This window comes from Roseovarius sp. EL26 (assembly GCF_900327775.1).
GTDB lineage: Bacteria > Pseudomonadota > Alphaproteobacteria > Rhodobacterales > Rhodobacteraceae > Roseovarius.
The window spans coordinates 1-57,671 of the sequence record NZ_OUMZ01000003.1 but is presented as its reverse complement, the minus strand read 5'-3'; the positions used below and the strand labels follow the sequence as shown (position 1 = coordinate 57,671).

The window sequence follows — 57,671 nt, the reverse complement described above, 5'->3', positions numbered from 1 at the left end:
GAGCACCTAAGATGTCAAAAGATGCTGTCTTGGCCGCATCAGCTTCAGACAGAATTGCGCCATCTTGATGGATGGCCGCGTTTTGGTTGTGATCGCCCTCTGCAATCGCGGAGCCACCGATCATAGTGGCGATGAAGATCATGAGTGGTTTGGTCATTGTATAGCCCTTCTTTGGTACGCTCATTAATAGTAGCGATTCGAAACTATTGCAATAATAATATCGGATCGCTACTAATGTCTCATGAAACAACACCTCCACCTCCGTGAACTCATCAATCGCTTGGCCCGTCTTGACGCATCAAGCGCCTGGGTTGGTGATCTGAATCCCACGCAACGGGCTGTGCTGGGCTACCTATCCCGTGCCAACCGTTTTTCGCGTAGTCCATCGCACGTTGCTGAATATCTGGGTTCTACCCGGGGAACAGTATCGCAAACATTCAAATCACTTGTGCAAAAAGGTTATGTAACAGAAAAGCGCTCAGCTCAGGACAAACGTGTTGTCAGCTTCGACCTTACAAAACGCGGCATCGATGCAATTACACACGACAGCCCATTAGAAGACGGCTTGGCAGCCCTTAACTCAGAGCAACTGGACGGTCTTCAACAAGGCCTTACAAGTGCGTTAGAAACTATTATTGCGCAAAATGATGGTCGAAGCTTTGGGCAATGCCATACCTGTGTTCATCACGAACCAAGACCAACTGGTGGATATTGCAACCTACTGTCCATCGCCTTGAAGGCCGAAGAAACCACGCAAATTTGCCATGAACAGGAACGCAGATGAACATCCCAAAGATCTCTGCCACTGTCGAAGGGCTGTTCATTGGTAAGGTGACGCACCGATGGAAAGGCCGCGATCCGTCCGCAATTCACAAAACAGCAGCGTCTGGGCTCCTTAATATTGACTCCAACGGGTTTACAGATGATGCGCAGGCCGATCTCAAACATCACGGGGGTCGGGACAAGGCGATTCATCACTACCCTGCCGATCACTATTCCGTCTGGATTGCCGAAGGAGAGATGCCGAATGGAACCCTTCCCGCAGCATTTGGCGAAAACCTGACAACCCATGGGCTGACTGAACTCAATCTATGCATTGGCGACATCCTTCGACTGGGCACTGCGGTGGTGCAAATCAGCCAAGGGCGGCAACCATGTTGGAAAGTCTCGGAATATACCGCAAACAAACGCATGGCGTATCTGTTCCAAAAGACAGGGCGCACCGGGTGGTACTACAGGGTGCTAGAGCATGGCCAAATCCGCAAAGGCGACCACATAAATTTGATTGAGCGCCGCCAACCGGATTGGACAGTTCAGCGGGTGACCGCAGCCCGGTTGACCCGTCAGGTTTCGTCTCAAGACGCTCATACACTCGCGAACCTATCTGACCTGGCCGAGGGATGGCGCAGTGCGTTCGAGAAACTGGCGTCGGGGGATTTTACAGAAAACACCAGTCTGCGACTGATTGGCCAAAATAATAATATTTGAAAAGGCCACACAGTTAACTTCAACATGATTACCACTTTGCGTGCCACCGCATTGCGATATGATGGCACTTAAAAGTGACGGAGGTTCAGGTGAAGAGTTGGGTTTCAAATGCAATTGCAAAAATAAATGCGGATGCTCATAGGTCAGCAGACACGCATCTGTTTAAAATTTCGCTCCCGCGTCTTGAAGGGATCGATATCTATTTGAAAGATGAAAGCACGCACCCAACCGGTAGCCTGAAGCACAGGTTGGCGCGCTCGCTGTTTCTTTATGCTTTGTGCAATGGAAAAATCAAACAGGACACCACAATAATCGAGGCCTCGTCTGGCAGTACCGCCGTCTCAGAGGCCTATTTCGCGCGCATGATCGGCGTACCGTTCATTGCGGTGATCCCCAAAAGCACAGCGCCAAGCAAAATCCGGCAGATTGAATTTTACGGAGGTCAAACACATTTTGTAGCATCCGCCCCTGAAATGCATGACGCCGCAGTGAATCTAGCTCAGTCCATCGGTGGGTATTTTATGGACCAGTTCACATTCGCCGAACGCGCCACAGACTGGCGAGGCAACAACAACATAGCCGAAAGCATCTTTCGTCAAATGGAACATGAGGCATACCCGATTCCCGCGATGCTGGTCATGAGCGCCGGAACCGGAGGGAGCTCTGCCACGCTAGGTCGTTACATTCGCTACAAGGGCTATGAAACGGAACTGACAGTCGTCGATCCTGAGCGCTCGGTCTTTTATGACAGCTTTCACACTCATGATCGTGGCCTGACATCCAGCTACTCTAGCCGCATCGAAGGCATCGGCCGCCCAAAAGTAGAACATTCGTTCCAGCCCGATGTTATTGATCGCATGATCAGAGTCCCCGATGCAGCCAGCGTGGCCACAATACTCTGGCTGGAAGAGTTGATTGGCCGCAAAGTAGGTCCTTCAACCGGAACAAACCTTTGGGGCGCGCTGCAAATTGCGAACGAAATGATAGCAGCCGGTCGCAAAGGGTCCATCGTGACATTGCTGTGTGACAGCGGCGAGCGATATCTGGAAACGTATTATCAGGCTGAATGGGTTCACGATCATATTGGGGATATTGAACCGTATCTCGCTGAGTTGACCAAATATGCCTGACAACTGCTGAGACAGAGTAGGATATCCCTGCCGTTCCTCCGGTGGTCACCTTTTAACGTGTCGCATTTCAGGGTCATAAAGCGGCTGCATGTGCACTTTGGCTTTGATACGTTTGGTCGCAACCTCCAGCTCATAGTCACCGCCGAGAACATAATCCGCATCCACGCCGTCAGAATGCCGAACATAACCATACCCAATGGATTGCCCAACCGTATGGCCATAACCGCCCGATGTCAGCCACCCCGCCCGTTCACCATTGCGGTAAATCGTCTCGCGACCCAGCAAAACAACACTGGGATCAACGGTAAATCCGGCCAACATCTTTTTCACACCGTTAGCCTGTTGCGCCTCTGCCGCCGCACGACCTTTGAAATCGATGTTCTTTTTCAGCTTAACAGCCCAGCCTAGCCCGGATTCAATGGGTGTATGGTCAGGGCCAATATCGCCACCCCATGCACGGTATCCTTTTTCCAACCGCAAGGTTTCGATGGCCCGGTATCCGGCATTGAGTAACCCATGACTGCGGCCCGCGTCCATTAACGCGGCATAGACGGTTTGCGCATATTCCACCGGCAGGTGGAGCTCCCACCCCAATTCACCGACATAGGTTACGCGCAGGGCTTGAACCGGGCATCCTGCGATGCCGATGGTACGCAAAGTGCCGAATTTAAAACCAGCGTTTGACACATCATCTCGGGTGATCTTTTCAAGGATATTGCGCGCCTCTGGCCCCATCAGTGACAGTACCGCGTTAGACGATGTGATATCAAACAGCTGGCAATTCAAATCTGCAGGAATGTTGCGTCGGATCCAGTCGAAATCATGGGTGGCAAAACCTGTGCCGGTGACGATGTAAAACTCATCATGTTTGACGCGCCCCACAGTCAAGTCACATTCTATTCCACCCTTGTCATTAAGCATCTGCGTATAGGTCAACGTGCCGACAGGGCGGTCAACATTGTTGGCGCAGATCCAGTTCATCGCCTTGAGCGCATCTGGCCCCTTAAGCGAAAACTTCGCAAATGACGTCTGGTCGAACAGTACCGCTGCTTCACGTGCGGCTTTATGTTCGCGCCCAACTGCATCAAACCAGTTTTGACGGCCAAAACTGTATTCGTCCTCTGGCACCTCACCCCTTGATACATCTGCGTACCAGTTCGGCCGTTCCCAGCCGAGCTTTTCGCCAAAGCAAGCACCTTGTTCGCGCAACACATCATAAAGCGGCGATTTACGGCAGGGGCGGCCAGAGTCGTGCTCCTCATAGGGCCACGCCATGGTGTAGTGTTTGCCGTAGGCTTCGACAGTACGTGTGCGAACCCAGTCGGTATCAAAATGCGGGCGACCAAAGCGCCGGATATCGGCCGACCACAGATCAAACGGCGGCTCACCTTTGTGGGCCCATTCAGCCAACGCCATGCCCGCACCGCCACCTGCGGCAATCCCAAAGGCATTGAAACCTGCCCCGACAAAGAAATTGGCCAACTCTGGGGCCTCTCCAATGATGAAATTACCATCAGGGGTAAAACTTTCGGGTCCATTGGTCAGGGTTTTGATCCCAGCATGTTCCAACGCAGGCACCCGGCCTAATGATAGCTCCATGAGTTGTTCAAAGTGGTCAAAGTTGCTGTCCAGTAACGTGTAGTGGAACCCTTGTGGTATACCATCATTGGCCCAAGGGATTGGGTTGGGCTCGTAGCCACCCATGACCAGACCGCCGACCTCTTCTTTGTAATAGGTCAGGCGATCAGGATCGCGCAGCGTGGGCAGGTTTGCAGGCATACCTTTGATTGCCTCGGTCACCATATATTGGTGCTCCATCGAGACCAGCGGCACGTTTACACCAAAACGCCCGGCAAACGTGCGGGTCCATTGCCCCGCGCAACAGATCACCTTTTCGCATTCAATCCGACCCTGATCGGTGATCACAGCTTTGATTCGGCCATTTTCAATTTCAATGTCAGTGACTTTTGTGTCTTCAAAGATCTTAGCCCCAGCCATGCGGGCGCCCTTGGCCAAAGCCTGCGTGATGTCCGAGGGGTTGGCCTGCCCGTCTGTGGGCATAAAGGCAGCTCCGATGACATCTGATATATCCATCAGCGGCCACAGATCCTGCGCCTCTTTCGGGGTCAGTAATTCCATTTCCAGACCAAAGGAATGCGCCGTTGTGGCTTGGCGTTTCACCTCAGTCCAGCGCTCCTCATTACAGGCAAGGCGTAGCCCCCCATTCATTTTCCATCCGGTGCCAAGGCCAGTTTCCGCTTCGATCTTGTTGTACAGATCAACGGAGTAACCCAGCAGCTGGGTAATATTCGCGTTTGACCTCAGTTGCCCCACCAGCCCGGCAGCGTGAAATGTCGTGCCTGATGTCAGCTTCTTACGCTCAAGCAAAACAGTATCGGTCCAGCCCAGCTTGGCCAGATGATACGCAGTAGAACAGCCAATGATGCCGCCGCCAATGATGACGGCCTTTGCGGTTGAGGGAAGTTCAGTCATGTCAGTCCTCAGGAGTTTTTAAAATCTTCATAGGCCGCGCGAAACCGCGCGAGGTTCTCAGCCGTGTAAGCGGCATAATCAAAGTCGATCTCTGATGTGATTTCTGACACCATGCTCCACATGGTTTCACGCAAGAGCGAGGCACATTTCATCGCGCCATACCGATGGCGCAGATCATCCGTCACCGGTGTTTCAAAATAGTTTTCCAGCATCCAGCTTTCTTGATCAGCACTCAATCCGTTATTGGAAGCCAGTCCGCCAAGATCAAACAGCGGGCTGTTAAATCCGGCATAATCATAATCGATCAGCCACAGGCGCTTGCCATCATCCAGAAAATTGCCACACAACAGATCATTGTGGCCAAACACGATGTCATAAGGACCAGCAGCCTGTTCCAACGTATTCCCCATATTAACCAAATCCGGCACAAGCCCCGTATGTGTGCTGTCCCGCTCGCGCAGCGTGGCACCATAATTGCGCACCACATGAAAAACCCAAAACACCAGCGCCGGGCCACGCAGATGCTTGGGTACTTCACGGTGGCACGATTGGACCAATTCCAACACACGCGGCAACATGTCTGTGGCACGCACGTCAGATTCGGTCAGGGTGCGGCTTTCGATAAATTCCAACACCGTTAGCCCATCTGTGGCATGCACTACGGCAGGGGAAAGACCTGCTGTATGTGCTGCCCGGCTGGCCGCCAGCTCATTAAAGCGCATCACCTGATGTAGTGGAATATCATCACCTGCACGTACAACGTATTTACCATTACAATCCTCAATCAGATAATTGACGTTGGTAATACCACCAGTCAGGGGCGTGGCGGTGATGTCACCATGCCAAATTGGCAATGCGCGAATGCGGCTCATAAGATCAACTTGGTCCATGATCAGCTCTCCAATCCAAAACGAATACGGGCCTGACGGGCACCTGCATTGACCAAACGGTCAGCGATGATGGCGATAAAGGCAATTGCAAGCCCAGCAACTAACCCACGCCCGGTATCGGCCTTGGTCAGGGCAATATAAACCTCTTGCCCTAGGTCGCGGGTCCCAACGAGGGCCGTGATCACCAACATCGACAGCGCCAGCATGATGGTTTGATTGATCCCCAACAGAATTTCCGGCAGCGCCATCGGCAGCCGTATGTGACGCAACAACTGCGAGCGGGTACATCCCACAACCTGACCCGCTTCAATCAGCTCAGTGCTGACAGATCCGATACCGTGTGCCGCGTAGCGCACAGCAGGAGCCAGCGCATAAAGCACAATGGCGATCAATGCCGTGAAATCCCCCACCCGAAACAACATGACCACCGGGATAAGATAGACAAAGCTGGGCAGGGTTTGCAGCGTATCGATCAGCAGATTGATCACAACGCCCGCACGCCTATTTAACGCAGCAAGGATCCCCAAGGGCACCCCGATCAACGTTGCCAAAATAACAGATGCACCGCACAGGTAGACTGTGATCATGGCCTTCGTCCACAGGCCAGTGATGGCAATTAGGCCGGACAAACCACCACACAATAACGCGAGGCGCAGCCCACCAACGCGCCACCCCAGCAGGGTCAGCATCGCAATAGCCCATGGCCAGGGGATACCCAAAAGCGTCCGTTTGATGGGAACCATGAAGTAATGTAGAAAGAAGATCTTGATTGCTTCAAACGTATCAAAATAGTTCACATTCAGGTACTTAACTAGGTTATCCCAAAATGCCCCGGTGGTGATGGTCTGGCTGTCTGGATATTCCAGCAAAAGCGGCGAAAACCGCCCCAACCACCAAGTAACCACCAGCAAGACCAATACCAAAACCGTACGCTTGTGACGCGAAACCCAGGTCCCTTCTGCTGGTTTTTCAACCTGTCCGATGTGCACTGCAAAGGCCTGACTCAACCGGTCCACAGCGATAGCCAGTACCACAATGGCTATACCTGCCTCGAATCCTGCGCCGATATCCAGGCGGCGCAGGGCGGCCAGCACATCAAATCCAAGGCCCCCTGCTCCAATCATCGAAGCGATAATCACCATATTCAGGGTCAACATGATCACCTGATTGACACCAACCATCAGGCTTCGGCTGGCGGATGGCACCAGAACTCGCCACATTAGCTGGCGGTTGGTTGATCCGGCCATGCGACCAAAATCTACTATCTCCGGGTCAACCGACTTGAGCGCCATGATCGTAATCCGAACCATCGGAGGTGTGGCATAGATGATCGTCGCCACCAGCGCCGAGATCGGGCCAAATCCGAACATGAACAAGATAGGCACAAGATAGGCAAAGATCGGTATCGTTTGCATCAAGTCCAAAACGGGTGAAATTACTTTTTCCCCAAGCGGACGGCGATAGGCCCAGATCCCGAGCAACAAGCCACCCCCAGCGCCGATTGGCACAGCGATAAGCACCGAAGCCAGCGTGACCATAGCGCTTTCCCATTGGCCGAAGATTGCCAGATAAGCGAAACATGCCCCTACCAGCATCGCTAACCCCCAATCGCGGCAATAGTGCCCCATGGCAACAATGGCCGCGATCACTACGATCCAGCTAACTGCTGGCAGCAACATTTGCGCGCTGGCGCCTTGACCACTTACAAACCCGCTGGCCAGAAGCGACAGCACAAACTGATAGGGCTGCTCAATCAACCAAGCGATGGCTCGGGTGACGTCAGTAAATGCCAGTGAGCCAATGGCAGCATCTTCGATCAACCATCGCATTCCGTCCGAGATATATGTCTTGAATGGCACCACCCAAGCTGATGGAAATTTAACCAACCATCGCGCATCCAAATCCTTGGCCAAATCCCGACCATAGACGCCCAGAATAATGGTGAAAGCAACCAGACCCCAAGTGATTAGCGCTGATCGGTTCATACGAAACATCAGGCGTCCCCCTGACGGGCAAAAAGAACCTGCGCCACTGCCACACGGTCGATACTGCCAACAACCTGGCCGCATTCGTTTGCAACGGAAATTGGACCATCGGCGGCGATGATCCGTTCAGCCACATCCGAGACTTTTGCAGATTGGGCAATCGGTTCCCCCACACCACTTGACCCCGGTGTCATCAACCCGCCAACTGTCAAGACCTTGGAACGTGGAATATGTCGAGTAAACTCGGCCACGTAGTCCGAGGCCGGGTTCATCAGCAGCTCTTCCGGAGTGGCAATCTGAATGATCTTGCCGTCTTTCATAATCGCGATGCGGTCGGCTAGACGCACCGCCTCATCGAAATCATGGGTAATGAAGACAATTGTTTTGTGTAATCGCGCCTGCAGACGTAGAAATTCATCCTGCATCTCGCGGCGGATGAGTGGATCAAGCGCTGAGAATGGCTCATCCAGAAACCAGATATCCGGCTCGCTGACCAAAGAGCGGGCAATGCCCACCCGCTGTTGCTGGCCGCCTGACAATTCACGCGGAAAGTAATCCTCTCGCCCACTCAGCCCGACCAGTTCCACCACCTCGCGGGCCTTTACGTCAGCTTGCACTTTTCCAACGCCCTGAATGGTCAGCGGGAACATCACATTCTGCAACACGGTCAAATGTGGTAAAAGAGCGAAGTGTTGAAACACCATACCCATTTTGTGACGGCGGATTTCAATCAGCTCTTGCTCGCTTGCGCGCAACAAATCAATACCGTCAAACAATATTTCGCCACTGGTTGGCTCGATCAGGCGTGACAAACACCGCACCAAGGTCGACTTGCCCGAACCCGATAGCCCCATGATGACGAATATCTCGCCTTCTGCGATCTCGAGATCGGCATGGCGCACCGCACCGATCACGCCCGCGCCCTTTAGGTCCTCATCGCTGGGCTCTGGATGGGCTTGCAACAATGTCTGCGTGTTGGGGCCATAGAGTTTCCACACATTTCGGCACGAAAGCTTGGGGCTCGGGGTCATAAATAGCTCCGGGTGGTCCGGTTGGACAATTTTGATGTGGGAAAAAGTCCGGGGCGAACCACACGGCCCTGCCCCGGTCGAACAGTGTGGATCAATTCACCCAGACGGACCATCGATCTTTGTTGGCGGTCATCCAGTCCGAAACCACATCATCAATATCAACACCATCAAGATCGGCCTTGCCGACCATCGCGCTCATTTCTTCGTTGTTGATATTGTAAGCTTCAATGACGTCGTACGCGCCAGGCCATTTTTCCTGCAGGCCACTCCAGGCTGCCTTCCAGATCGGGCCGCGTGGCTTTCCGCAATCATACGCCATGTTCGGGTTCAACCCAACCGATGGGTCCGAATAGCATTCCGGGCTAAAGGTCGGAAATTCCACAAACTCACCCTCGTATTTGGCGGGTGCCCAATGCGGCACATAGACCCATAAAACAATCGGATCCTGCCGTTGATATGCGGATTCCAATTCGGCAAACAACGCCGCATCGGTACCTGCATGAACAACTTCGAAATCCATCTCAAGCGCTTCAACCCGCTCTTCGTCAAACCCACCCCACGTGACCGGCCCGCCAACATAGCGGCCGTATGGATCGGTTTCAGCAGTAGCAAATACTTCGGCGCAATCTCTCAACGCTTCCCAATTTGGCAAGCCAGGGCAACGCTCTTTCATGTATAGCGGATACCACCACTCTTCGATCGCCATCAGGCCCGTTTCGCCAATGTTAACGACCTTACCCGATGCCGTGGCATCATCTAATGCCTCACGACCAGTAGTTTCCCAGATCTCCATTGCCAGATGCAAATCGCCGGTCTTCAGCCCGGCAAACTGTGCAATGTAATCGGCTTGCACATATTCCACATTGTACCCGGCCTCTTGCAGGATGCTGCCCATGATCTTGGTATTGATCAGCTGACCAGACCAATCGTGCAATGTCAGCTTGATTGGATCAGACGATTCGGCGGCAGTAACGCTGCTGACCGACGTCGACAGCATCAAGGCAATCGCGCCTAATTTGTTGATTACATTTGTCATAAATCTCTCCCTAAGATGTGGTGTTTTGTCCGGTTGTTATCTTTTTTCTCAAAATGTGCGGTAAAATTTGGCTTTAGTCAACAAAAACCACAATTTGCCACATATTTTTAAAGATACACAAATGATATTCGCAAAAAACTACAATATTCGTGACACAATATTGCTTTATGTGGCTTTTTATTCTATCCAAAGGATATGAATGCGCGACTTCAAAGCCCCCGAAAAACCACCAATCAGCGTGAAGAAGAAATCTTACAAGAGCTGCATCGCGCAGGTGGCTCGTGCCGTATTGGTTTTCTCGCCAGCCAACTTGATGTGTCTTACGAAACCATCCGCCGTAACATCCGCACACTGGAAGAGGCCCATATCGTGCGTAAGGTGCACGGTGGCGTTCATCTGATTGAGGAATTCGACGAGGCTCCATTACGCAGTCGCATGGACACTCATGCAGAAGCTAAGGAACGTCTGGCCCAAGCCGTGGCCCAAAACATCAATAATGGCGATTCAGTATTCATGGATATTGGGTCAACCACAGCTTATGTCGCGACCGCGCTCAGGGATCATTCAGATCTGTCTGTTGTGACCAATTCGGCCTTTGTTGCGCACACGCTGGCTTCAAGAAATAACAACCGCGTGTTTCTTGCCGGTGGCGAACTGCGTCCTCATGATGGTGGTGCATTTGGAGCCGAAGCGATCGACCTTGTACAACGGCTCAGCGTTCAATTTGCGATCTTATCCGTCGGGGCCATCAACGCCGAAGCAGGCTTCATGCTGCATGATCTGCAAGAGGCCAACCTGTCCCAGATCGCCGCACGAAACGCTCAAGTGCGTATTGCCGTCGCGGATAGCGACAAATTCAACAAACGCGCGCCTGTTTCCCTAAAGGGAAAAATCCAGTTCAACGTCTTTTACACTGATGCTCAGCCGCCCGAAACCATAACTGATATGCTGAAATCGAATGATATCGACCTTGTCGTTGTTGACTGACATCGATGCCGCGCCAGATGGAAAACCTCAGCGCGACACCGGTCAAACCTACAGAACTTAATCAACAGTATCCTGTCCGACGTTATGGCAACAAATCGGAGACCTGACTGAACCCCGTCAAATCAAACCCGAACGAAATTGGCTCGTTGTTTTGATTATTACCTGACAACGTCATTTCTGCTCCTGATTTCATTGCAGCGAACCAATCAGCCGAAACTGCGGTAATCGCGTAGCATCCCTGTGCCTCACAGGTGAGGAAATCAAATTTCGCTATTTCCTGCTTGTCCACTGATGCGGTCAGCCCGCCAGGCAAATAAAGCCCGAAAGGCAGGGTAAAACGACCCTCAATCTCATCTGTGCCCTTGGCTTTGACAAAGGCAGCAGTCGCCAGTCGCTGATTGCTTTCTGCCAGAACGATGCTTTGCGACATTTCACACAACAGCACGGAGGTATCCGCCTGATTGTTGCAGTTCACCAACCACGGCGCCCGGGTTTCTTCTTGTGCCGTGACAGGCTGCGCCATGCTCAATACCGCGCCAGCAATAAAGCCCCAATATTTCATTTTCTTGTCCTTTTTATTTTCTAGAATTGCAGGCCGAACCCAAGCCGAAACTGCAGGCCATCGCTCAATTCACCAAACATACCGTCCACGCCCACCTCGACAAAACTGCTTTCATCCGGTTCATACAGGCCCAAATCAAATGAGATCAAGCCAAGCTGATCGTCAATCGTGCTGACATTAACAAACCCACCATCCGCCGCGCTGGCCCCTGCGAAGCCCCCAGCTACAGACACGGTATCTGACGACGAGAACATCGCGCCTGCGCGTAGACTGGTACGCAGGTCATAGGTCGCAGACATCCGCCTTTGCGTACCAACCTCTAGCGAAGGAGTGAGTGAAAAAATCATCTGTCTATGGTTCTGCAAGGTCACACCGGACGACAAGGCCTGCCCATTAGCACTGGTTTTCAGCATTGTTGTATCAAAGGCCAGCGCGGGCTTCAGATACGTCTGGCTACCCTCAAATTGATGGTCATAGGCCAAGCTGAGCCGGATGTTCTGATGGCGCATTTTGTGACTGATATTGCTCACCGCTGTGGTGTCAACAACGCCACCGCCCGGCAAGGTGCCGCTAAAGCCCCCTGCGCGTTGCGTATCATACCGCGTGCGCCCACCAGACCAGCTTCCGGCGATTTCCCATGGCCCGGAATATTTGGTGACGGAAACACCAAAGTTGAACCGCTCGCCTGAGGCATTGTAGAGCGGTCCATTGGTCAGGCTAACCTGATCATAACCCAAGGCAAATCCAGCATAGAGATCTTCGCCAATCGCGTAGCGGAATCCAGTCGACAGATTGCTACCGTTGATGCTTAGATCATTGTCGATCACTGTCTGTGACCGATCAAAACTAGATCCTGCGATCGACATCCAGGCACATTGTCGTGGATCAGCACCAACCGCATGCGCGGTCAGATCTTGGCAATTGTGCATCGCATCGGCAAAGCGCATCGCCCCATAATAGCTATCAATCACGTTGGAGGCGTAATCACCAATGGTGAGGCTATCGATAGCTGCAATCACCGCTGCCTCAGATGTCATGTTCCCAATCAACGCAAACAATTGCCCCTGCGCGGCAGAGCCCTGCCCGTTCAGAACCTGATTGATGTAATCGCCTACTGCTGCCTGATTGCGGTTCATGTTTGGTGTCGAATAGTCTGGTGTCACGACCAGATTAATTGCCCCACCTCCACCGGATGTTGCAGCAAGGGCACCAAGGGCGAAAGAACGTCCAGCCACGAGGGGACTTGCGCCGCTCGTCACCGAATTAGTAACCTGAATCGAATAATCGAGAACAATAGTGTCCTCAATGATCGTTCCATCATCTGCAACGACCCCGTCCGCATTGATCAAAGCCAATGGCAAGGCCCGTTCCAACGTATTGAGCTGTGGCAATAGCGTGCCGCCCATTGTTGCATTTCCAGTGGCATTGATCAGGTCGCTATCGCCACCTGCAGCCCCTGTGGTGCGGAAATAAACATCAAAGGTCGAATTTGCCGTCGCACCAAATGCAATACTGCCATTCAACGCTGTTGTCTGACTGACATTGCCCGTGAACACAAAGTCGCTGACCTTCACATCTGCTGACAACGGCGCTGTCATGCTGGACACCGCCCCAAGTATCAGATCTCCATCAACCTGCATTCTGCCAGCTGCGCCCAGATCGATTGTGTCCTGCGCATAGAATGTCCCGCCTTGCTCGACATTCAGACCATTGGAGCCGCCACCCAGATTGAGGTTACCAAAGGCCGCACCAGACAGATTGATGTTTTCATTTCCGGCTCCACCCAATACTAACTGGCTGTTGCGGGCCATTAGCAAACTGTCACCGGAAAGGGTCAGCTTGTTCTCAGTGCCACCCTCCACAATAATCGAAGCCACGTCGTCCTTATCACCGGTACCGCCCATCACCACGCCATCAAAGCCAAGTGTGATGGCATCTGCACCATCCCGGCCCTCAGATTGCGCCACAACAGCAACGCCGCCTTCACCAACAGACAGAAGATTACCGTTCAGGCCCATATCAATGGTGTTACCAGATCCAGCTCCACCTGCACTGCCGCGGAACATCGCATCAACCGCACCGCCGCCACCGCCCAAGGACTGCGCCAGAACGCCAATTGCGTTGTCGCCCAAAGTCATGACATTACCGGTCTGGGTGAAATCAATCACGCCGCCGTCACCGCCATTCGCAGTCGACAAGGTCAAGGCAATGTTCTCGGCTGCCAAATCTGTTGACACGAGACCGCCACCGCCACCAATGCTTTGCAATACAAACCCGTGTGAACCCGCGCCCGTTGTTATCATTCCCCCGGCATTGGTCATAGTGATACCACCGCCATCGCCAGTCGAATCGTCTTGCGCACCCAACATGACAGCTGCTGCGCCCAGACCAGACAAAATCGCCTCGCCGCCACCAGCACCGATACTCTGGACAATCTGACCAAAAGCGTTGTCGCCGGTTGTGCTCACATCTCCATTCAAAGTCAGGCCGACATCACCACCATTATTGGTAAAGCTGGGGTCAGCGCCCAAAATCACGCTGGCGCTTTGTGTGCTATCTGCTGTGCCATCGCTGGTGTTTTGCAAGACAAGCTTGCCCCCACCGCCACCAATAGATTGGGCTGATCCTGCAGAAGAGAACGCGCCAGCCGTGCTGACATCCCCTGTCCGTCCGCCGGTGACATTACCGCCACCCGCATTGCTGGTATTTATCGCACCAAGCCGGGCACTCAAATCAATACCTTCGCCCTCAGCCACGCCAACTGTTGTGGTCGCCATTCCGCCACCGCCACCAATGCTTTGCAGCATCATGCCTGTTGATTGGTCCAGCGCCGTCACGATGTTGCCGCTATGGCTTTGATCGATATCATTACCCGCCATACCGGACACATCTGTGCCACCCAAAGCGATGTCGCTGGAAACGACCGTACCTGTGCCGACCGAGGCACTGGTGGACGTTGCTGCTGAGCTAACCACAGAAGCACTACTTGCAGCCGCAGCTGCTGTTAAATCCGGTGCCTTGAAATCAACGAAGGTGTCGACATTACCTCCACCGCCATTAACTGACTGGGCAAAGACCGCCTCGCTGCCGGCACCATTTACAAAGATATCGCCAGTGGTATTGACCGTTACTGTGCCTGACGTACCGGTCGACCCTTCACGTGCGCCCAAAACCTGCGAGATAACGAAATCCGCTGCCGACACCAATGGAGAAGAAACCGAGTAGCCAGCATTGCCACCGCCGCCACCGACCGATTGCGCATAGATGCCAAAGCCGTTGTCACTGTTGACCACAATCATCCCGCTGTGGTTCACCTCAACGTTGCCACCGTTGGCTCCGTCTCCGCCCGCGCCGCCGATAGCGATCTTGGTATAGGATTTTCCAGTCACTGTATTTTTGAGGTCATTTACGTCCATCGACACGGCCAAACCACCGTTACCACCGCCACCGCCAACCGATTGCGCCATGATCCCGTAGGCTGATGCCCCATCCACCTGAATGTCACCAGTATTGGTAACAGCAACATTGCCCGCAGTATTGCCATCGCCACCGCCGCCGCCAATGTTCAGTTGTGCGGTCGGTGAGCTGCTATCGCCGGTTTTAAGACGAAGCGTGCCAGTGAGTGACATACCGCCGTTGCCACCACCGCCGCCAATGGACTGCGCTAGAATGGCATGCGCCCCTGCGGCTCTGGTAACAATCGCGCCGTCGTTGGTCACCGTCGCATTGCCGCCGATACCGCCCGTACCACCAGACCCGCCAAGACCAAACTGAATGGCACGACGGGTTGAGGCCTCAGATCCGCCATAGCGGCCATCAACCGAGATGGTCGAACCGCCATTGCCGCCACCGCCGCCGATGGACTGTGCAAAGATGCCATAGCTGTCTTTGCCTGTGGTCTGGATGGTCGCATCGGATGTGTTGATCACGTCTACTGTGCTGCCCGCACCGCCTGTGCCGCCTGTGCCGCCAATCAGGATTGCGTTGGTAGTCGATCCATCTGAAGAACGGCCTAGAATGATGTTGCGCACCTGTTGTGCATCACCGCCACCGCCGCCGACAGATTGCGCATAGATACCAGCAGATTTTTCACCTGTGGTTTGGATAAGATCACGATTGGTTACAGTGACCGCTGCTGATGTCGCACCAGTTCCACCATTGCCACCAACAGACAGGGTCGCGGTGCTACCAATCTCCTTGCGTAGGCTGATGATCCGATTTTCAACCACACCACCCATGCCACCACCGCCGCCGATGGATTGCGCAAAAATACCGTGCGACATCATACCTGCGGTACGGATTGGTCCGTCGCTATCTACCGTCACAGTGTCTGAAGTCATCCCATCGCCACCGGTGCCGCCGATGTTTATCGACATTGTCGTCCCGACTGTAGATGGTTTGACCAAAGCTTTGATCGTATCAAGGTTCGATTGACCCGCTTGCACGATGCCGCCAGTTCCGCCCGCGCCGCCTACAGATTGCGCCACTAGACCAATCGAGCGTTCGCCAAAGGTCGCGATCTGAGCGGTGTTGGTCACATCAACTTTGCCGCCAAGGCCACCGGTACCGCCGGTACCGCCGATCGAGATACCAACAGACATCCCCCCACCGGCAGAGCTACTGGCTTTACCGCCGTTACCACCACCGCCGCCAACAGCTTGGGCGAACACACCGTGCGCATCTACGCCTTCGGTTACGACCAAACCTGATACATTCGCTGTCACATCACCCGCTTCGCCACCAGTACCGCCATCAAGCCCAACTGACAGGCTGGCTTTGTTGCCTTTGCTGTCGCCAGTTTTTGGTGTGCCAACGCTGACAGAAGTTGATGTCGAATTACCGCCACCATTCCCAATGGACTGAGCAAAGAAGCCGTAAGAGCGATTACCCGATGTGCGAATGGTCCCGTTTGAACTGGCATAAACATCCCCAGCGGCCCCCCCGGTTCCCCCGGTGCGACCGATCTGAATATTCACATTGCCACCATCCACGGAGGTTGAAGTGGAATTATAAGCCGCGTTGCCACCGCCGCCACCAACCGACTGGGCAAACAAACCGTAAGAATCTTTGCCACTTGTGTTGATGTTACCGGTGTTACGCACATCAACCTTGCCGCCAGTGCCGCCATCGCCCGTGCCGCCACCGATGGCCAAACCAAAGCCCTTGTTGGTCGCATCAGATGCCAGCTCATATGTCATGCCAAGGTTCAAGGCCGCGTTACCGCCACCACCGCCGATGGACTGACCAAAGACACCGTGACTGCTGTCTTGCAGAGTTATGACATCACCAAAGTGATCAATATCAACTTCACCGCCGTCCCCGGCGGTACCCGCATCGCCACCAATGGCGATGACCGCAGACATGCCGGTTTTCTTGCCCGAGGAATCCGCTGGGTTGGTTTTACCTTCAAGCTCGTCCAACACGTTGTTGTAATTGGCAATCACGGAATCATCGACACCTGAATTGGTCGGTGTTTTGCGATCCGTTGAATCGCCGGTGCCACCGTTGCTTTTGCTGCCCGTGGTTTTGCTGATCCCCACCACCGCATTAATCCCGGCATCACCGCCGCCGCCGCCGATACTCGACGCCTCGATGCCGTGCGATCCGACACCGTCGGTCTGAATGGTGCCCGCTGCTACACCGGAAGTGCCGCGTGCCACTGTCACATCGCCCGCATCTCCGCCACCGCCGCCAAAGCCACCGATGCCCATCGCAATGGGTGAGCTGTCCTTGGTGCCGACGAATGTCGCGTTGATCCCGCCGGTCCCGCCACCGCCGCCAATGCTTTGGGCAAAAATACCGCGGGCATGATAGCCATTTGTTGCGATATTACCGGTTTGGGTGACGTTTACATCACCTGCATGGGCACCGGTGCCACCGTGACCGCCAAGGCCGCCTACAATGCTCAAGTCGGTTTGGCCGCCAGAGCTGTTGGAATCGCCATAGTTCAGCTGCCCAGTCACATTCAACGCGCCATTGCCGCCACCACCTGCGATCGATTGCGCCAGAACACCATGTTTCCAATTGCCAGCCACCATCACAGTGCCGGTATGATCGACCGTCACATCGCCCGAGATGTTGCCGTCACCACCAAAACCACCAACCCCGAATGTGACCGAAGGGATCTTACCGTCTTTGCTGAGCGCAATGCCGCCAGACACATTCAAACCACCGTTACCGCCACCGCCACCGATAGACTGTGCCATCAGGCCAGCGGAACCATCAGTGTCTTGTTTTTCTTCGTTGAAAACACCCATGTCGATAAACAGCCGCTCTAATCCGTAAGTCGAGGCCAATTCTTCGGTTTCATTAACAATCGTATCGCCGAGGAAATCACGTAGTTTGCTCTCGAAACTATCGTCGCTGGGGATCGAAATATCATCAGGGTTGGTTGTGACCGTGATATCAGCCTGCGTTGTGACCACCACATCACCCGCAGTGCCGCCGTCACCGGCAAAACCACCAATGCCGACGATCAAAGAGCTGTCCGAAACGATACCGCCCGAGACGTTCATGCCCCCGTTGCCGCCGCCGCCACCAACTGACTGTGCCAGAATCCCTGACTGGCCAGTGCCATGGGCGCGGATAGTGCTGCCAGCGCCGACATCTACGTTAACGTTGCCCGCGCTGCCCCCGCCGCCGCCAAAGCCACCAACGCCAATCGCCACTGCGTAGGATTTGCTGTCGTCGGCTTGACCGGCGCCGGGCTTGCCACTGATCGCCAATGCGCCTGAAACATTGGTACCACCTGTGCCGCCGCCGCCGCCGATAGACTGTGCGATAATGCCACTGGCACCTTTGCTCTGATCCACGGCAAATGTGCCATCGGATTGCAATGCCATCGGCACCGCCTGAATGGCACCGGTGTAATCAAGATCAACTGCGCTGGCGCTACCGCCATCTCCGCCAAATCCGCCAACACCCGCCGCAACCGAGAAGATCGTATCCGAGCCAGATGGTTTGGTTAGTGACAGAGTGCCCGAGACATTCACACCCCCAGTGCCGCCACCGCCACCAAGGCTCTGGGCGAACAAGCCATGTCCGCCATCGCCCATGGTGTAGATATCGCTTTGGACATCCAACGTCACCATCCCGGCATCACCGCCGCCACCGCCAAAGCCACCAAGGCCAAGACCCACAGCAGCGCCTGATTTACCAGTGATGCTGACCGCGCCAGACACATTCAGTCCACCGGTGCCGCCACCGCCACCAACCGATTGTGCCATAACGCCGATGCTGTCTTTGCCTCGTGTGATGATCGAACTGTTCGAACCATCGCTCAATGCGCCCGCGCGCAGGGTGCTGGTCACGGTTTTGCCGTTACCCGCGCCACCGCCAAAGCCGCCGACGCCCAAGCTGACCGCGCCACCTTTTTCCTGTGACAGCGCCACCGTTGCCGACACATTGGTGCCGCCGTTGCCGCCGCCGCCGCCGATACTCTGGGTCAGAACACCCGTACTGCGGTCGCCACTGGTAGTTACGCCGCCCGTGACCGTGGATTGCACCAGATCACCTGCGTCTGCGCCACCGCCACCAAAGCCGCCAACACCGATACCAATCGCACCGCTTGTGGTGCGTGAGATGGACAAGGCCGCTGAGATGTTGGTGCCGCCGTTGCCGCCACCGCCGCCAAGACTTTGCGTCAGGATACCGGTTGAATCCACACCCATGGTGCTGACGTTGCCCGTGACCACTTGTGTCACGCTCTCAGCCGCGCCGCCGTCGCCACCAAAGCCGCCGACACCAATGCCAAGCGCGCCTGAGAACTTGTTGCTCAGCGAAATCGCCCCTGAAATATTCGTGGCCCCGTTGCCGCCGCCGCCGCCGAGGCTCTGCGCGATAACCCCGGCCGAGCGATCCTCAAGCGTTGTGGCCGTACCGATATATGTGCTGTTGACCACACCACTGGTGCCGCCATCTCCGCCAAAACCGCCGACACCGATGCCTGCGGCACCAGACCCTTCGCGCGCAATACTGATCGCGCCTGAAATGTTAAGGCCGCCATTGCCGCCACCACCGCCAACGGATTGCACCATAACAGCGGTCGAATCTTTGCCGGCCGTCATGACATTGCCCGTCACATGGCCAGTGGCGTCTTTCGCATTGCCACCATCGCCGCCCGATCCACCAATGCCAACACCCACCGCGCCGCCGCCTGAACCCGACAGGTTCACGGCCGCAGAGATATTCATGCCACCGTTACCGCCGCCGCCACCTGCTGATTGCACCAGAACACCACCGGAATTGGCGCCCATAGTCACAACATCACCGACAACCGTACCACTGGCCACATCCGCGCTACCACCATTACCACCGGATCCACCGATGCCGACAGATGCACCACCCGAAGCTTTGCCCGACACGGTTACCGTGGCCGAGATATTCATCCCGCCATTACCGCCGCCGCCGCCAAGGCTCTGCACAATCACGCCACCAGAATTGGCACCTTGCGTTCCAACATTACCGGTAAGCGTTCCGGTTGCTGTGCTTCCTGTCCCGCCAGTCCCACCAGCGCCACCCAGACCAACGGAGGCCCCTCCAGCGCCCTTGCCCGCCGCAGCAATCGCCACGGAAATATTCATGCCGCCGTTGCCGCCACCGCCGCCAACCGACTGAACCAACAGGCCAGAGGATGTTTCACCCAGCGTGACGATATTACCGGTGACATTGGCTGTAACCGCATCGGCATTCCCACCGCCATCACCGCTGCCGCCAAGACCGACCGCCGCACCGCCTGCGCCCGTGCCTGCGCCGCCAACCGAGGCCGAGACATTAAAGCCGCCATTGCCACCGCCGCCGCCAACTGATTGCGCCACAATCGCGCTGGATTGTGCGCCTTCCGTGCGCACATCATTTTCGACAGTCAGTCCGACAACGCCGCCGTTGCCGCCACCGCCGCCTGAACCGCCAAGCCCCACGCTGATTGCACCAGCCCCGGTTCCTGCACCAGCCAGGGCAGGTGAGACATTGAATCCACCGCTGCCGCCACCGCCGCCAACTGATTGCGCCAAAATACCAACTGAGGCACCACCTTGTGTGGTCACATTCGCCGTGGTTTTCGCGGTGATCTTGCCACCGTTACCGCCACCATCACCTGAACCGCCTAATCCAACCGACAAGCTGCCTGCACCGGTACCTGCTCCCGATATGCTTGGTGCAACGTTAAACCCACCGTTGCCGCCACCGCCGCCAATCGACTGCGCGACAAAGCCGTTGGAAGCGAAACCGTTGGTCAAAATTGTGCCATTCGACGTCAGAGTGACGTCTTTGCCGTCACCGCCGCCAGCACCCGAACCACCCAAGCCAACGCTAAGCGCGCCACTACCTGTGCCCGCTGCAGAAATCGCCGGCGCGATATTAAAGCCGCCATTACCACCACCGCCACCAATGGACTGCGCTACCACCCCGGAAGAGTTATCGCCGCGCGTCTCGACCGCTGCGGTCGAGGTACCGGTCACAACACCCCCGTCACTGCCGGTGCCGCCATCACCACCCAAGCCAACACTGATTCCGGCACTGCCGGTGCCCGCGCCTGAAATGGTGCCTGAAACATTAAAGCCGCCATTGCCACCGCCCCCGCCAACAGATTGCGCCAGAAAAGCAGTCGAGTTATCACCTTGTGTCAAGATGGTTCCATTCGAGGTCAGATTGACTGTCCCCCCAGTACCACCGCCATCACCCGTGCCGCCCAAACCAACACCAATTGCGCCGCTGGCTGTACCTGCGCCGGACAATGCTGCCGAAACATTGAAACCACCGTTGCCGCCGCCCCCGCCGATGGACTGCGCCACAACGCCTGATGAATTATTGCCGCGCGTCTCAACCGCCTTGGTCGAAGTGCCAGTCACAGTCAGGCCGTTGCCGGCACCACCACCATCACCGCCAAGACCGACCGAAATGCCCGCTCCTGCAGTGCCCGAACCCTGCACCGCTGCGCTGATGTTAAAGCCACCGTTACCACCCCCGCCGCCGATAGATTGCACAAGGAATGCGGTTGAAGACTCGCCCGTGGTTAAGATTGTACCGTTCGAGGTCAGCGTGGCATTGCCACCATTACCACCACCGTCGCCAGTGCCGCCAAGGCCAACGCTCACTGCACCAGAGCCGACACCAGCACCCGCACCAGAACCGCTGACATTAAAGCCGCCGTTACCGCCACCACCACCGATGGATTGCGCCACTACGCCAGACGATCTGTCGCCAGTGGTTTGAACTGAGTTTGTGCTGGTCAGGTTCACCGTGCCACCGATAGCACCGGTTCCGCCATCGCCGCCAAGGCCAACCGACACCGCACCACTGCCAACACCTGCTCCCGCCAACGAGGCGCTCACATTGAACCCGCCGTTGCCGCCGCCGCCGCCAACAGATTGCGCCAGAATGGCTGTTGAATCTGATCCACCTGTTGCGACCGTACCAGTTACACGACCGGTAACAGATTTTCCAACTCCGCCCCCGGCTGCATCGCCGCCAAGCCCAACTGTCACGGCACCGCCGCCACCGCCCGCGCCAGCAATGCCTGCGGTGACGTTAAAGCCACCGTTGCCACCACCACCGCCGATGGATTGGAAAACAACGCCGCTCGAGGAATCTTCGAGCGTTACCACATCGCCAGCAACCTGCGCCTCAACCACGCCACCGTCACCGCCAGTTGATCCGCTGCCGCCAAGGCCGACACCGATGCTGCCTGCGCCCCCGCCGCCTGCGGCAACACCCGCCGTAACGTTAAAGCCGCCATTGCCGCCACCACCGCCAACGGACTGAACCAGCACCGCGGTAGAACGTTGACCTTCGGTGCGCACATCACCATTGATCCGCACGCCCGAAACAGTGCCACCAATGCCGCCGCTGCCACCTGAACCACCCAGACCAACACCAACGGTGCCCGCGCCTCCGCCACCAGCCGCCAATCCTGCAGCCACGCTAAAGCCACCGTTGCCGCCACCGCCGCCAATAGATTGCACAATCACCGCGCTCGCATCATTGCCGCGCGTTGTTACATCTGCATCGATCTGTGCGGCGACATCACCACCATTACCACCGCCGCCAGCGCCGCCACCAACACCCACGCTGATCGACGCCGCAGCCCCGCCGCCAAAGTCAGCACTTGCCCCAACCGCATAGCCGCCGTTACCACCGCCGCCGCCAACCGATTGCGCCAGAATACCGCTTGAGAAATCGCCCTGCGTCAAGATCGTGTCGCCACCAGCAATCAGGGTCACTGCACCACCGGTGCCTGCACTACCAGCGGTGCCACCAGCTCCGACATTCACACCGATTGCAGCGCCGCCGCTGGCGCTGATCCCGGCGGCCACGCTGCCGCCGCCATTACCACCACCGCCACCGATGGATTGCGCAATCATTGCGGTTGAGCTGTTTTGCGTGGTTGTGACATTTGCCTTGTTATAAACGCGCACAATGCCACCATTGCCGCCGCTTCCGCCCGATCCGCCAACACCGATTGAAACATTGCCGGACATCAGCGCCGAGGCCCCGCCTGTGGCCGCAACCGCAAGGCCGCCGTTACCGCCGCCGCCGCCAACAGATTGGAACAACATGCCGGTCGAGCGTTCACCTGTAGTGATCACTTGGCCGTCAAATCCTGAGGCTGTTAGAGTACCGCTGCTATTCACGGTACCAACCGTAACAGTACCGCCCTTACCGCCTGAACCGCCAGAGCCCCCGACACCAACAGCCAGTGATCCCGAAACCGGGCCTCCGGACACGGCCACGGAAACCGCATAACCGCCGTTACCGCCACCGCCGCCAATCGACTGCAAGATAACACCAGCCGCATCGTCGCCACCGGTTTGAACCGAGGCAGAACCAGAGCCCGCTAAGGTCGCAATGCCACCATCTCCGCCAGCACCGGCTTCACCACCTACGGAAACCGAAGCTGACGCGCCAAAACCAGCCGACACAGCAACTGCGCCGCCGCCGTTACCGCCACCGCCACCAACGGATTGAACAAAGACACCTGTTGACCGGTCGCCCGACGTCTGAATCGCCGAAGGTTGGCTTGGATCTGTATTCGACAGGCTCACGCTTGCCGTGCCACCTTTGCCGCCCGCGCCGCCATCGCCACCGATGGCAACACCCGCAAACACGCCAACGGCAACAGATGACCCGCCATTACCGCCGCCGCCGCCAATCGATTGCGCCAGAATACCCATGGCGTCATCACCGCCGGTGGTAATGATGCCGTCGTTGACGATTGTAATGTCTGCACCATCGCCGCCGCCATCGCCGCTACCGCCAACCGACACCATACCGCCGGTTGAACCGCCGTCACCTCCACCGCCGCCGATACTTTGCGCAATAATGCCCCGTGCACCTGTGCCTGACGTAACGATACTGCCTTTGTTCGTCACGCTCACGTCATTGCCGTTGCCGCCATTTGCGCCATCACCACCAACCGCGACCAGACCATAGGCATCAGTACCAAAACCACCGCTGCCACCAATGGATTGCGCCATAATACCATCAGCACCATAGCCGTAAGTAACGATGGAACCGGTGCCTTGTACGGTCACGCTCACTTCGTCACCGTCACCACCGTCTGAGCCCATGCCACCACCAGCGATTGAGATCAATCCGCCGACCACGCCGCCCGAGCCGCCGCCGCCGCCAACAGATTGTGCCAGAATACCGCGTGCATACATGCCTTTGGAGGAATCCGTCGCGCTGCCGGTTTGAATCGCTCCTGCATGGCTGATGGTCACCTTGCCGCCATCACCGCCGTTATCAGAGCTGCCACTGACCGAAACGATCAGGTTGCCGCTGGTCCCGGATGAACCACCCGAGCCCCCGATGGATTGTGCATAAATGCCGTTGGCGAAATCGCCTTGTGTAATGATTTGGGATCCGGCGTAAGTGTTGACAGTCACGTTGCCACCGTTGCCACCGCCACCGCCACTGCCTGAGCCACCGAAAAGCCCCCATTGAGACCCCCCGCCGCCAGCAGTGTCTGACATGCTCAGGGCGTAAATGCCGTCAGAGGCGTCACCGGTTGTGAAAATCTCACCGTATTGATTGACCGTAACATTGCCGCCAAAGCCCGCATCACCACCGGAACCGCCGCTTGGGGCCGCGTATCCGCTCCCGCCATTACCCGCCTGGCCACTCCGGCTAAAGGCAAAGATCCCGTCATTACCCTGTCCGCCCGTGCCGTTGCCCGAGGTCTGAATCGTACTACTGGACGATTGCGTGGCATTGACCGTCCCGCCATTGCCAGCGTCGCCACCGCTTTTGCCGCTAAAGAAGCTGGCATATGAATCGCCGCCGTTACCACCATCACCGCCAATGCTCCCGACAATCCAGCCTGCATTGCTGGACGCATTCACATCACTGCTTAGTGTTTTGGTTTGTGTCGGCCCATTGTCGCCATCACCGCCCGATGCAGGCGGTACAAACAGGGCACCGTCACGTCCGTTACTACCATCCCGGCCATAGACAATCTGACTAACACCTGTTGCCCCAACAACATCCACGGGTGGGGTCAATTCACCAGGCGTATCTGTGCCCACAAAGTTGCTGTTGTAGTTTGACAGCGTCAATTGTGTGGATAACGGGGCTGTCCCTGTTGCACCAGCTGTACTCAGTTGTGCAGTTGTGCCCGAAATCGAAGAGATCGTGTAGGCAACGGGTGGGTTATCTGCGTTATAAATGGTGTCGCCTGCAGATTTGACCAAAAACACATATCCATTCGCCGTCTCGACAAATGCTGTATCCCCAGCTGTCGGGGTTGATGCAGGATCTACCACCAGTGACGATACCGTCGTGAAATTGTTGCTGACCGGGTTATAAACCTTTTCATTTAACGATGACGTATCAGATGGCTGGTAATATCCCGGCTCGTCATTGCCGATAAAGTTACTGGTGTATTCTGCAGTCGTGACGCCCGAGTATAAATACGAGTTGCCACTCAGCGTCGCCCCCGTGAACCTAACAAGGCTGCCCGAAATCGAACCAATGGTGAACCCGTCAGCCGGGCTATCGTTATTGTAAACAATCTGCCCCGCCGTTTTGACCAAAAAGGTGTAGCCATCTTCGGTTTGCACAAAGGCAGTATTACCTTTTGTCGGGGTGCCATCCGGATCAGCAATAAGCGCAGAAACTTTCGTACTGCCTCCGGTCACCGGATTGGTAACTGTGTCCCCGACCTTTGACGATGCTGTTGGTGTTGCAAAAACTGGCGTTGCCATCACCGCCATAACCGGCAGAAAAATATAAAATGCAGCTTTCAACGAAGCACCTACTTCCGAGACCTAAATCTCAACTAAAGTTACCCAACACCGACCTGTGCTTTCCTAGCGGACCTAAAGTTATTACCGGCACATTACGCAGATACAACCCAGTCTTAAATAAACGTAGCGTCTGCAAAACCAATGTGAAACCACCATCAAGGAACCTCTGGGCCTTTCTGAAATCCGATGACCGATTTACAACAAATGCACACAAAGCGACTGCCTCACGGCACATCACAACTAAGCAGAGGTTACTTTGTGTAAGGATATATTTTAGTGCGCAAAGACACAGATGTTAAAATTTTTCCTGGAATTCGGAAGGTTTGGCGCTACGCTACGCCCGTCTTGTGGGTCTCTTGCTCTGCATCGTGAAATTTGATTTCGCGAATTCCTCCAAACAGCTGGCGCTGTTCAAGAAATGGGCGTGGCTGTCGACGGTTTGTAGCCGCTCGGGGTGCGTGCAGAATTTCTTCCAGCACCTGCAGTTCAAAGTACCCGCAATCATGTCACCCATGCGTTGGTGGCTTTTATTAATAAGCGGAATAAGCAAAATTCCAACCGTCCATAATAGCCGTGCCCAGCCCCACGTCGCATCGAACTAGCCTGCAAACATCGTTGACAAAGATACCTGACGTTAGCGCGTTGCAATCTACCCTTGGCCCTCTGGATGAAGCTGGATAAACCAATGGTCTGTATTGAATGGAGTTTGCCTTGAATCATTCCACCCCTTCCCCCGCAGCTGCCCGGATTTTTTCAACAATCTCAACTGATATCGCGGCCTCGGTTGCGCAAGTCAAAGCCGCAGTCGGATTGTTGGACGAAGGTGCAACCGTGCCATTTGTTGCGCGGTACCGGAAAGAGGCAACTGGGGGCTTGGACGACACCCAGCTGCGCCTGCTGGCAGATCGTTTGACGTATTTGCGCGAGATGGAAGCGCGGCGCGCAACTATTCTGAACTCAATCAGGGATCAGGACAAACTAACCGATGATCTGGCCCGCTCCATTGCGCAAGCCGAAAGCAAATCCACGCTGGAAGATATCTATCTGCCGTTTAAGCCGAAACGCCGAACCAAGGCGATGATCGCCCGGGAAAACGGATTGGAGCCTCTGCTTCGCGCGATTATCGCTGATCGTGCTTTGGTGCCCGAAGATCTGGCACAAAGCTATGTGAACGACGCTGTCGCAACCACCAAAGATGCCTTGAACGGCGCGCGTGATATTCTCACTGAAGAGCTATCAGAGAACGCTACACTTCTTGGACATCTGCGCGATTTCATGCGGCAAGAGGCGTTCATATCAGCCAAGCTTGTGCCGGGGAAAGAACAGGTTGGCGCAAAGTTCTCGGACTATTTCGACCACCGTGAAAAGTGGGCCGATATCCCATCGCACCGCGCACTTGCGATTTTGCGAGCGGCTAAGGAAGAGATCGTGGTGATGGAAATCGCCCCCGACGCAGAAACCGGCGAGACCCGCGCGATTGGCATGATCGCGGGCGTGTTGGAAACCGTATCAGAGAACTCCGGCGATCTGTGGCTGCGCACCGTCGCGCGTTGGACCTGGCGGGTGAAGCTATCGCTATCGCTTTATATCGACCTTTTATCAGAGCTGCGCCAACGTGCACATGAAGAGGCCATCTCGGTGTTTTCACGCAACCTCAAGGATCTTCTGCTTGCTGCACCGGCCGGGGCGCGGGCCACATTGGGGCTTGATCCGGGCATCAGAACCGGGGTGAAAGCCGCAGTTGTGGATGCCACAGGTAAGGTTCTGGAAACCGCCACGCTCTATCCGTTTCAGCCCAGAATGGATGTGCGCGGAGCTGAGGCGAAAATCATCGACATGGTCACCCGCCACGGGATCGAACTGGTCGCTATCGGCAATGGCACCGCCAGCCGTGAGACCGAACGTCTGGTGGCAGATACGCTCAAACTGCTGCCACCCGGAACCAAGGCCCCGACCAAAGTGATTGTGTCCGAGGCCGGCGCGTCGGTCTACTCGGCGTCAGAGCTGGCGTCACAGGAATTCCCAGATCTGGATGTGTCTTTGCGCGGTGCGGTCTCGATTGCCCGACGCTTGCAGGACCCATTGGCAGAGTTGGTCAAAATCACCCCCGAAAGCATCGGTGTGGGGCAATACCAGCACGACGTCGATCAACGCCGGTTAAGCAATGCGCTTGAGGCTGTCGTCGAAGATGCGGTGAACGCAGTGGGCGTTGACCTCAACATGGCATCTGCACCGCTTTTGGCGCAGGTGGCAGGGCTTGGGCCATCTTTGGCCGGTGCCATCGTGTTCCACCGCGACCTGAACGGAGCGTTCAAATCACGTCAGGCCTTGTTGGATGTGTCTGGCCTCGGGCCAAAAGCGTTTGAGCAATGCGCCGGATTTTTACGGATCCGAGATGGGGAAGAACCACTTGATGCCTCATCCGTACATCCCGAAGCCTACGAAGTCGCGCGCCGCATTGTCTCTAGCTGCGGGCGTGATATCCGAGACATCACGCGACAGGGCGCTGGCCTCAAGGCGTTGGAAGCTCGTGATTTTGTCACCGATGCGTTTGGCCTGCCAACCGTGCGTGATATTTTCACCGAGCTAGAAAAGCCCGGCCGCGATCCGCGTCCAGAATTCAAGACGGCCAGCTTTACCGATGGCGTTGAGGACATCAAAGATCTCAAACCCGGCATGTCATTAGAAGGCACAGTCACCAACGTTGCCGCCTTTGGGGCCTTTGTGGATATTGGCGTGCATCAAGATGGACTGGTGCATGTCAGTCAATTAGCCGACCGCTTTGTCAAAGATCCACATGAGGTGGTCAAGGCCGGTGATGTGGTCAGGGTGCGCGTAACTGAAGTGGATATCCCACGCAAACGTATCGGCCTGACCATGCGCAAAACCGTGGATGAAGGGCAAAAACAACCGCTCCGCAACCAACACCAAAAGTCCAATAAAAGCAAAGCAGTGTCTGCTGCGCCCAAGGCCGGAAAGTCAAAACCACCCAACACAGGTGCCGGCAATGGGGCCCTTGGCGCCGCGCTTTTGGATGCGATGAAAAAGAAAAGCTGACGTTCAAGAGCTGTATTTGGCATCATTCGGGTGTCGTTCAAACACCCGAATGTTCTGTGCTGTCTTGTTGCGTATCGCTGGCACCGCCAAAGCAGTGCCAGACAACCCTCAACCCAATACGGTTTTCACCGCACGTACAGTGGCAGCTACAACGGTGTCCGCTTCTTCACGGGTCAGACAGAAGGGCGGCGCAAAGCCAAGAATATCACCCTGAGGCATGGCACGCGCAATGACCTTGTCTTGCGCCAGAAGCGTGGCAGAGATCTGCGGGCCAATCTTATCAGCCGCGTCAAAGAACACCCGGTTGTTTTTGTCTTTCACAAACTCCACAGCACAGAGCATGCCTTCACCGCGCACATCACCAACATGGGCATGATTGCCCAGCGCCTCTGTCATGCTTTGGTTCAGATAGGCTCCGATTTCACCGACATTCGTCACCAAATCAAGCTCATCAATCAGCTTCAGATTTGCCACACCAGCCGCCGCTCCGATGGGGTGTGCCGAATATGTCCAGCCATGGCCAATTGGACCGTTTTCATCTGTGCCCTGCTCTAACACGGCCCAAACTTTATCGCTGATGATAGAGCCTGACAGCGGTGCATAGGCAGACGTCATGCCTTTGGCGATTGTAATGATGTCAGCCTCGATCCCGTAGTGATCTGAGCCGAACATCGTACCCAGACGACCAAACCCTGTGACCACCTCATCGGCGACCAGCAGAATGTCGTGTTTTTTCAACACGGCCTGAATCGCTGCCCAATATCCCGCAGGTGGTGGCACAATACCCCCGGTGCCCAGCACCGGTTCACCGATAAAGGCCGCAATCGTGTCAGCGCCTTCGCGCGCGATCAGCGCTTCAAGCTCGGTCACGCAATGCGCCACGAACTGTTCTTCGGTCTGATCAAGATTGTCGCGGCGATAATAATAAGGGGCTTCGGTATGAATCACATTATCGATCGGCAGGTCGAACTTCTTATGGAACAGCTCCAGCCCGGTCAGTGACCCGGTCACAAGGCCCGACCCGTGGTATCCCCGCCAACGCGAAATGATCTTCTTCTTTTGCGGGCGGCCAAGGATGTTGTTGTAGTACCAGATCAGTTTGACGTTGGTTTCATTCGCGTCAGAACCGCCAAGGCCAAAATAGACCTTCGACATGTTTGCTGGCGCCCGGTCCAAAATCATCTTCGACAGGGTGATCGAGGCCTCGGTGCCATGCCCAACATAGGAATGGTAATAGGCCAGCTCGCGGGCTTGTGCGCTGATGGCTTCAGCGATCTCTTGTCGGCCATAACCGACGTTCACGCAATATAACCCTGCAAAGGCATCCAACAATTTCACGCCATCGCGGTCTTCGATATGGACACCATTGGCGGTTTTGATCACCCGGTTCGGGCTTTCGCCCCGGGCGTGCTGCGCCAGATGGGTTGACGGGTGAAAAAAATTCTCGCGATCCCATTCATCAAGTTGGTCGTTTTTCAGCATTCTCTCACTCCTCATGCCCAGTTACGGCAAACATATTTAGTCCCAGGGAATGTCAGTCATTATATACTCGCATTTAGACCAAACATTGGGCCTTCTGCAGAGGATTCATCTACTATCATTTTTTAAGCCGTAGTTTCGTCCTTGCCAGTTGCAATCAGGGAAATCGGCGGCAAACCAGAGCCTTTGACCGGCTTGGTGACAACATAGGTATAATAACGCGCCAGACCGATACGAGCATCAAGCATTTCATCAATCAAGCGCTGATAGGCATCAATATCACGGGTGACAATCTGCAGAATGTAATCAAACCCACCCCCCAGCGCCCAGCAGGCCATAACCTCTTCGTATCGCTGCATCGCAGCCTCAAAAGCACGAAAACTGGCCGAAGTATGTTCGGCCAGTTCAACAGTGGTAAAAATCGTGACATGCGGGCCCAGTTTTCGCAAATTGACCTCAGCCCGGTAGCTTTCAATCACGCCCGCTTTCTCAAGCTTTTTCAGGCGTTCCCAGCACGGTGTCGGTGACAAGCCCACACGATCCGCCAAAGCCGCCTTAGTGATGCGACCTTCGCGACAGAGCACCCTCAATATATCAAGATCACGCGCATCAAGCCGCATTGTCAGCCCTTTACCAGCATTTTGCGAGGTACGTTTGCCAGGCATTCGTGGCCGGCTTGGGTGATGCGGATGCTTTCGGTGATCTCAAAGCCCCAATCCTCCATCCAAAGGCCCGTCATGAAATGCAGTGTCATGTTTTCGCGCAGCACGGTCTTGTCACCAGGGCGCAACGAGAAGGTGCGCTCGCCCCAGTCGGGTGGGTAGCTGACACCGATGGGATAGCCGGTGCGGTTGTCTTTGGTGATACCGTGTTTCTTCAAGACGCCGAAGAAGGCGTTGGCGATGTCCTCACAAAAATTCCCCTCTTTCGCGGCATCCAGCCCAGCCTCCATCCCTTCGAGAACAGCATTTTCAGCATCAAGGAACGTTTGCGTGGGCTTGCCCAGAAAGACAGTGCGCGACAGCGGACAATGGTAACGATGATAGACCCCTGCGATCTCAAAGAATGTCCCTTCGCCGGATTTCATCGGCGCGTCATCCCATGTCAAATGCGGTGCCGCCGCATCTGAGCCGGAGGGCAACAGGGGGACAATTGCCGGATAATCACCACCAGCCCCGACTTCAGGGTCATAGCGCAGGGCAGCATCGTAGATATCCGCCACCAGATCACATTTACGCAAACCCGGTTCGACCTTATCAAAGATACGATCATGCATTCGGCCGACAATCCGGCCTGCGGTGCGCATATAGTCAAGCTCTGTCTCGGATTTGATCGCGCGTTGCCAATTGACCAATGCATTGGCGTTGGCAAATCTCGCATTTGGTAGGTGCTGTTGCAGCGACGCAAAAGCCGCAGCCGTGAACCAGTAATTATCCATTTCAACGCCAATGGTGCCTGTATTCAGCTTACGATCAGCAAGCTGCGCCGACAGGTAATCCATCGGATGGCGTTCAGTAGATTGCACATAGTGGTCGGGATAACCGATGATGTTTGAGGGATCCATAAAGCAGGTTCTGAGCGCCCCATTGGCATCTTGTCCACGGCCATACCAGATCGGTTCCCCGCTCAATCCCAGTACCACACATTGATGCACATAGAATGACCAGCCGTCATAGCCGGTCAACCAATTCATATTGCTGGGATCAGTGATGACCAAAAGATCCAGCCCATGTTCCTGCATTGCTTGTCTGGTTTTTACGATACGTGCAGCGAATTCATCGCGCGAGAAGTAGAGTTTTGGTTCAGGCATAATCTTGATCCCAAATTAGCTTGTGAAACTAGCACCCTGACCAGCGGCTTCGGCACGTTGGCGGGCAAGAGTGGCAATGGCGGTATCCTGAACCCCGGTCCCGGTCAAATCGCACACCGTCAGGCTGCTGGCGGCATCGTAATCTGGCAGTTTTCCTGCAACAACATCGCCGAGTTCCGGGAAATCTGCATCAGCGGCGATGACGCCAGCGTCAATTGCCGCGCGGGCTTCACCCAATACACGAGTTTGGGCCAAGCGGTCAGGGATATAATAGTCAGCGCGCGCGATCAGTGCGGGGTCCAACTCGAATTTACCTTCCTGATCTGATCCCATTGCTATGACGAGTTGACCACTGGTCAGCCAGTCCGCGAAGACAAGGGGCTCTTTTGCGGGTGTTGTGGTAACAATGATGTCCGCTGTGCGAACGGCATCCTCAATCTGATGTGAGAAGGACGTCTCGATCCCGAGCATTGCAGCTATGTCCTCGGCCGCTTTTTCAGCTTTTTCAGAGTCCCGAGCCCACACATCTACGCAGGTTAATGGCCGCACCTGATGTATCGCAGCCACCTGCAGCCGTGCCTGTGCGCCTGCACCAATTACGCACAGCCGCGAGGCATCCCGCCGTGCCAGATGACGCGCGGCAACAGCACCTGCCGCTGCTGTGCGCGTTTCGGTCAAATAGCCATTGTCCAAAAGAAGCGCCTCGACCTGGCCGGTCTTGGCTGAAAAAACAACCATGATCCCATTCGTGGTCGGCAGCCCTATTTTGGGATTGTCATAAAACCCCGGCGACATTTTGATGGTAAAGCTTTCGGCGCCCTGAATATGTGCAGTTTTTACATCAACCTCGCCGTTGTTTTCCTGCACATCCAACGACATGATAGGAGGCATTTCGACGATGCCAGCGGAAAGCGCGGCGAAGCCAGCTTCGACACAGTCAATCGCGCTCCTATCCAAAGGGACCAATTCGCGTAGCTCAGTCTCGGTCAGTATCTTGATGTCAGGCATTCACCCCTCCGCAGTTACATCGACATCCTCACCCGAGATAATCCGGGAATGCAAATGCATATCAATATTCTGCCCCGAAATCAGTACAGCACACCGCCCAGGATTTTTGACCTTGCCTGCCAGTAAGGCCGCAATACCAACGCTGCCAGACCCTTCGATAATCTGCCGCTCTTTCCAATAAGCATGGCGAATTGCCCGTGCAATTTCGACCTCGGTAACTAAGATCATTTCGTCAACAAAATCACGGGTCATGGCAAAGGTATGTTCATTGTCCAACCCAATCCCACCGCCAAGCGAATCTGCCAGCGTCGACAGCTCTTCAACAAAAACAGGTTTACCAGCGTGCTGGCTTGCGTACATCGCAGCGCCGCGCTCCATCGAGACACCAATCACACGGGTTGATGGATTGACGCTTTTCAAAGCCATTGCAACGCCGGAAATCAGCCCACCACCCGACAACGGCACAAGAACGGTATTCAGGTCGGGGGCTTGTTCCAGCATATCCAGCGCCACAGTACTTTGCCCGGCAATGATGTCGTGATGGTCAAAAGGCGGTAGCATCACCATGCCCTGCGCGACCAGCCGATCGACCTCAATCTGCGCGTCATCCTGTGAACGCCCAACAATGCGCACTTCGGCACCCTGAGCCTTGATCCCGTCGATTTTGTTCTGCGGAACAAGCTCTGACATACAAATGATGCAACGCACCCCGGCTTGTTTCGCCGCATAGGCTAAACCGCGACCGTGATTGCCAGTGGACACGCCGACCACCCCATTCGCGCGCTGGGCATCGCTCAACGCCAACACCGCATTTGTCGCTCCACGCAGTTTGAAACTGCCGGTCATCTGCATGTGCTCCATTTTCAATCGTATATCGCCGCCTGTGGCCTCGCTCAGCACTGGCGAAAACTCCATCGGCGTCAAACGAACCTTCCCTGCAATGCGCGCCCGTGCCGCGAAACTGTCTTTAAGTGTGATTTCAGAGCTCATCTTTCATCCTGCTTTGACTTCATGTTCAAATGGACTGCCACACTCTGGATAAACCATCGTGACCCCCAGATACCGCATACACCGCCAAACCATCGCCTGACGCCGACAAAGTCAATATTGCGCCACTATCAGAAGATCTGAATTAATGAGCAGTTTCATCATTGCTATGGCACTTGCGTGGGCCCCAGAAGGCACATGAGGTCGACACTCGCGCGTACCACAACACTTTTGGAAGTGTATTTCAATCACCCTACGCCGATGTGGTGAGCAGCGGTGGTGCTTGGCCTCTTGGCAGCATTGATCCACCTACCCATTCGGGAAGAGACGATAACACATTCAAACGAACCTGCTGGCCTCATTACGCGCGGAAAACGGATGTTCATCAATTTTCTGAGTCAAATCCTGATCCATATGACAGGACGAGACCTGCTTCCAGAAGATGGCCCGCAAGACAAGGGTTGGATTCGTTTCGACTAAAACCGGCTCCCAACTGGCGGGCCTCCCATGCGCCATGTCAATGGCCTTTTCCATGGATGATCTGCTGACACAGGCCATATCAAGTGATAGCCCTGTCAGGGATATCACCCCGATATTCTACAGAAAGGCCTGCGACATGAAAAACCAACCTCTTGGCGGCAATGAAATGCCTCGCTTTGGTGGCCCAACTACTTTTATGCGCCTGCCAGCCGCTGAAAGTGCGCAAGGGTTGGACGCGGCATTTATTGGCATTCCGATGGATATTGGCACCAGTCACCGCCCCGGCACCCGGTTTGGACCACGTCAGATAAGGGCCGAAAGTGCGATGATGCGCCCCTATAATATGTGGACCAAAGCCGCACCATTTGATGGGCTACAGGTGGCAGACATTGGCGATGTGCCGATCAATACCTTCGACCTCAAAGATAGCGTCAATCGGATCACTGATTATTACGACGATGTGCTCAAATCCGATGCCATTCCGATGACTATGGGCGGCGATCACACACTGACCTATCCGGTACTGCGCTCGATACATAAAAAACACGGGCCAGTTGCACTTGTTCACATTGATGCACACGCCGATATAAATGAGCATATGTTTGGCGAACAAATCGCCCATGGAACACCGTTTCGCCGCGCCTATGAGGATGGGTTGATTGTGGCAGATAAGACGTATCAGATTGGTCTGCGTGGCACAGGTTACGGTGCTGATGATTTTGACATCGCGCGCAGCTGGGGCTTTACCGTCTATCATGCCGAAGAGCTGTGGTATAAATCGCTAGCCCCGCTAATGGATGAAATTCGAGCCGCGATCGGTGACACACCAGTCTACCTGACCTTTGACATCGACAGTCTGGATCCTGCCTGTGCGCCAGGGACCGGAACGGTAGAAATGGGTGGGCTCATGACCAGCCAAGCGCTAGAGATTGTGCGGGGATGCAAGGGGTTAAATCTTGTAGGTTGCGATCTGGTCGAAGTATCCCCACCGTATGATCCATCCGGAAACACCGCAACCATTGCAGCAAATCTGCTTTACGAAATGCTGTGTGTACTGCCGGGTGTCCCATACCGCACATAACCGAACCTTTGTCTGTGACGACACCCATCGGCGTCGTACTGACATCAATTTCCAAGGCATCGTCAATTTATTGACCATCAGTGCACAGGCGACTAGCTCAGCCAGATGATTTGCACGATTGCACGTCACGCCTGAAGGGTCACACAGACCAACTCGGAAACGAGAAAGATTCAAGGTCGGTTCAAGTCGGCTCGTCAGATGCAGAGATTTCTTTATGTCCACGATAGAGTCGCTAACCTTTCCGCCCATGCCGCCACGAAACGACTGCCACAACCTACTGCAAGAAACGAGACGTCGCTCTCGAGCATTGGAACGACTGCGCCAAAAAGCTAGCAGCCTGATACGATCCGCGAGTGCCTAAATATATCGGTTTCGAAGCTGACAGCTGACCTCGCACCAAGAACGTGACTGGGAAGCCGAAAGCTGTTCATTCTAATTGTTATGCTGAGCCGTTAGTTTGAGGGCATTGTCTTTTAATTTTTCCGCTTTCCTCGGGTGTACTTAATTCCACTCTAGGGGAGGTTTCTCAACTTAGGCCATTGGAATGAAATCTGACTGGCGCATCTTTTTGAGACAAGTTAGAAGTCATATAGCACTCATTTGAAATCTGAGTGGTGAGCGGACCAGATAAACAACTGGTGTGAGTATGGGCAAGGATGAATGGCACTTGTTATCAAGATCGTCATTCTTAAGGAGCAGGTAGATTCTATCTATGAAGATCTCAGTTTCGCGATTGAACCCATTCACAACGAGTACGAATAAGAAATCTGGCACACCAGAAACTGTCAATCTGAAGTTGCCGGACCTTAGTGAAGAAAATCTCTCTGATCTGTATTGGGTCTCAGTTTCGCGAGCATTGCGTGATAGAAAATGTAGTTCAATTTATTCGCTAACAAGTGAATATAAGGGGCTGGCGTTTCCTGGTAACTTTGATGCAACAATTATTGAAAAAATAATAAGAATTTCAGAAAATTCTGATCACCGTTATGAGGTTGTATCAAAGTTAAATGACATTTTATCGCATAAAATTGCTGACGCTGTTGTAGTGGATTCGTCTGATTTTGCTGAATTAATGCTGTCTAACTCTGAGGCGTTGAAATGCATTAGATTGATCGGGTCGGGCGTATGTATCTTTGCGTGCAAGGTCCTTTTCTTTAAACCACCAGAATTACAAGTTGATGATGGAATCTCCTATTGGGAACCTCAGCAGTTAATGCACCAATTACATGAAGCCGGTTTCAGGAGAATTCAATTTATGAATTTGGGTTGTAAAGTTGAAAGCTGGAAAGTTGAGGGGGCTCCAGTTTCTGATCTTGACCTCAAAGAGGTTGATGCAGGGTCTGAACCAGAAATCAAGCTGCTGACTGTGCTTTGTGATAATGGGTATCATGATGCATAGTAATGTTATCTGGGGATATGGTGGTGAGAATATCATCGGCAATTTCGTTGATGAACTTTCTCATGATGAAGTTCCTACTGTTAGTGTTGACCCTACTATTGATAAAGCCCCGCCCTCAATTGAAGGGCCGGTGAACCTACTAACGTCAAATCACTTCACTCGAGATATACGTGACTTGAATAGAAATTACGGTAGCTTGAACATTACGCATGATTTTTACGACCTGCTTGGCACGTATGACATCCAGCATATGTTCTTTTTTGTGCATGACCATTCAGAATTCTTTGTCCTTGATGAGCCAATACAGTTGCAGCCATTCACGACAGTAGTGACGCCTTGGCCTTCTATACATCGGAATGCTTCTCGCCTTAATCTGTTTTGTTGTGATGTGAACTTTAAGAACTTCAATGAATTCGATTCCATCCGACCAGTCAGAAAAGGGGTTTGGTTGGTCTCGAATATTGAATACGGAATCGCGAGACTTGGGCTCGAAAATTTTGCGCAGGAAATATATGAATTCGCTGCAGCAAGTGAGATATCAATTAAATTGCCTGTCTATGGCGATATACATGATCGAATTGGCAACATTCTCTTAGAAAAAGGTGTCGATGTCGTTGATCCATTCCAATCGTCGGCCGTGTGCATTTTGGAATCTGAATTTGTTATCTCTAGTATGTGTAGCGGCGTTGCCGCATTGGCGGCATATTACCAAAAAGATATCATTGTCGTTGATAATGGCAACTACCCTCCATTGCTTGATAGCAAACGGAATGGGTATACAGAATGGTTGCCAAATAGTACGGTGATTAACACTCCTGAAGAGTTAAAACGAGCGCTAGATAAAAAAACGGAAACCGGGAAAACGCGACATCAATGTGGTGTTTTCAGAGAGGATTTTTGGGGGCAGTTCCATAATGAGCTATTCTGACATGAGAAAAATTAAATTCATATTTGATTTAGATGGCACTGTAACAAGTGAAGAAACTCTACCAATTATTGCTAAAGCTTTTGATATTGAAGATGAGATATCTGAAATTACAAAAAGCACAATATCTGGAAATATTCCATTTGTTGAAAGCTTTATTACACGTGTGAATATACTTTCCGGTCTTGATGTGGATGAGATATCCCGCACGTTGGAAGGTGTTAATCTTAATGAAAAACTAGTCGAGTGGATTGCGGATCATTCTAAAGATTGCCTAATTGCAACAGGTAATTTTGATGGGTGGATCCAAGGCTTGCTTGCTCGCATACCGTGTGCCGCTCATTCCTCAAAGGGGGAGTTGCGAGATGGCAGGGTCCGCTTGACGTCAATCTTGCGAAAAGAACAAGTTGTCAGAGATCTGAAAGAAGAAGGCTATTTCATCGTTTATGTTGGCGATGGTAACAATGATGCCGAGGCCATGCGTCTGGCAGATGTAAGCATCGCTTGTGGTATCACACACAAGCCAGCAAATTCGGTTGTTCAGGTATGCGATTTTGCTGTTTACTCGGAAGAGGCATTGGTCCGGATCTTGAAGCAGATTTCTGGCGAAACCAGCGGAAAATCAGTCATCTTGTCGTGCGCCGGTATTGGGTCGCGTTTGGGACTTGGCGTGACAAAGTCTCTCTTGAAAATCAATGACATTACTCTGATTGCGCATCATTTACACAACTTCAAAGATCAAGAAGATTTGCGCGTTGTAGTTGGATACCAGTCGCAGTCAGTGATCGAAGCGGCCCTTGCCGTTCGCAAAGATGTAACTTTTGTCTTTAACCACGACTATTTCCAAACCAAAACAGGGACGAGCCTGTATCTGGGTGCTCAATTCGCAAATGATGTCGTATTGGCTTGGGATGGTGATTTTATCGCTCATCCGAATGACGTTCGGGACATCTTGGCGCGGTCTGACGAGTTTTTGGGCTACATTGATCCAGTTTCAAGCGACCCAGTTTTTGTTGTTCTTGATGATGAAGGGCAGGTTTGCAAATTTTCCGACAATGAAGGCGAATTTGAATGGTCGGGCCCTGCACAGGTAAAAAGTGGGAAATTGTCAGAATCTGATGGGCATGTTTACCAAATCCTCGAGGGATTTCTTCCTTTGAAGGCCGCGAAAATTCGTGGTACTGACATCGATACCAACGAAGATTATGACAGGGCTAAAATATTGTTCAACGATTGGAATTACGGCAACGCCAAAGCTTCGGTTTACTATGACAAGCTTGCCTCAAATATCAAGACGGCGCTTGAAACAAGAAATAAGGCTCCGGATTTTGGCGCGTATGATGTGGAACTTGTGAAATCATTTTCCGACCAGGCGCAAGCAACTTGGCTAGAGCTAGGTGCGGGAACAGGATTGATGACCAATCATCTGACCGACCATTTCAAAGAAATTGTTGCCGTAGAAAAATATCCTGAGTTCAGCAAATTCATCAATGAGAGTCCGAATCTAACAGTTGTGAATGAAGACATTTTGCTGATGGAGCCATCCGAAAAGTTCGATTTGGTCACACTGTTTGGCGTTATGAATTTCTTCAATATAGACGAAGCTTCCAAGGTCTATAAAGCTGTCAGCCAAACTGTAAAACCGGGTGGGCGGTTAATAGTTAAGCATGCAATGGGAGTTTCTAAGGATGTCTTGGTCGATGGAGTTTCTTCCGAACTGCAACAATACTATTTCTCGGAATATCGGCATGTTGATAAAGAAATCAGCCTTCTTGAAAGCCATGGTTTCAAGCTGGAAGACAATATCGATATTTACCCTGATGAATTTAATCGTTGGACTGAAACAAGATACCGAGCTTTGGTCTTCACGCTAAACTAACTCAAGGCAAATTTACATAAAAGTAGGCGTTCGTAAAAAGACGGCGAAATTTTTTTCGCCGTCTACAAAACAGGCCAACAGAATAGCCAACTGGAAAATTTAACTACACGCTAGGTTTCGCGATCGCTAGGGCACTGACCCCTGATAATCACCTTAACTGCCCGGATTTTAATCGTAAGCGAAGTTGGGAAAGGTTTCGACCTGAGTCTGACTTATGCTAATATTGAAGCTTATCCTGGGCAGGAATCGTAGCTCCAAAGAAATATTTCACGGGCCGAAGTTGCTGACATAGAGCAAATGCATCTCAGGACTAAGCCAAGTGATCATGCCTATCAAATATTTGTAGACGAAAAGCGCCATATTGTTCCACAGTGTGATCCTCGGCCATCCTTCTTACGTTCGTTATTGGGTTTTAACAGTAATTAAGATGTGAGCACCCTTAGCCAAGGACGATATCCATTGGATATGGATTCATTTTATCACCCGATCCTTCCAGGCAAACCTAAGTATCCGTCATGTATTATCCGGTTATTTGTCAAGGCGACAAACAACACTCTGTAGCAAAGCTTGTGCTGGGTATAACTTCACAATGATCAATTTTAAGGGCAGTCACTGTCCGAAATCTGTGATTCTGCACGAGTGACATCTTAACTGCGCTAAGCTGTTTCGTATGGAGATCTAAAGGACGTCATGGCTGAACGTAGATTAGATGTTAACCACGCCGGCCCAAACCGTTGGCGGGTCAGATCGTCGCCTTATCTAGCCAAGCAAGCCCGGTTGCGGACACGTCCGACAGGTTCCTATTGGCGGACGGGTAAAACCTGTGTGAAAGTTTTCAACCGTCTGATCCAGATCCTGAGGTCAAACCTTTACCGTATAATGGGTTTAACGCTGATGAAAAAATGACGGCCATTTCTGGCCGCCACAAGTTCAACAGGGAGGTAGTTAAGGTCGTCCTAGTTTGGGACGACAAGTGTTGGGATCGATGAGCGCCTAAGGACACGTTTGACAACCGTACCGATAAAGGTATGGCCTGTGCCGTGTTCATGTGTGCCCATGACGATCAGACCGCATTGCAGGTCTTTCGCGCGTTGCAAAATCGCTTCTGCTGGGTGCCCGTCAATCAACTCAACAGATTCCACTCTGGAGTAAGCCTCTTTGCCCTCTTTGCTGAGGGATTTCATGAAATCCCTTTGATTGGTTTTCAACATTTCCTTTACGGATGCATGGCGATCTTTGATCGCTTTCTTGCGAGAGGCATCATCCTGAAAGAACAACTGCATCGTAACAATCGCATCTTGTGTCAGCGGTTCAGTGACATGGAGCACATGAACTTTGGCGCCGTGGGCCTGCGCCATGCTGAGTGCATGGCGCAAAGCGTTGTTTGCATTTTCCGACAGGTCTGTCGCGAAAAGGATATCATTGATTTGTGGTAACATTTTTCAGTTCTTTCCGATCCAGCCTTAATACCCAAAGAACCTAGGCAGCCACAGAGATATCTCTGGGACAAAGGCGATGATAAAGATGGCTATGGTATTGATCGCCGCAAAGGGCAGGGCCGCAACCGAGATCTTCTCAATTGATATGTTCGAGATACCAGACGCGATGAACAGGTTCTCGCCCAATGGTGGCGTCTGGAACCCAATACCCAGGCAGCAGACCATGACCACACCAAAGTGGATCGGATCAATGCCCACGCTATAGGCCACAGGCAGCATCACTGGAACCAAGATCAGAATCGTCGCCAATGTCTCCATGAACATGCCAACGAACAGCAGGAAGAAGATGACCAGCGCCCAGATGATATAAATGTTGTCGGTGACCGACAGCATACCATCCGCAATGATCGCCGGGATCTGATTTTCGACCAGAAGACGGCCAAACACAGTTGCGGTGAACATGATCAGCAGAACCCGACCGGTCAGCCATGTTGTGGTTTCAAGTGAGATAAACAGTTTCTCCCACGACAGTTCGCGGTAGATAAACGCGCCAACAATCAGCGTGTAGAAGATTGCAACAATCGCCGCCTCAGTCGGGGTAAAGAAGCCGGAATAAATCCCGCCCAAGATCACTACAGGGGCCATCAACGCCCAGAAGCCGCGATACATCTCACACCAGATCAAGCGTGCAGACCACCCTTCAGAGCTTCCTTTGAAGCCTTTCTTTTTGGCCAAGATGTAATTCATGATCAACAAGCTGCCAGCAATCAGGAAGGCAGGCATGAAACCGGCGATAAACAATTTCGGGATCGAAACAGTTTGGAATTGCCCGTGTTCGGCCACAGCGGCTGGTGGGGCAGGCATGCCCAAAGCAGCGATACCAAAGATGATCAGCGGAATGGAGGGCGGAATAACGATACCCAGACCACCGGAAGATGCGGTAATTGCGGATGCAAAGTCGCGATCATATTTACGGTCGATCATCGCGGGGATCATCAGCATACCAACAGCGGCTGTCGTCGCAGGACCAGAACCTGAGATCGCACCAAAGAACAGGCAGGCAAAAACCGTGGCAGCAGACATGCCGCCCGTGAATGGCCCGGCGAAACTTTCGGCGACGTTTATAAGCCTTCGAGAGAGCCCCGAAGCTTCCATTAAGGCCCCGGCCAGAATGAAGGCGGGTAGGGCCATCAATGGGAAAGACCCCACAGAGGTAAAGGCAATCTGTACGAACTTGATCGGGTTTTCACCAAGATAGATGAAAGAGATCATTGTTGAGACGCCCAAGGCGACAGTGATTGGTGCACCTATGAACAGCAGCAGTAGGAAGCCGCCGAATAGAATTAGAATGATTTGCGATTCCATTACTTGTCCCCCTGCTTATCATTTGTCGTGTCGTCGGCGGCATGAATTTCGTCCATATGGATTTTTTCAGCGGCGGCCGTTTCGGCGCGCACTTCTTCCAGATCAATCGCATCTGGATCACGAAGGTCTTCATCCAGTATGATTTTCTTGTAGTTGACCTGAAGAACGCGAATGGTCATCAGCGTGAATGCAATCGGCAGAACGATATAGACCCAACTAAGGTGGAACCCCATTGTCTGTGATGACTGGAACTTGTTCATCTTGTTGAAGATGAAATCGATCGACAGGTACACAAAATATACATTGAAGAAGATCCAGAACAGATCTGCAAAGGCCTCAATAAACTTGATGGCGCGTGGCGGAAGGAATTTGAACTGGAACGTCACACGGTTATGTGCGCCCATTTTTGCCGCGTAGCTCGCACCAAAAAATACGAACCAGACGAACATGTAAATTGATAGTTCTTCCACCCAGGAGAAGGAGAAGTCGAAAAGAGTTCTCACTATGACCTGAAGGAAGAGAAGGCATACAAATATCGCAAGTAAGGTGCGGCAAATGTAGCTTTCGATGTTATTCAAAATGCCCCAAAAGCGTTCCATTTTTCCCTCTCTGTTATATTAGAAAGGCGCCAAATGGCGCCTTTCGTTTTTTCTTAGGTGATTATTCGGAAACTGGGTCACGACCGATGGCCGCCAGAACTTCGTTCAGTTTCTCAACACCACCAATGCTCTCATAGAACTTTGGCCATACAGCTGCGGTCGCCAGGTCAATGAACTCTTGCTCATTGTTTTCTGGGTCATCGATCTGCATGCCTTTGTCGATCAGGATCTGTTTGATCTCGGCTTCTTTGTCGCGCAGGAACTGGGCAGACGCGGCTGTCGCGGCTTTACCGGCATCCAGAACAATAGCTTGATCTTCAGCTGACAGTTCTTGGAACACTGCTTCAGATACAACCAGTGGCTCGATCGAGAAGATGTAACGGATGTTTGTGACATACTTCTGAACTTCGTAGAACTTCATCGCGTTGATGGTGGTGTAAGGGTTGTCCTGACCATCAACAACTTTGGTTTGCAGGCCCGCGAAGGTTTCTGACCACGCCATTGGCGTTGGGCTGATGCCCCATGACTTGTAGGTGTCGATCATGATTTCGTTCTTAGGAACGCGGATGACCAGACCTTGCAAGTCAGCAACCGATTTAACTGGCTTTTTCGAGTTCGTCAGAACGCGGAAACCTGTATAGGTCCAAGCAATGATGCGAACGCCAGCGTCGTTGATTGTGTTTTCTGTCAGCTGTTGACCGATTGGACCTTGGGTCAGCGTTTCCGCATCTTCCAGGCTCAGGATCACATATGGCAGGGTGAACACGCCAACGGATGGCGAGAACGGTGTCACGTTGTTGATCGCCAGAATGGACATATCAAGCGAGCCGATTGCCGCGTCATTGACAGTGTCCTGCTCGGAACCCAGCTGACCGTTCAGAAACAGTGTCGCTGTGTGGTTGCCGCCTGACAGTTCTTCAAGTGCCTTTACAAAGCCAAGACCTGTAGCTTCTTGGCTGGAACCGCCGCTATCGCCTACGGCAATTTTGAAGTTCTTTGCCAACGCTGGGCTCGCTACCGTCAGTGCGGCAACGGACGCAGCAGCTGCGATAGTTGAAAGTTTTTTGATGAAAGTCATTAAGACTCCTCCCGGATGTAGTTCTTTGTTTTTGGTTTCAACTCTTAAACTCGACCATTGTCGTAGATCAGAGTCAATCCAATCCCAGATATATATGTTGCAATGCCCGTGCAGTTAATACAAAGTAATTGACGCAATGTTTGATAAATAGGAAACATTAAAATCGCTAAGAGATCAACAATTACCCGCCTCGCTAATGTCGATATCCGCCTTCTGGAAGTGTTTCGAACAGTGGTGGCCTGCGGTGGTTTTACGGCGGCAGAGTTTGAGTTGAATATTGGTCGCTCTACCATCAGCAAACATATCTCAGATCTTGAGACGCGCCTGAACCTCAAGCTGTGCCATCGTGGTCCGGCAGGATTTTCATTAACCTCTGATGGTGAAAATGTGCTGAACGCAGCAGATGAGCTGTTTTCTTCAATCGACAGATTTCAGGAGCAGCTGGACGAGGCTCATTCCGATCTGACCGGTAAGCTGCGTATCGCGATTTCCGATCAATCCTCCTCTAATCCTGAGGCGCGCCTTGCGCTGGCGATTCGAATGTTTCGCGATATCGCGCCGGGTGTCACAATGGACCTGTCGATTGAGCCCCCGAATGTGATCGAAGAGGGGGTGATCAATGGCCGGTTCAGCCTTGGTATCGTTCCGTTGCACCGTCAATCGCCGATGCTAACCTACGAATCCCTTTATACCGAGGACATGCGGCTTTATTGCGGGAAGGGGCATGAGCTGTTCGACTGTATGAAGGATGGCTACCGTCTGAAAGAGCTACGCCAATATGATTATGCTGGGCTCAGCTTTAATTCTCCGAACATGGCGGTTCACCAAAAGCTCAAACTGCGCAAATCAGCCTTTGTCCAAAACGAAGAGGCGTTGACGTTGCTGATCATGTCCGGGCGGTACTTGGGCTTTTTGCCTACCCACATTGGCGATCTCTTCCAAAATGACGACCTGCTCCTCGAAGTGACGTGCCCGGAGGCACGGTTCACCTCACAAATGGCGGCCACCGTGAAAAAGAGCACCTCTAAGGGGCGTCGGTTGAATGCCTTTTTGGATTGCCTGATCTCGGCTCACCGAAAAGGCCGCGTTGAAAAGGCGAAAGGCTAAAATCGAGACGGAAAACTGCTCGGAAAGCGAGGGCATGCGTACATTTTATGCGTACAGGTCGTACAAGCTGTACGCTTTACCCCAATTCGTTCAACCGGTTCAGACGGGCGCGGACAGATAGGCCATGGGCCTCTAGGCTTTCGCTGATCGCCAGTGTTTCCGCCGCCGGGCCGATGGCGCGCAGGGCGCCGGGAGTCATTTTGGACAGGGTTGTTTTCTTCATGAAGTCCAGTACGTTCAGCCCGCTTGAGAACCTTGCCGAGCGTGCGGTGGGCAGCACATGGTTCGGCCCACCGACATAGTCGCCAATGGCCTCTGGTGTCCAAGACCCCATGAAAATCGCACCGGCGTGTCTGATCTTGTCGGCCAGTGCATCCGGGTCTGCCACGCAGAGCTCCAAATGCTCAGGCGCGACACGGTCTGATACGTTCGCAGCTGTTTCCAGATCAGGCACCAGAATCACGGCTCCATTGTCACGCCAGCTGGCCCCTGCAATGGCGCGTCGTTCCAAAGTTTCGAGCTGCGTTTCAATCGCCTTCACCACAGCATCCGCCAGAGCCGCATCATCAGTCACAAGGATTGCCTGCGCGCTTTCATCGTGTTCCGCCTGACTTAGCATATCCAGCGCCACCCATTCAGGGTCGGCCGTATTGTCAGCAATCACAAGGATTTCAGACGGCCCGGCAATCATATCGATGCCCACTTTGCCAAACACCCGGCGCTTGGCCGCTGCGACAAAGGCGTTTCCGGGCCCGGTGATCTTGTCCACCGGCGTGATCGTCTCTGTCCCATACGCCAGCGCTGCCACCGCCTGTGCGCCGCCGATTCGGTAAATTTCATCCACACCCGACAGGCGTGCGGCCAAAAGGACCAAGGGATTTGCCTTTCCATCGGGCGTTGGAACGGTAATTGCCAGCCGCTCAACACCGGCCACTTTAGCGGGGATGGCGTTCATCAGAACCGAGGAAGGATAGCTTGCCAACCCACCGGGCACATAGAGGCCTGCAGCGGATACCGCCGACCAGCGCCAGCCCAGTTCTGCGCCAGCTTCATCCGTCCATTGCGCATCTTCAGGGAGTTGCTTTTCGTGATAGGCTCGAATGCGATCTGCGGCCAATTCCAATGCCACTCGCTCGTGCGCTGGCACCTGTTCGATTAACGCGTCTATTTCAGCCTCAGAGAAACGTAGCTTATCCGGCGTCAGTTCCAGCCGGTCAAACTTGGCCGTCAGTTCGACAACTGCCGCATCCCCACGTCCGCGCACATCTGAAATGATACCCGCAACGATATCATCAACATCTGGCGAATCCTCGCGTTTCGCCCCCAGTAGGGTTGTGAATTCGGCTTCGAACTCTGGATTGGCGGCATTCAGAAAAACAGGCATGGCAATTCCTTTCATTGCCGGACATAGCGCGCGCGATCAAGCCCCTCAAGGCCGATGACCGTCGCATGGAAGCGATTCTATTTAAGCGTCGTGACTGGGAGCTTTGCCCGACGGAGCGCGATACGGGCGCGTCACATCCTTGAGGGTCACTTCCAGCGCTTCGACTTCCAATCGAATGGCACCGTCCCCGGCCAGAGTAAGGTCAAGATGACCTGCGCCGTCATCGGAAGGGGTAAATTCAACCGATAGCAGGGATAAAACCATATCTTTTTCCTGCCGGTCCACACCTTGGCTTGAAATTTTCAACACGTTGTCCACCACCAGCAAGGCCTGCACCCGCTCTGCTCCGTGTCGTTGCTGGCCATCGTCTTCCCAACGAAATCGGTTGAGCAGAATTGCAAAGCGGCGCTCAGGTTGGCGCCATGTCATTTCGGTGATCGGAAACACCGCATCCTGAACCAAAGAGGACATGACTTTGAGGTCATCGACATCAAAGGCCCCAAGGTTCAGCGGTGCTTCGCGGCCGTCGTCAAAACTCGCATCTTGTGTCATCTGTCTGATACCCGTTCAATTTTTGCGCCCACACCGCTTAGTTTGCGCACAACCTGTTCATAACCACGATCAAGGTGATAGACGCGGCTGACGGTGGTTTCCCCTTCGGCGGCCATGCCTGCCAAAATGAGGGACACTGATGCACGCAGATCGGTTGCCATCACAGGCGCGCCTTTCAGCTGCTCAACACCGGTCACAGTTGCCGTGCCGCCGTGCACTTCGATCTGTGCGCCCATGCGGGTCAGTTCCGGCGCATGCATAAAGCGATTCTCAAAAATCTTCTCTTCCAGCACCGAAGTACCCTCGGCCGTGCATAACAGCGCCATCATCTGTGCTTGCAAGTCAGTTGGAAAGCCGGGGAAGGGCTCGGTCACAACATCCACAGCTCTAATGCGACCATTCTTACGGCTGACTTTCAGGCCTTTGGCGGTTTCTTCAACGGAAATACCCGCAGCATCCAGCTTTTCACAAAACGCCCCAACCAGATCCAAGCGCCCGCCAAGGCATTCGACCTCGCCACCGCAAATAGCAGGGGCCAGCATGTAAGTGCCTAGCTCAATCCGGTCGGTTACAACGGGGTGGGTTGCGCCGTTTAGGCGATCAACGCCCTGAATGGTGATCTCGCTGGTGCCGTCGCCTTCGATCTGTGCGCCCATCTTGCGCAGGCAATCGGCCAGATCAACAATCTCCGGCTCACGCGCGGCGTTCTTGAGGACGGTTGTGCCCTTGGCCAGTGTCGCTGCCATCAGAACGTTTTCGGTCGCGCCAACCGAGGCAAAACCCAATGTATGAACCGCGCCTTTTAGGCCGCCATTGGTTTTGGCATGCAGATAGCCATCTTTCAGCTCAATTTCAGCGCCCATGGCCTCGAGTGCGTGAACGTGCAAATCCATCGGGCGCGCGCCAATTGCACAGCCGCCAGGCAGAGAAACTTCGGCGTGACCTTCACGCGCCAGCAGCGGCCCCAGCACCAAATTTGAGGCCCGCATTTTGCGAACAATGTCATAGTCTGCTCTGGTTGTGGAAAGGTTGTGGCTGGACATGGCAATGACCTGACCATCCTGCAGGCTGGACACCTCGGCCCCCAGCGACTGCAACAGCTCTGTCATCGTTTTGATATCGCTTAACCGTGGCGCATTGGTCAGGGTCAGCGGCTCTTCGCTCAACAACGTGGCTGGCATCAATGCGAGACAGGCATTTTTGGCACCGGCAATCGGAATCTGCCCCTTCAGGGGGCCATTGCCCGTTACTACAATTGAATCCATCTGCCCTTATTCCTCTTTTGTGTCCCGATCCGTTTGCACGGTGTTGCGTGCCCGCGTTTGTGTCTTGCGACGTGCCAAATTGGCCTTTAGTGCCGCTTTGAGCCTATCTTCGCGGGTTTGCCCCGTTTTTGCGGATTTCTTTTGCTGAGTTTCCTGTTTCATAACCCATCTCTACATCACTGTAAAAAAAGGGTCCAGATAACCCTTGCACGGAATGCAATAAGGAGCTAATCAGCGCGCCACAGCTGCTGCTGTAGCTCAGTGGTAGAGCGCGTCATTGGTAATGACGAGGTCGGGAGTTCAATTCTCCCCAGCAGCACCAGATCTTCTTAAAATTTCAGTTAAATTAAACAGATCGTTCGCGGTGTTTGTGTTCAGCCAGAGCGACCTCAACAATCTCAGCGGCAACGCCGGTTGCAGGCTAAATTGCTGCTGACAGTTTTTCAGGAGAGCAAATTTCAATTTTTTTGCGACCTGTTTTGAGCGCGCCTTTCTTTTTCAACCGAGTCAATGTGCGGCTGACCATTTCTCGGTTTGCACCGATAGAGGCGGCAATTTCTCCGTGGGTGGGGGCATCAGTAATGATGCCACCAACTTTCAACAGGTTTTGCTCTATTGCGAGCCGCATCAAATACGACGCCACTCTTTGTTCGACGCTAAAAGTTGTGAGTTCCAGATTGCGTTCTGTAAGGGCGCGGATTTTTGTGACCAAATTGCAGGTCACGCGATTGCGAAACAGAGGAACTTTATCGAACAATTCAACAAAGCATTCTTGCGAAATAGAAGCGATGCGAGTGTCTCTGGTTGCTGTGATGGCAAGGGATCTGTTGCCATTATCAAGCGCGGCCAGTTCGCCGAAATATGCGCCAACAGGAAAGCGGTTGAATATGATCTCACGGCCATCCTGTGTCCAGTAAACTGCAAGAAGCGCACCTGACAGTAGAAAACACACATCCCGCGAGGTGTCATGCTGGCTGAAAAGTATTTCCCATGGATGGAGAGACTGCTCGCGATACGTCAGATTGACGGCTGATAAATCTGCAGCAGTAATGCCTTCAAACACGGGCAGGTTTAGCCCAAGGAGTTTCGCAACGGTCATAGGGCGTGCAACATCGAACGGGCAGTCTGCAGTGCAGGCAACTGTGTTGTGTCGGGGAATTTCTTCAAAACAGATTGCAGTTGCGTTGTGACATCTTCTCCCAGTGCCGCCTGATCAAGCAAGATTTGCAAAGACCAAACGGCGGCGCCTTGCCGGTCAGCGGTGTGGGCCGCAAGTTTCAATGAAACGTCTGCTTCGGCAGCTTGTCCGTAGGCCCGACATATTTCAGCATGTGCGCGCAGAATATCCGCATACCAGAACTGGATATTGCTTTCGCGGGCGGCGGCGACGGCAAGAAAAGAAATTCGGTAAGCTTCTGCGACACGCCCAACCTGAACCAAGCGTCGTGCATAGGTTGACGAAAAATAGGGTTCCCCCGCATTGGCGCCAATCAGCTTGTGTGTCTCGATCACCTGCGCGAATTCGTCCAACCCTTGTGAGTGTTGCGCCAATCCGGGGTCCATTACAAATTGCCATGCCCGCCCTGTCATTTGCCAGAATGCGGCAGACTGGGAGGTTGCAATGTCCATCCCTTGGCGCAACCGGTTCAATGCGTCTTCCCGGCGGCCTGCATAAAACAATGGCACCGCCCCCCAGATCAAGGCATAGGGTTGCATAACCGCAATGTTGAGGGCGTCTTGATGAGTGTCGGTTTCCCGCAGCAGTGCATCAACACTGTCGAGTTGCCCTGTCATCACTCTTGCCGGGGCTTCAAACATCTGCGCTGCGGCAAAAATATCCATACCGTATCGAGCAATCATAGCAGAATGGTCTTCGATACGATAAAGCTTGCGGATTCTGAGAGTTTGTCGGAACTGGTCGGAGAAGTCGGCATGATAAAAGCTATTGCAGTTTGTCACACATAGCGATGCAAGATGCACTTCAATGTGTTCTCCTTCGCAGGGTAAAGGGGATGCCACTGTGCGGAGAAGTTCTTGAAAGCGGTCGGCTCGGATTTTATCTCCGGCGATAATCGCATGCGAAAAACTACCAAAGAGCGCCGGGGCGCTATCCGATCCGGGAATTCGTCGCTCGCTGGCGATTGTGTGAACCGCATCAAAGGCTTCGCGCACCGGATCTGCTGTAAAACCTTGAACCTGCATCAAAACAGATCCGAGAGCGCTCTGACCTGCGATGGCGAGATTTGAGACGTCCTCGCCTGTGTCCGCAACGACATCACTCAAGGCAAGTGCCGTGCGTGCATGGGATTCCGCATCAGAAAACGCCCCTTGCATCAGGGCGATGTGGCTGGCTTGCAGATAGCTACTGATCGCAGCAACATATTGCTTTGCTCGGTTCTGGTGCTCAGCCAGCAGGGCAGGGTTGCGGGCCAGCAGCAATGGATGAAGTTCCTGTAGTGCTTCGGCAATGGCAGCATGCAGATCTTCGCGGGATTTGCGCAATAGGGATTGGTAGGCCGCCTGTTGCAGCAGGTTGTGCGCAAACGCCCATTCCTGATCAGACCGCTTCTGAAGCACGCCAGCCATAATACCCTTGTTCAGGGCCGCGTCCAAATTGGTTTCGCCGGGGGACACGGCAGACAAAAGATCATAGCGAAACACTTGGCCGATGGCTGATGCGCGCTGTAATATGGGTTTGATACTGCCGGTTGCATCGATCCGTTCAGCAAGAAGATCCATTAGTGTAGCGGGGATTTCCGTGGAGTTTTCTGAATAGCGTCTGCATAGCTGATCCAGAAACAACGGCACACCGCCAGCACGTTCGACCAGTTCCTCATGGGATTTGATGTCGATTTCACCCTGGCTCAGTTTTTCGAGCATCATGAAAGCATCACTCTTTTCCAGCTGGCGCACAGGTATCGTTTCCGGGGCTGGCTTGGACAGATAAGTTGCAAGTTTTGTATCTTCGCGACTGGTCATCAGAATTTTGATGTCACTTTTGTTCGGACTTTTCAGGATATGCTGAAGCACCCCGAAACTTGCGGCGTCAAACCAGTGCAGATCTTCAAAAATGATCATGTCCGTCGCTGGATGCAAGGACAAGGCACGCCATAGGCTGGTTTCGATCTGCCGTTTTAGGGCCAAACCGGGAAGTTCTGTTAACAGTTTTTGCCCCTCTGGTATGCCCATAACTAGCGCAAGGCATAGATGTTCCCCTTCTGTTAATGCGGGGAAGGCTGTGATTACACCGTTCAAATCGATGCTGTCGGACAGCACATGGCTGATCCAATCCTTGAACGGTTGGTAGCTTGAGGTGGATTGGTTCGCATCCGCTTGACAAATGAGAGGCGCTAATGCCTGACGGGCGAAGTGCATTGCAAGGGCCGTTTTTCCGATGCCCGCTTCACCGACAATCAGGACCGGTTGCTGACTGGCGCTGATTGCGGCACGTTCATTCACTCGGCCAACCAGAACATCATCATGCGAAACGCCCGGAGCTGGGGCGCCAAGCTGAGTGTGATAAAGGGTCTGGCTTTCGGCTATGCCCTTAAGCTTTTGATCCGGATGTGGGGAAAGGGAAAATTTGCCGCGCAGCAAGTTTCGGGTCTGCTCGGCAATCATAACAGCGCCTGGCGCGGCTTTGGTTTGGACACGCTGAGCTAACGTGGTGACCATTCCGGTTAGACGAGGCCAGGCTTCTTTGTCGATTTCGGTGCGGACTGCGACTTCGCCGGTTGCCACTCCGGCGCGCAGTTGCATCTGCATCGTGCCGCCAGAAATGGTGTGTACTTCGCCCACGACTTTTAGCGTCGCGTTCACAGCTTTTGTGGCGGCGAGCTCGTCGGAATGAGACAGGCCGAATACGGCGACTATCCCATCCCCAAGATATTCCGTAACCTCGCCTTGGTTTTGTTCCACAATGGCGCGGGCTTTCCGGTAATATTCTTCTAGCCAATTTTGCAGATCTTCGGGGTCAGAAACACTAGCGGTTTCGCTAAAATTCACGATGTCGATGAAAGCAACAGTTACCTGTTTGCGTTCACCTTTGACCGCCTGCTCCGACATCTATTTTCCCCAAAACGTCAATGGGGCATTTTACCCCTTTTCTTCTGTATATTAGACAAACGCCTGCTGTCCAAGGGATTTGACAAGGTCCAACTTGTCCAGATTCGAAATGCTCCCGGCAACTTATTTCGCCGCTCTCCCATGAGTTGCTTCTCCCTGAGTGGACTCGCTGACATTTTTCCTGCAGGGATATCTGCAAGAGCGGAGTCGACCACGTCAATTTCTGCTGAAACGCCCGCGACATAGGCAGAGCTGAGATTGAAATCAAATGACGAGAATTGCCATTTTGAAAATTTGCCTTGAGTAACGACTATTTGCTCAGAAATGGATTGGACCAATCCACATTCAGGTGATTCAACAAGTGGCTGAGCAAAGTTCTTTTGCTGATAGCGGCCTGACCAGATGGGGGAACCATCTGGAGTTGCCACTTCGTAGCTATCATGCCCCATTTGCAAACTACCCATACGCTTGTTGTAGCCATACATCCAGACGCCAGCGCTCTTGGCCCATGAGTTTGTAAGATACAAGTTAGGCAGATAACTAAAGACTCCTTCATAACCTTCAATCTGTACAAAATTGATTGCGATGATGGCCTCCAAATAGTTTTTATACCCCAGTAAGCGTGGAAGGGCGGAAAGTCTCACGCCGATTTGTTGATTGGCCAGCATCGCAATCGGGTGTCTACCTTCAGGTGTTAAGGCTTGGGGATGCAACGACATGCCTTTTGGTAGAACAGCTTGCAAAGCCGTTGCATCGACATCGTGGAAACTGAAGAATCCATCTATGGACCCGGTGCCAAAGAACGGGGTCAAGGGCCAGGGTGCAGTTTGTGCATAAGGAATCGCCAGCTTGGCGGCATCAGAGGGGCCTGCATCATTTTCAAGATCGCCCTCGCCAACAACTTCGATATCGGCTCCGGTCAATCCGCGGGCACAGACCAGACCTGATATCGTTGCCGCCTCAACACAGCCTGCATTGATACCGCAGCGCGTCCAGTCCCCGGCCAGGTACAGATTTTCAAACCCTGATCCATCCGGGGGCAGGCGATATTGCACGCTGCCAGGCACAGACAGAACATATCGCTCGGAACCGTAAAAGTTTTGGCGGAAATACTGTTTGTTGAACTTTTCCTCGTCTGTTTTGGCACCATTTGCATAGAGAATGGAGGTATCAAACTTTCCGTCTTTAAGCGCCCCAGGCCACATCCGGGTCAAGTCATTGTCAGCCCAGTTTTGTACTCGCTCGGTGAATGGAGCGGCCTCCACGCCAGCATCATGACAAGGGCTGCAAAAATAAGCGAGGGATACCGGTCCGTTTTTGCCCCAATCCTCATGCGGCAAAAGATCTGACATATCCGCCCAGGTGTCGAGAGGCTCCTGAAAGCTGGTGATGACGGTTTTTAGGTCACTTTGATCGCCAGGGTTATGTTCTGCCACCAGCTTTTCCCATCCCAACTCTGCCGGGGTTTTGGTGGCCCAAAATTGCGCGGCGTGTGTTGCAACGGTAGGCACTTTTGCGATCATCCGTCGCCAGCGGTTAGAGGCATCAGACAATTCCGGGGTCAGATATGGCAGTGATCCCATCGATGCGCCAAGAATGACAAGATCAAAGTCACGACCCTTTTCCAGACGGTATGCGCGCCCTGTGGGCACGTCTTTTTCGCACTCAAAATCAATCCCGGATTTTTCCAGATTGGCCCCGTCTTTCAGCTGATCCCACAAGGGTGCAGATGGCCAGCAGGGCAAATCCTTGACGTCAACCAAGGGGTCGTAGCTATCGCTCAGGACCTCGGCCTGTTCGACCATATCGATACCGATGATGCTGTTTTGATCTGGCCCCAGTGCCAAGTTCGTAGCGGCATTGAAAAACTCGAACTTTACGCCACGTTGTTTGAGCACCTGATAATATGGGCCAAAAATCGTGTCTCCCATCCCTGCCTGCATCTTGTAAAACAGCGAACCCTTGTAGGTGAACGCCAGACGTAACAGCCCCCGGATAGCCGTGCCCGCACCCACGCTTCGATGATCGGTAACACCACCGGGGTATCCAAAGACATAGTCATAACACCCCCGGAATATGGCAGAATAAACAGCATCCGGTCGCGCGCCGTAATGCAACAACCAGTCGCTGATTTCCCAATCATCAATTTCATCAAAACCTTTAAGGAACAGGCCATTATCAATGGTTCCCCGGAAAAATGCTAAAGACAGGCTGATCAGATATCCGGTGCGCCGGGATGCATCGCTTTGTGTTTTAGTATTTTGCTCTAGATGGGCGTGGTGCCAGTTCTGGGCCTGCTGCGTCAGGGCCTCGAGGTGATGGGTGTCACTCTCGGAGTGATCAAAGGCATTTGCATCCAAACTACGGACAAAATTGTGTAGATGATGCAAAGGAGAGGGCGCGGAAAGCGGCAGCTTTTTCGCTTTGAAACGACTGTGAAACTCTGAAGGCACATGATGCCCCGGCAAGGATTCAACTGAATTTTCGAGAAGCTTGATGATCGTCTCAATCACCATCTGGAAATATGCGAAAGGTGTGGGCAGAACGCCTCCGGTGCCGGGCACATCGCTGTTCGGGCTGAAGTCAAACCGCCAAGGATGCAGCTGTGTGCTGCCATCCGGCTGCGGTACTTCATCAGCAAGCAAAAAGTGGTCAAGCCCGTGAAATGCTTTTTCCAATGTCCCGAGCGGCGCATCCGGGCTGCGCAAACCGGTTTTGTTCAAGGTCTCATAGCAGTCGCGCATCAGACGAAAGCCGTTTTCATAGAAGCCAGCCCAGATATGCAAGCCATGTTCTTCGATCCGCTGGCCTTGTTTCACATTCCGACCACTGGCCCCTTTGCCACCAAGTCGCCAACCCAATTGGTACACTGTGATGTCATATGATTTCTGCCAATCCGGCAGTTGGGTAATGGCATAGACTGCCGTAACTGCACCGACACCGCCGCCGATCACGGCTACCTTTTTACGTTGGGGAGTCATGAGGTCTTCCTTATTTAGTGGCCATGATTGACCATAATCACAATCGCATTGGTTGTGTCTGATTGTATTTTTCTAGCGCTAAGTCAGGCAAAAATAAGGCTAAAATTTTCGTTCTCTAAGATTTTTGCAAAAGTTAACTTTCTGTGTGCCAAGACACAGAACGACGCCACCCGCATTTGCTAGACCGTCATTACGGTGCGGTTAACGTGCCATTGTGACCCATGAATATTTGTTTCGGAGAGGTTAATGGAACCATTCATTGCACAGGTAATGCTCTTTGCTGGGGGATATGCTCCTCAGGGATGGGCCTTTTGTGATGGGCAGGTATTGCCCATCTCTGGCAATGAATCTTTGTTTAGCCTTCTTGGAACAACTTACGGCGGAGATGGTCGTACCACCTTTGCCCTGCCAGACCTTCGTGGGCGAGTACCAGTGCATGCAGGGCAAGGGACGGGGCTGACGCGGCGAAGGCTTGGTCAGAAATTTGGTGGTGAAGCCATTTCATCGGATGATGTGGAAATGCAGCAGCACAGCAATGAGGCGAGAGTAAAAAGTGTTTCGGCTGGCCGTTCAAAGGTTGTCGAAGGTGTGTTTGAAGCGGCTCAACGTAGTGCGGATGCAGCGTCGTGTGCCGCTGTGATCGACCCTCCTGGTATGGAGGCACATGCCGGCCATCATCCGCAAAGTGATTTTCCACCAAGCCTTTGCATAAATTACATTATTGCTTTGAGTGGGGTTTATCCTCCTCGATCCTAATTTAGGCAGAAATGCCGTATGACGAGAACTGGCAGAGCATTCGTGCTCTGCCAGAATTTTTCAAGGGGCCTCGATTAAAGAATACCTGCGATTTTGCTGCTGTTGACCAGCTACCCTGAATTTCCATCAAATTTGTGTAGAGTACGCCCATAGCCAATCTCGATCTGATTTTAGCTCTGGGTTTCCAAAGATTTCAAAAACCTTTCAGAAAGTTGCGCACTCAAACATCGTGGCAGCAAAGCCATTTCATTTACAAAGGTCACCGCAATTTATTGCGCGATCTGACGGGGCATGACCGCCCACTCAACTCCAACAACATCAATCATGAGAAAAAGCTTTGTAAAGTAGTCTACGGGCAATGCCAGCTCAATTCCTTCAAACTTTAGCCGTAGCTTGCCAATAGCTGCAGCATCTGAAAACTTGTCTCAGGCTTGATGAGCGGCCGCTATCGGAGTCTAGTCACGGGTTTGTTGATTTTTTGAGTTGTCTTTGATTGGTCACATGTCGTGCGCGCAATGCATGCGGTTACGGATACCCAAGGCATTAAAATTTTCTGATTGTATTTTTTTTGGATGATTTTGTTGATCGCATTGAGAGATACAAAGATAGAGGATTTTACTAGGTTTGGCGGTGACCTACTCTCCCACGTCTTAAGACGCAGTACCATCGGCGCAAAGGCACTTAACTGCCGGGTTCGGGATGGGACCGGGTGTTTTGCTCTCGCTATGACCACCAAACCAAGAAAAATCCTCTGATGTCCAAGTCACGTACATTGTGTTGTGTATGCTTTTGATTTCGATTTGTAATAGTCTGGCTATTACTGGATCAAATCAAGCCTATCGGGCAATTAGTACCAGTCAACTGAACATGTTACCATGCTTACATCTCTGGCCTATCGACGAGGTGGTCTACCTCGGCCCTCAGGGATACCTTGTTTTGAGGGGGGCTTCCCGCTTAGATGCCTTCAGCGGTTATCCTGTCCGATCATAGCTACCCAGCACTGCTCCTGGCGGAACAACTGGTACACCAGTGGATCGTTCACCCCGGTCCTCTCGTACTAGGGGCAACTCCTCTCAAGTATCCTACACCCACGGCAGATAGGGACCGAACTGTCTCACGACGTTCTAAAC

The 57,671-nt window shown here is 53.3% G+C and carries 36 protein-coding genes, 1 tRNA gene, 2 rRNA genes and 1 pseudogene (1 of these 40 running past the window's edge); 13 read left to right on the top strand and 27 right to left on the bottom strand.

All coding sequences use genetic code 11. From position 1 onward, the window contains the following. Positions 1-157, bottom strand: the 5' end (the start) of a protein-coding gene (locus tag D9A02_RS01250) for a hypothetical protein (protein WP_120499171.1). 602 nt of this gene lie to the left of the window's left edge; 157 of the gene's 759 nt are visible here — the first part of the coding sequence; the start codon lies at positions 155-157; its stop codon lies beyond the left edge, outside the window. Positions 158-241: 84 nt separating this feature from the next. Between D9A02_RS01250 and D9A02_RS01245 the strand changes: the two genes are divergently transcribed. The 3 genes from D9A02_RS01245 (at position 242) to D9A02_RS01235 (ending at position 2,618) form a co-directional block, all read left to right on the top strand. After that, a complete protein-coding gene (locus D9A02_RS01245; protein WP_120499170.1) occupies positions 242-784 on the top strand; it encodes a MarR family winged helix-turn-helix transcriptional regulator in 543 nt (180 codons plus the stop codon). Continuing rightward, positions 781-1,488 carry an MOSC domain-containing protein gene (locus D9A02_RS01240; protein WP_120499169.1) on the top strand — a complete coding sequence of 236 codons (708 nt, stop codon included), beginning with the start codon at positions 781-783 and terminating at the stop codon, positions 1,486-1,488. Before D9A02_RS01245 ends, D9A02_RS01240 begins: the two co-directional genes overlap by 4 nt. Positions 1,489-1,577: 89 nt before the next feature. Continuing rightward, on the top strand, positions 1,578-2,618 hold the full coding sequence (locus D9A02_RS01235) for a PLP-dependent cysteine synthase family protein (RefSeq protein WP_120499248.1): 1,041 nt from the start codon (positions 1,578-1,580) through the stop codon (positions 2,616-2,618). A gap of 45 nt (positions 2,619-2,663) precedes the next feature. Here D9A02_RS01235 and D9A02_RS01230 read toward each other — a convergent pair whose 3' ends face one another. The 5 genes from D9A02_RS01230 to D9A02_RS01210 all read right to left on the bottom strand — a co-directional run bounded on the left by D9A02_RS01230 (position 2,664) and on the right by D9A02_RS01210 (position 10,053). Then, a complete protein-coding gene (locus tag D9A02_RS01230; protein ID WP_120499168.1) occupies positions 2,664-5,111 on the bottom strand; it encodes an FAD-dependent oxidoreductase in 2,448 nt (815 codons plus the stop codon). Between the two features lie 8 nt (positions 5,112-5,119). Next, positions 5,120-6,001: a choline kinase family protein gene (locus D9A02_RS01225; RefSeq protein WP_120499167.1), complete on the bottom strand. Its 882-nt coding sequence runs from the start codon at positions 5,999-6,001 to the stop codon at positions 5,120-5,122. A 2-nt stretch (positions 6,002-6,003) separates the two neighbouring features. Continuing rightward, entirely contained in the window at positions 6,004-7,995 is a 1,992-nt protein-coding gene (locus D9A02_RS01220) for a proline/glycine betaine ABC transporter permease (protein WP_120499166.1), read from the bottom strand. Further along, positions 7,995-9,017 (bottom strand): glycine betaine/L-proline ABC transporter ATP-binding protein, encoded by a 1,023-nt coding sequence (locus D9A02_RS01215; protein ID WP_120499165.1) that lies wholly within the window; start codon positions 9,015-9,017, stop codon positions 7,995-7,997. Before D9A02_RS01215 ends, D9A02_RS01220 begins: the two co-directional genes overlap by 1 nt. Positions 9,018-9,108: 91 nt before the next feature. Further along, positions 9,109-10,053 (bottom strand): ABC transporter substrate-binding protein, encoded by a 945-nt coding sequence (locus tag D9A02_RS01210; protein WP_120499164.1) that lies wholly within the window; start codon positions 10,051-10,053, stop codon positions 9,109-9,111. A 195-nt stretch (positions 10,054-10,248) separates the two neighbouring features. On the opposite strand from D9A02_RS01210, the gene D9A02_RS01205 reads away from it, so the two are divergent. After that, the gene (locus D9A02_RS01205; protein ID WP_120499163.1) at positions 10,249-11,040 is read left to right on the top strand and encodes a DeoR/GlpR family DNA-binding transcription regulator; all 792 of its coding nucleotides are present in this window, start codon (positions 10,249-10,251) and stop codon (positions 11,038-11,040) included. Between the two features lie 82 nt (positions 11,041-11,122). Here D9A02_RS01205 and D9A02_RS01200 read toward each other — a convergent pair whose 3' ends face one another. Together D9A02_RS01200 and D9A02_RS01195 are read right to left on the bottom strand one after the other, a co-directional pair. Further along, complete coding sequence (locus tag D9A02_RS01200) at positions 11,123-11,602, bottom strand: invasion associated locus B family protein (RefSeq protein WP_120499162.1); 480 nt, start codon at positions 11,600-11,602, stop codon at positions 11,123-11,125. A gap of 20 nt (positions 11,603-11,622) precedes the next feature. Further along, positions 11,623-25,845 carry a hypothetical protein gene (locus D9A02_RS01195; RefSeq protein ID WP_120499161.1) on the bottom strand — a complete coding sequence of 4,741 codons (14,223 nt, stop codon included), beginning with the start codon at positions 25,843-25,845 and terminating at the stop codon, positions 11,623-11,625. Positions 25,846-26,544: 699 nt separating this feature from the next. On the opposite strand from D9A02_RS01195, the gene D9A02_RS01190 reads away from it, so the two are divergent. Beyond that, positions 26,545-28,902, top strand: a complete 2,358-nt coding sequence (locus D9A02_RS01190) for a Tex family protein (RefSeq protein ID WP_120499160.1) — start codon at positions 26,545-26,547, stop codon at positions 28,900-28,902. Positions 28,903-29,010: 108 nt separating this feature from the next. Here the strand turns inward: D9A02_RS01190 and D9A02_RS01185 are convergent, their stop codons facing one another. From D9A02_RS01185 to D9A02_RS01160, 6 genes are all read right to left on the bottom strand, one after another. Beyond that, positions 29,011-30,384 (bottom strand): aspartate aminotransferase family protein, encoded by a 1,374-nt coding sequence (locus tag D9A02_RS01185; protein WP_120499159.1) that lies wholly within the window; start codon positions 30,382-30,384, stop codon positions 29,011-29,013. Positions 30,385-30,506: 122 nt separating this feature from the next. Further along, complete coding sequence (locus D9A02_RS01180) at positions 30,507-31,001, bottom strand: Lrp/AsnC family transcriptional regulator (RefSeq protein WP_120499158.1); 495 nt, start codon at positions 30,999-31,001, stop codon at positions 30,507-30,509. 2 nt (positions 31,002-31,003) lie between these two features. Continuing rightward, on the bottom strand, positions 31,004-32,191 hold the full coding sequence (doeA, locus tag D9A02_RS01175) for an ectoine hydrolase DoeA (RefSeq protein WP_120499157.1): 1,188 nt from the start codon (positions 32,189-32,191) through the stop codon (positions 31,004-31,006). 15 nt (positions 32,192-32,206) lie between these two features. After that, a complete protein-coding gene (locus tag D9A02_RS01170) occupies positions 32,207-33,199 on the bottom strand; it encodes a cyclodeaminase (protein WP_120499156.1) in 993 nt (330 codons plus the stop codon). Next, positions 33,200-34,189: a hydroxyectoine utilization dehydratase EutB gene (eutB, locus tag D9A02_RS01165; protein WP_120499155.1), complete on the bottom strand. Its 990-nt coding sequence runs from the start codon at positions 34,187-34,189 to the stop codon at positions 33,200-33,202. 336 nt (positions 34,190-34,525) lie between these two features. Then, positions 34,526-34,720 carry a hypothetical protein gene (locus D9A02_RS01160; protein WP_120499154.1) on the bottom strand — a complete coding sequence of 65 codons (195 nt, stop codon included), beginning with the start codon at positions 34,718-34,720 and terminating at the stop codon, positions 34,526-34,528. A gap of 82 nt (positions 34,721-34,802) precedes the next feature. On the opposite strand from D9A02_RS01160, the gene speB reads away from it, so the two are divergent. The 5 genes and pseudogenes from speB to D9A02_RS01135 all read left to right on the top strand — a co-directional run bounded on the left by speB (position 34,803) and on the right by D9A02_RS01135 (position 39,950). After that, the gene (gene speB, locus D9A02_RS01155; protein WP_120499247.1) at positions 34,803-35,747 is read left to right on the top strand and encodes an agmatinase; all 945 of its coding nucleotides are present in this window, start codon (positions 34,803-34,805) and stop codon (positions 35,745-35,747) included. Positions 35,748-35,880: 133 nt separating this feature from the next. Beyond that, a pseudogene (locus D9A02_RS01150) lies at positions 35,881-35,987 on the top strand (IS6 family transposase); the annotation flags it as partial. Positions 35,988-36,459: 472 nt separating this feature from the next. Then, positions 36,460-37,146, top strand: a complete 687-nt coding sequence (locus D9A02_RS01145; protein WP_120499153.1) for a hypothetical protein — start codon at positions 36,460-36,462, stop codon at positions 37,144-37,146. After that, positions 37,139-38,074 carry a hypothetical protein gene (locus D9A02_RS01140; protein ID WP_162932921.1) on the top strand — a complete coding sequence of 312 codons (936 nt, stop codon included), beginning with the start codon at positions 37,139-37,141 and terminating at the stop codon, positions 38,072-38,074. Before D9A02_RS01145 ends, D9A02_RS01140 begins: the two co-directional genes overlap by 8 nt. Next, positions 38,061-39,950 carry an HAD-IB family phosphatase gene (locus D9A02_RS01135; protein ID WP_216824927.1) on the top strand — a complete coding sequence of 630 codons (1,890 nt, stop codon included), beginning with the start codon at positions 38,061-38,063 and terminating at the stop codon, positions 39,948-39,950. The genes D9A02_RS01140 and D9A02_RS01135 overlap by 14 nt, the downstream gene beginning before the upstream one ends. A 956-nt stretch (positions 39,951-40,906) precedes the next feature. Here D9A02_RS01135 and D9A02_RS01125 read toward each other — a convergent pair. From D9A02_RS01125 to D9A02_RS01110, 4 genes are all read right to left on the bottom strand, one after another. After that, positions 40,907-41,389 carry a universal stress protein gene (locus D9A02_RS01125; RefSeq protein ID WP_120499151.1) on the bottom strand — a complete coding sequence of 161 codons (483 nt, stop codon included), beginning with the start codon at positions 41,387-41,389 and terminating at the stop codon, positions 40,907-40,909. Between the two features lie 24 nt (positions 41,390-41,413). Continuing rightward, positions 41,414-42,754 (bottom strand): TRAP transporter large permease, encoded by a 1,341-nt coding sequence (locus D9A02_RS01120; RefSeq protein ID WP_120499150.1) that lies wholly within the window; start codon positions 42,752-42,754, stop codon positions 41,414-41,416. Further along, positions 42,754-43,353, bottom strand: a complete 600-nt coding sequence (locus D9A02_RS01115; protein WP_254054501.1) for a TRAP transporter small permease — start codon at positions 43,351-43,353, stop codon at positions 42,754-42,756. The genes D9A02_RS01120 and D9A02_RS01115 overlap by 1 nt, the downstream gene beginning before the upstream one ends. A gap of 61 nt (positions 43,354-43,414) precedes the next feature. Next, the gene (locus tag D9A02_RS01110) at positions 43,415-44,431 is read right to left on the bottom strand and encodes a TRAP transporter substrate-binding protein (protein WP_120499149.1); all 1,017 of its coding nucleotides are present in this window, start codon (positions 44,429-44,431) and stop codon (positions 43,415-43,417) included. A gap of 147 nt (positions 44,432-44,578) precedes the next feature. On the opposite strand from D9A02_RS01110, the gene D9A02_RS01105 reads away from it, so the two are divergent. Then, entirely contained in the window at positions 44,579-45,538 is a 960-nt protein-coding gene (locus tag D9A02_RS01105) for a LysR family transcriptional regulator (protein ID WP_367946741.1), read from the top strand. 76 nt (positions 45,539-45,614) lie between these two features. On the opposite strand, the gene hisD is transcribed toward D9A02_RS01105, so the two are convergent. The 4 genes from hisD to D9A02_RS19100 all read right to left on the bottom strand — a co-directional run bounded on the left by hisD (position 45,615) and on the right by D9A02_RS19100 (position 48,901). After that, positions 45,615-46,922, bottom strand: a complete 1,308-nt coding sequence (gene hisD / locus D9A02_RS01100) for a histidinol dehydrogenase (protein ID WP_120499245.1) — start codon at positions 46,920-46,922, stop codon at positions 45,615-45,617. 81 nt (positions 46,923-47,003) lie between these two features. Beyond that, entirely contained in the window at positions 47,004-47,474 is a 471-nt protein-coding gene (locus tag D9A02_RS01095) for a DUF2948 family protein (protein ID WP_120499147.1), read from the bottom strand. Continuing rightward, a complete protein-coding gene (gene murA, locus D9A02_RS01090; protein WP_120499146.1) occupies positions 47,471-48,739 on the bottom strand; it encodes a UDP-N-acetylglucosamine 1-carboxyvinyltransferase in 1,269 nt (422 codons plus the stop codon). Before murA ends, D9A02_RS01095 begins: the two co-directional genes overlap by 4 nt. A 6-nt stretch (positions 48,740-48,745) precedes the next feature. Further along, positions 48,746-48,901, bottom strand: coding sequence for a hypothetical protein (locus tag D9A02_RS19100; RefSeq protein ID WP_162932920.1), 156 nt, complete (start codon positions 48,899-48,901; stop codon positions 48,746-48,748). Positions 48,902-48,986: 85 nt separating this feature from the next. On the opposite strand from D9A02_RS19100, the gene D9A02_RS01085 reads away from it, so the two are divergent. After that, a tRNA-Thr gene (locus D9A02_RS01085) sits at positions 48,987-49,061 on the top strand. 99 nt (positions 49,062-49,160) lie between these two features. Here the strand turns inward: D9A02_RS01085 and D9A02_RS01080 are convergent. From D9A02_RS01080 to D9A02_RS01070, 3 genes are read right to left on the bottom strand one after another with little or no spacing between them, the layout of a single operon-like run. Further along, the gene (locus D9A02_RS01080; protein ID WP_120499145.1) at positions 49,161-49,838 is read right to left on the bottom strand and encodes a Crp/Fnr family transcriptional regulator; all 678 of its coding nucleotides are present in this window, start codon (positions 49,836-49,838) and stop codon (positions 49,161-49,163) included. Then, a complete protein-coding gene (locus D9A02_RS01075) occupies positions 49,835-52,804 on the bottom strand; it encodes an adenylate/guanylate cyclase domain-containing protein (protein ID WP_120499144.1) in 2,970 nt (989 codons plus the stop codon). The genes D9A02_RS01080 and D9A02_RS01075 overlap by 4 nt, the downstream gene beginning before the upstream one ends. Before the next feature lie 17 nt (positions 52,805-52,821). Further along, entirely contained in the window at positions 52,822-55,785 is a 2,964-nt protein-coding gene (locus tag D9A02_RS01070; protein ID WP_120499143.1) for an NAD(P)-binding protein, read from the bottom strand. Positions 55,786-56,031: 246 nt separating this feature from the next. On the opposite strand from D9A02_RS01070, the gene D9A02_RS01065 reads away from it, so the two are divergent. After that, positions 56,032-56,541, top strand: coding sequence for a phage tail protein (locus D9A02_RS01065; RefSeq protein WP_120499142.1), 510 nt, complete (start codon positions 56,032-56,034; stop codon positions 56,539-56,541). 622 nt (positions 56,542-57,163) lie between these two features. Here D9A02_RS01065 and rrf read toward each other — a convergent pair. Both rrf and D9A02_RS01055 read right to left on the bottom strand, forming a co-directional pair. After that, a 5S ribosomal RNA gene (gene rrf, locus D9A02_RS01060) occupies positions 57,164-57,278 on the bottom strand. An 89-nt stretch (positions 57,279-57,367) separates the two neighbouring features. Continuing rightward, positions 57,368-57,671 (bottom strand): 23S ribosomal RNA (locus tag D9A02_RS01055); the annotation flags it as partial.

Bases quoted from the DNA above. Each gene is read 5' to 3' on its own strand.
- D9A02_RS01200 (WP_120499162.1), bottom strand. From the start codon at position 11,602: ATGAAATATTGGGGCTTTATTGCTGGCGCGGTATTGAGCATGGCGCAG.
- D9A02_RS01190 (WP_120499160.1), top strand. From the start codon at position 26,545: ATGGAGTTTGCCTTGAATCATTCCACCCCTTCCCCCGCAGCTGCCCGG.
- D9A02_RS01145 (WP_120499153.1), top strand. From the start codon at position 36,460: ATGAAGATCTCAGTTTCGCGATTGAACCCATTCACAACGAGTACGAAT.
- D9A02_RS01170 (WP_120499156.1), bottom strand. From the start codon at position 33,199: ATGCCTGACATCAAGATACTGACCGAGACTGAGCTACGCGAATTGGTC.
- D9A02_RS01245 (WP_120499170.1), top strand. From the start codon at position 242: ATGAAACAACACCTCCACCTCCGTGAACTCATCAATCGCTTGGCCCGT.
- D9A02_RS01120 (WP_120499150.1), bottom strand. From the start codon at position 42,754: ATGGAATCGCAAATCATTCTAATTCTATTCGGCGGCTTCCTACTGCTG.
- D9A02_RS01065 (WP_120499142.1), top strand. From the start codon at position 56,032: ATGGAACCATTCATTGCACAGGTAATGCTCTTTGCTGGGGGATATGCT.
- hisD (WP_120499245.1), bottom strand. From the start codon at position 46,922: ATGCCTGTTTTTCTGAATGCCGCCAATCCAGAGTTCGAAGCCGAATTC.
- D9A02_RS01095 (WP_120499147.1), bottom strand. From the start codon at position 47,474: ATGACACAAGATGCGAGTTTTGACGACGGCCGCGAAGCACCGCTGAAC.
- D9A02_RS01205 (WP_120499163.1), top strand. From the start codon at position 10,249: ATGAATGCGCGACTTCAAAGCCCCCGAAAAACCACCAATCAGCGTGAA.
- speB (WP_120499247.1), top strand. From the start codon at position 34,803: ATGAAAAACCAACCTCTTGGCGGCAATGAAATGCCTCGCTTTGGTGGC.
- D9A02_RS01225 (WP_120499167.1), bottom strand. From the start codon at position 6,001: ATGGACCAAGTTGATCTTATGAGCCGCATTCGCGCATTGCCAATTTGG.
- D9A02_RS01115 (WP_254054501.1), bottom strand. From the start codon at position 43,353: ATGGAACGCTTTTGGGGCATTTTGAATAACATCGAAAGCTACATTTGC.
- D9A02_RS01140 (WP_162932921.1), top strand. From the start codon at position 37,139: ATGCATAGTAATGTTATCTGGGGATATGGTGGTGAGAATATCATCGGC.
- D9A02_RS01075 (WP_120499144.1), bottom strand. From the start codon at position 52,804: ATGTCGGAGCAGGCGGTCAAAGGTGAACGCAAACAGGTAACTGTTGCT.
- D9A02_RS01070 (WP_120499143.1), bottom strand. From the start codon at position 55,785: ATGACTCCCCAACGTAAAAAGGTAGCCGTGATCGGCGGCGGTGTCGGT.
- D9A02_RS01160 (WP_120499154.1), bottom strand. From the start codon at position 34,720: ATGGAAAAGGCCATTGACATGGCGCATGGGAGGCCCGCCAGTTGGGAG.
- D9A02_RS19100 (WP_162932920.1), bottom strand. From the start codon at position 48,901: ATGAAACAGGAAACTCAGCAAAAGAAATCCGCAAAAACGGGGCAAACC.
- D9A02_RS01125 (WP_120499151.1), bottom strand. From the start codon at position 41,389: ATGTTACCACAAATCAATGATATCCTTTTCGCGACAGACCTGTCGGAA.
- D9A02_RS01210 (WP_120499164.1), bottom strand. From the start codon at position 10,053: ATGACAAATGTAATCAACAAATTAGGCGCGATTGCCTTGATGCTGTCG.
- eutB (WP_120499155.1), bottom strand. From the start codon at position 34,189: ATGAGCTCTGAAATCACACTTAAAGACAGTTTCGCGGCACGGGCGCGC.
- D9A02_RS01135 (WP_216824927.1), top strand. From the start codon at position 38,061: ATGAGCTATTCTGACATGAGAAAAATTAAATTCATATTTGATTTAGAT.
- D9A02_RS01110 (WP_120499149.1), bottom strand. From the start codon at position 44,431: ATGACTTTCATCAAAAAACTTTCAACTATCGCAGCTGCTGCGTCCGTT.
- D9A02_RS01215 (WP_120499165.1), bottom strand. From the start codon at position 9,017: ATGACCCCGAGCCCCAAGCTTTCGTGCCGAAATGTGTGGAAACTCTAT.
- murA (WP_120499146.1), bottom strand. From the start codon at position 48,739: ATGGATTCAATTGTAGTAACGGGCAATGGCCCCCTGAAGGGGCAGATT.
- doeA (WP_120499157.1), bottom strand. From the start codon at position 32,191: ATGCCTGAACCAAAACTCTACTTCTCGCGCGATGAATTCGCTGCACGT.
- D9A02_RS01240 (WP_120499169.1), top strand. From the start codon at position 781: ATGAACATCCCAAAGATCTCTGCCACTGTCGAAGGGCTGTTCATTGGT.
- D9A02_RS01185 (WP_120499159.1), bottom strand. From the start codon at position 30,384: ATGCTGAAAAACGACCAACTTGATGAATGGGATCGCGAGAATTTTTTT.
- D9A02_RS01180 (WP_120499158.1), bottom strand. From the start codon at position 31,001: ATGCGGCTTGATGCGCGTGATCTTGATATATTGAGGGTGCTCTGTCGC.
- D9A02_RS01080 (WP_120499145.1), bottom strand. From the start codon at position 49,838: ATGACCGTTGCGAAACTCCTTGGGCTAAACCTGCCCGTGTTTGAAGGC.
- D9A02_RS01220 (WP_120499166.1), bottom strand. From the start codon at position 7,995: ATGTTTCGTATGAACCGATCAGCGCTAATCACTTGGGGTCTGGTTGCT.
- D9A02_RS01230 (WP_120499168.1), bottom strand. From the start codon at position 5,111: ATGACTGAACTTCCCTCAACCGCAAAGGCCGTCATCATTGGCGGCGGC.